A 55,514-nucleotide genomic window follows, 5' to 3' on the forward strand; every position below is an offset into this window, starting at 1 on the left:
CGTCGACCATCGTGTTGATGGTGTTCTTGAGTTCGAGGATCTCGCCGCGGGCGTCGACGGTGATCTTCTGGGACAGGTCGCCCTTGGCCACGGCGGTGGTCACCTGGGCGACGTTGCGGACCTGGTTGGTCAGGTTGCCCGCCATGAAGTTGACCGAGTCGGTGAGGTCCCGCCACACCCCTGCGACACCGGGCACCTTGGCCTGGCCGCCGAGGCGTCCTTCGGTGCCGACCTCGCGGGCGACGCGGGTGACTTCGTCGGCGAAGGCGGAGAGCTGGTCCACCATCGTGTTGACGGTTTCCTTCAGCTGCAGGATTTCGCCGCGGGCGGGCACGTCGATCTTCTGGGACAGGTCGCCCTTGGCCACGGCAGTGGCCACCTGGGCGATGTCACGGACCTGGGTGGTCAGGTTCCCGGCCATGGCGTTGACCGAGTCGGTCAGGTCGGCCCAGGTTCCGGAGACCCCCGGCACCTCCGCCTGCCCGCCGAGCGTCCCTTCGGTGCCGACCTCTCGGGCCACGCGCGTGACCTCGGAGGTGAACACGGACAGCTGGTCGACCATGCCGTTGAACACGCTCGCGATATCACCCATGACACCGTCGGCGTCCTCCGGCAGACGTGTCCCGAAGTCCCCGTCCCGCACGGCCGTCAGCCCCGCCAGGAGTTGTCTGAGCTCGCCGTTGCCCGGCGCGGCGTCGATCAGCTCGGTCTTGTCGCTGTTCATGCGCACTCTCGTCCCGCTCCCCTGGAGCCCTCGGCAGCGAGGACTCGAACACCCCGGCGGGCCGCTGTGGGCCCGTAAACGGTCTGCATTCCCTCACCTCACGGCCACAGGTGAGGAGAAAATACGCCGCAGGCTAACCCACTCGGCACCCGCCGAACAAAGCCTCCGGTCGCTGTGTACCAGGGAAGAAGTCCGCCACGAAGAGCCATGCATGACGCCGGATCCACGGGGTACTTGGATTGGTTTTCGTGTCTCGATGTCCACCAGGATCGTGCTGCGGAAGTGGCGCCCCCCCCCCGCGCAAGTGGGATGAAGATGTCCCCGACCAGGATTCCTACTCCCGGCCGGGGACAGGACTTCTCCTACGCTCCGCCGCCCGCCGTGCCGGCCGAACTCGTAGAAGGTGCCGTCGGGGCAGTTCACCTGGCCAGTGGCTCTGCGAGGAGAACGACTCGGTCGGCCGTGACGTCGAAGCCGAGCACCGGATGACCGTAGGCACCTTCCGGGTCCATCAACACCGGCTTGTCCAGCCGCCGCCCGATCTCCCGAAGGAATCCGCAGAACACATCAAGGCGCTCCTGGCCCTGCACCTCCCGCAGGTCGACGTCGAAGTCGACTTCGTCGGCGGCATGGAAACGGAAGATCGCCAACACATCGGCAGTCGGCCACACCCGCAGGTTCGGGCACTCGGCATCCGCCGGGCGGGACAGCACGGCCTCCGCCCGGGGCAGCGGAAGCACCGCCTCGCCCGCGGAGTACCGGCACTTCCAGCCCTTCTCCGCCACAAGATCGAGGACCGCCTGCCAGTCCTCCACCGAGGCGTTCGGGACCCGCACGTCCGGCAACGCCCCCATCACGTCCGGGTCGAAGAAGCACTTCACGTCATCCCACAGCAGGTCGGTCACCCAGCGATGCTGCCGGGCTCGCCCACCCATCGCACCTCGTTTCCCTTGACCGAAGACACAGGGACACTCGCCGGCAAGCGCTTCGAACTGGCCCGGCTTCGCCGTACGGGGCTTCACACTTCGGGGTGCTCGTTCCGTTCTGTTCGGCTTGCGGTAGGAGACGCAGGCCAGCCGGTGGGTGCGCCGGTGGTACGGAGCAGGAGCAGGGCGATGTCGTCGGTGTGCCGGCCTCGGGGCCAGCTGTGGTGCACCAGGTTGTCGATCAGCCGGCCGAGATCGGATACGTCGGTGTGGGCGAGGTGATCGGCGAGGCCGGCGGTGGTGTCATCGATTTCCTGTCCGGGGACTTCAACCAGCCCGTCGGTGTAGAGGGCGAGGAGGGTGTTCACGGGCAGCGGCACGGTGGTGAGGGGGTAGAGGGCGTCGGCGTGGATGCCGAGCAGTGGGCCGGGATCGACGGTGAGAGGGGCGGTACGGCCGTCGGGGCGGCGCATGAGTGGCGGGGCGTGCCCGGCGCTGGCGAGAGTGATCTGGTGGTCGGTGAGGTCGAGGTGGGCGTAGAGGCAGGAGACGAGGAGGTCGGGTTCCGCATCGGTCAGGACCCGGTTGGTGCGGGCGAGGACCTGGTCAGGAGTGGCGCCGGCGGTGGCATGCGCGTGGACGGCGGTGCGGACCTGCCCCATGAGGGCCGCCGCGGCGGCGCTGTGTCCCTGCACATCACCGATGACGGCCGCGGCGGTGTGGTGGTCCAGCCGGATGACGTCGTAGAAGTCGCCGCCGATGTCCATGCCGTGGCTGGCGGGAAGGTAGCGGGCGGCCACGTCCAAGCCGTCGATGCGGGGCAGCCTCCGGGGCAGCAGCGCCTGCTGCAGGTCGTGGGCGAGCTGGTGCTTGGCGTCGTAGAGGCGAGCACGGTCCATGGCCTGGGCGATCAGTCCGGCCAGGGAGGTCAGGACGGCGCGTTCGTCGGCGGTGAAGGTGTGGGGCCGCTCGTAGGAGAGGATGCAACAGCCCACGGGGCGCCCCGAGACGATCAGCGGCAGGAACGCCCACGCCTGCTTGTCGCTGATCCGCGGTGCCTGCGGGTAGCTGCGGGCCATCTCGGCCGGGTCGGCGAAGAAGGAGGGCACGCCGCTGGCGATGACCTGCCCGGCGGGGGTGATGCTGGTGTCCAGGGGCAGGCCGTCGAGGCGTTCGATGACCTCGGGCCGGTAGCCCCGGTAGCCGGTGATCTTCAAGCGGCCCGCGTCCGCGACGGACAGCACCAGGCCCTGGGCGTCGAAGGCGGGCAGGATCTCGGCTGCCACCAGGTCGACGACATCGCGTACGCCCACGGCCTCGGTGAGGACCGCCGACAAGTGCATCAGCTGATACAGGCGGCTCACCCCGGCCGGCCCACTGGCCGTAGGGGGCCTGACGGGCGCCAGGGTCGGTGGCCGGTCGGCGAGCGCGGTCTCGACGACGCGGACGCTGATTCCGTCGGGACCGGGGAAGAGGTAGAAGTCCAGCCAGGTACCGGGCGGGCGCAGAGCGTGGAAGAACACAGCCTCGCGGCTGAGAAGCGCGGTCCGGTACTTGTCTCCGTAGGCCGGGTCGTCCAGCCAGGGCAGGACCTGCCAGGGCAGCCGACCCAGCAGCGAGGCGGCATCGCAGTCCAGCAGGCGGGTGGCGCCTGAGGTCACGAAGATGATCCGGCCCTCGGTATCGAGGGCGAGACTGCCCCCGGGCAGGCGTTCGGCGAAGCCGAGCGCGGCCTGCGGGGCGCGGGTGTCCAGGCCGCGGACATCCACCACGCGTGGCTGCTCGGGGATGGCGGGCGGCTCACCGGCGGCCTTGAGCAGGCCGCTGATGCGGTGGGCGGCATGCGTCATGCGGGCGTGTTCGCGGTTGCTGGTGCGCGGGGAACGGCCGGCGGGCCACAACAGCGACAGGGCGCCCCGACAGGTGCCCGGTCCGGAGAGGGGCGCGACAGCCATGCAGAACCGGTAGGGCTGAGCGGCGGCCACGCGCGGATAGCAACGGGCCAGCTCTTCCAGACCGCCGACCCACACCAGGCGGTCCTCGCGCACGGCGTCGGCCACCGGATCCTGGGCGGCCAGCGCGATCCGCGTCCAGGGTTCGGCGTACTCGGGAGGCAGGCCGCCGGTCACCACCAGGCACAGCACCTTCTGCTGGGCATCCAGCAGGTAGATGCCACCGACCGCGGCCCCGGTGCGGCGCACGGCTGTGGCCAGCGCCCCGTCCAGGGCCTGCTCCGGCGGCCTTGCGGTGGGTCGTTCACCGTGGCGGGACATCGCCCGGCCCCGGTCGGCCTTCGCAGGTGTCCCGGCGGGTGAAGCGGGCGCGGGCAGCCTCGCCGCTGATGCCCAGCGCCCTGCCGATCTGCGGCCAACTGGCCCCGGCCTGCCGGTCCGCCAGCACCGCCAGACGCACCAGATGGTCGGTGAGAGGGGGAATGCGGGCGACAGCCGCGCAATGCGCGGCCCCCTCCGGCGCCCTACCGCCCCCGGCGGTCATGCCGGCCAGTTCCCGCTCGACCTGCGTCAGGAACACCGAGCCGACGGTGACCAGGGTGCGCCGGGCGGCCTCGGCCTTGCTCCAACGCCGCCGGGCCCGCCAGGCCGCCTGCCGGTGCCCGGCCTGGCAGTACCGGCGGCCGGCACCGGCGGAATCCGGAAGAGCCGCCCCGCACCAGGCACAGCGTGCGTCACCCATACCAGGACACTACGCCCGCGCAGCGGCGACGGCGCCCCCAGCACCAGCCACACCAAGATCATGTCACCGGTGGCTCCCTGTCTCCGTCGGCGGGCTGGTCAACCGCGTTTCTCACGACAGGGGTGCGGCGTTGGGGGGTGGGGATACGGCAAGATACCTCCAGTCCCGAGCTGGGTGCCGGGGCCTGTGCGACCCACCCCCCATGGCCGCGAGTCCCTCACGATCTCCGTCCGGCCCATCACCGCGCACCCTATCCCGAGCCACTGACAACACGGCCGGTCCGCAGCCTGTGCAGGTGCGCTGCCCGGCCCGGCTGCCGGAGGGGATCTACCGGCGGGTACGGGAGTTGCCGGCCCGTCCGTCCCCTGCGGGCCCGAAGAACACCGACCCGGCCGGTAGGCCTGACCCGCCGATGATGCAGCACCTGACTTCCGAACTCATCGAGATTGATCGTGGCGGAGGGAGCCCCGGCGTGATCGCGGAAGTCGCGTCGGTGTGCTTCGAGAACGAACAGCGCGAGGGCGAGCAGGGTGACGCGGGACTGAGTGAGGTAGTTGGTCAGCGTCATCCGGCCGGCCGGTGCCAGAACCGCGGTCAGGGTGCCGGCCAGCGGGCCGTCCGTGAGGCACAGGACGGTGGCCGCGTACGCGGCGGCCAGCAGTGGTGCCGTGATGACGTCGATGCCTAGGGCGAGGACGTGGTAGGCGGTGCCCGGTTGGGCGAGGCGTGGGCGTAGACGACACCGCCGCCGAGTCCCACGGTGAAGCCCCAGACAGAGCCGGAGGCGCCGAAGAAGGCGGCGATGAGGCGTGACGTCGGCCAGAGCCCGGTGCCTGCCCGCGGCGAGCCCGAGAAGGAAGGCGGCCAGCGCGGCGGGTGCCTGGAAGAACACGAGCAGGAACTCGACGTCCGGCAGTTGTTCCAGGCGCGGCGATGACGGAGGCGGCGTCGCCCCGCAGGCTGTCGGTGGCCGCCGCGGCCTGGGCCGCCGCCGACACCTCGTCCGTGCCGCCGCAGGCCGGCCACAGGGCCACGGCGAGAAGTGCGTACGCGGTGGAGGTGAGGGTGAACAGCGCCACGGAGGCCCGTACGGCGGTGCGCGTCCGGATCCGGTGCAGTGCCAGCAGGACCAGGCCGAGAAGAGCGTACGTGGTCAGGATGTATCGCCGGGGAACAGCACCACGGCGTACGCCGTGCCGAGGATGACACCCGTGCCGTGGTAAGCGGAGGCGAGGTAGGTGATGTTGACCATCAGGATGCCGAACAGGGCGAAGCCGCGTACCACGTCCACGGTGGCCAACCGCCCGGTCGCCGTGTCGGCCGGAGTCGCCGTGTCGGTCGTCGTGTCCGTGCCGATGCCTATGCCGATGTCGGTGCCGGTCATGGCGCCTCTTTGCCGGAGCCTCGCTGTCGGAGGAACCGCGCCTGATCCGTGAGGAACCGGTCGGTGTACAGCTGCCGGGGGGCGAAGACCGCGGTCAGCGTCAGACGCCAGTGCCGCCGCTCCAGATCGGCGTCCACCAGGGAGTGGGTGGCGTCGGGATAGTGCGCGACCTCGAGGGACGCCGGCGGCAGGAGCTTGCGGTAGACGGCTTCGGTCTCGGCGACGTCCACGTTGACGTCGTGGCCGGCCAGTACCAGCAGCAGCGGGGTGCCGCGCATGGCCCGCAGGTCGGCGGTGGCGTCCGACCGGTGGTTTCTGGCGATGAACGACCACCGTGCCGCTGTCATGTCTGACGTGTCACCGACCGCGGCCTGGTACTCGGCGAAGGACGCTCCCCGCTTCAGCAGTCCCAAGGTGGTCTGCCGACGGCGCAGCGCCGCAGCCCGTTCCTGGGCGCTCGCGCCGTCCCGCGCAAGCTCGGCGAGGAGGTTGTAGCGGCCCTGCCGCAGCCAGTTGACGGCCGGGGACACGGCGATGACGAACTGAAGCCGCCGGTCCTGTGCCGCGACCTTGGGCAGGACCCAGCCGGCCTGGCTCGCCCCCCACAGCCCGATACGGCCGCCGTCGATCTCCGGGCGGCCACGGGCCCACCTCACAGCGGCCAGCGTCTCGTCCGCCCGGTCGGCCATGCTCTGGTCCAGCCAGTCGCCCTGCGAGCCTCCGACTCCCGGTTTGCTGAACGACAGCGAGGCGTACCCGGCGCGGGCGAAGGACTCCCACAGCGGCCGGTAGAACGTCTCGTGCGTCGCGTCGATCGGCCCGTCGCCGTGGACGAACACCACGAGTCCGAAGGGGCCCCGGTCTCGCTCGGGAAGGGCCAGCACTCCGTCGAGCAGATTTCCGTCATGCCGCAGCGACACCTGGATCTCCCGCAGGGCGTAGGTGTTCTGCCACACCATCACCCCACCGGCTCCGGTGGCCGTCAGCAGCACCGCCACCAGCGTCCACACCGCCCACCGCCATCCACGTCGTCGCGGCGCGCCCCGTGTCCGGAACATCACACCCCCGAAATCGTTCGTTTCAAAAACGGTCGTAGCGATAATGAACGTATTACGATCGATCGCACAAGCTGATCGGGCGGACGGAGGAGTGGCGTGGAGACGACGGCAGGCGACGCTCACGCGGCAGCGAGCAGCGGTCCGGTGGTGCGCAGGGGAGTGCCCGCAGGCAGCGAGGAGCAGGTGGCGGCCCTGTACTGGGAGGCGTTCGGCCGCAAACTGGCGCCCGCGCTCGACCCACCCGACAAGGGACGCCGGTTCATCGCCGCCCACCTGCACCACGACCGGGGCGTTGTCGCGCTCGACGGCGGGCGGGTGGTCGGTGTGGCCGGCTACCGGCTCGGCGGCCGTCCGCTGTGCGGCGGGAGCGTGAAGGACGTCCTGAGCACCTACGGTCTGCTCCGCGGCCTGCCAAGACTGGCGGTCCTCGCCCTGTTCGAACGCACCCCCGTCGAGGGTGAACTGGTGATGGACGGCATCGCCGTCGAGGCGGCCCACCGCGGCAGAGGCATCGGCAGCCTCCTCCTGCGGGAGGTCGCGGCCGTCGGCGCCGACCACGGCTGCCACCGGATCCGCCTGGACGTCATCGACGCCAATCCCCGCGCCAGGTCCCTGTACGAGCGGCACGGCTTCACCGCCCACCGCACCGAGGAGACCCCGTACCTGCGTGGCCTGATGGGATTCGGCGCGGTCACGACCATGCACCGCCCGGTCACCGCGGCCGATGCGGCGACCGTCGGGGAGGCACGATGAACACCGGTGGCACCGCCCACGCCGACGACCGGGCCGAGCGGCCGGAGATCCCCACCCGGCTGCTCGTGCACGCCCTGGTCCGCGAGGACGGAACCGTCGACGCCGGCGAGCTCTACACCGTCGCCGGTCTGCTCGGCATGACCGACCAGCAGATCAGGCTGTGCGTCAAACGGCTCGTCGCCGAAGGCGCGTTCACACAGGAAGGCCGAGGCCGCAAGGCCACCCTCCGCGCCGTCGCCGACGCCACCGGAGCCCTGGCCCCGGACGCCGCCTACGTCCGCCACGCCTACCGGCAGGACGCCGGATCCGCACCGTGGGACGGCATCTGGCACCTGTTCGCCTTCGCCGTTCCGGAATCCCGCCGCAACGCCCGGGACGCCCTGCGCGAACACCTCCGCCGTCTCGGCACCGCGCCCGTCCACAACGGGCTCTACGTCGCCGCGAACCCGGTCACCCCGCTCGTCGAGGCCCAGGCCCGGCACCTCGGCGTGCTCGACGCCCTGACCTGCCTGACCAGCACCGACCTGCGGATCGGCGGCGTGACCGACCCCCGGGCGCTGGCCGCCGCACTGTGGCCGCTTCCCGAGATCGCCGAGCGGCACGAACGACTCGCCGCCTTCGCGGAAGCCTGCCGTTCCCGGCTCGCCCGGGGACCGGAGCCGTCGGACCCCGAGCTGCTCACCCTGGCCGTGGAACTCGCCGCCCAGTTCACCGCGGCCATGGACCCGGACCCCCTCCTGCCGCCGGAACTTCTGCCCCAGCCATGGCCCGGAACCCGCGCGCGAGCCCTGGCGGCCGACTGCTGGACAACCCTCCGCGAAACCCGCCCGACCGGACACACCGCCGGCTTGCGCCTGTTCGCGCTGTACGCCGAGGCGCTGCGCCCCTTGGACGGCGGCTAGAAGCGCGTCTCCGGTGCCACCGGAGGTACGGAGGACGAGTCGCGTCGTCCGCCCGAGCGGGCTACCCGTCCTCGACGGTCACGGGCGCGGCGTTCCTGGCCGGATGCGCCGGGAGCCTCCTCCCGCCGCAGCACACAGACGCACGGTACCGGCCTCGACGGCGGCAGGCGGGGCGGGCGGGCACGGTGCACCTGGCGGACGGCGTCGACGGACTCACCCGCTTCGCCGCACAGGTCGCCACGCGGCAGATGCCGGACCGGCTCTTCCTGCTGCCCGGCCCGCCTGGCCACGGCTGGCCGGTGCGTGCCGCGCTGCCACCGGACCCGCTGCGCGTCACCCGTCACGAACTGCCCCGGCACGGAGCCGTCTGCGGGGCACCGGCCCGCTCGGCGCGGGCGGCTGACCTGCGGGCCGCAGCCGGGAGACGGCCCTGACCGTGGCCGAGTGACAGGAGGAGAGCCATGACTTCTCGCGGAAGATCACTCGCCGGACCGAAGCCGCCGTGGAAGTGACACCGGCGCCCCGCAGACCTTCCTGACCCAGCCGCACTTCCGGCGGTCGGCGCCCGACCTCGACCGGCGCCGTCGTGCGCGGCCCGCTTGCCCGGCGCGCCCGACGACCTGCCCCGCGTCCGGCAGGCCTCCGGCCGCGACGAGCGGACCGCGGCCGCTTCCTGAGCGGGAGGACCCGGGACGATCCGCGCGTCACCCGTCCGCCGCACGCTCGGGCGGCGCATCCGTACCCGTTACCCGCACGGTAGAGACCCGGGAGGCACACCGGACGACACTCGACGGACGACCGGCGGCAAAGGCGGGCTCATGCACGACGAACACCCCAGCACGACGACCGGACCGCGGCCCACACCCCCTGGCGAGCCACTGACCTGCCTGGTGACCGGTGCCAGCGGTTACATCGGCGGGCGGCTGGTGCCGGAACTGCTGGACGCCGGCCATCGGGTGCGCTGTCTGGTCCGCACGCCGCGCAAGCTGCGCGACCACCCGTGGGCTGACCGGGTGGACATCGTCCAGGGAGATGTCACCGACGCGGGGTCCGTGGCTCGGGCGATGCGGGACGTCGACGTCGCCTACTATCTCGTGCACGCGCTCGGCAGCGGTCGCGACTTCGAGCGGACCGACCGGGCCGCCGCTCGCGTCTTCGGCGGACAGGCCCGTGCCGCCGGCGTCCGCCGCCTCGTCTACCTCGGCGGACTCACCCCCGCGGGCGTCGCGGAGGCGAGTCTCTCCCCGCACCTGCGTTCCCGCGCCGAGGTCGGCCGCATCCTGCTCGACTCCGGTGTGCCGACCGCCGTGCTGCGCGCCGCCGTCATCATCGGCTCCGGCTCGGCCAGTTTCGAGATGCTGCGCTACCTCACCGAGCGTCTGCCGGTGATGGTCACCCCGCGCTGGGTGCGCACCCGGATCCAGCCGATCGCGGTGCGGGACGTGCTGCGCATCCTGGTGGGCTGCGTCGGTCTGCCTCCCGACGTCAGCCGCGCCTTCGACATCGGCGGCCCGGACGTCCTCACCTACCTGGACATGATGCGCGGGTACGCCGCCGTCGCCGGGCTGCCCCGGCGGCTCATCCTGCCGGTGCCCGTGCTGACGCCCGGCCTGTCCAGCCAGTGGGTCGGACTGGTGACTCCGGTGCCGGCCTCGATCGCCCGGCCGCTCACGGAGTCGTTGCGCTACGAGGTGGTGTGCCTGGAGAGGGACATCGAACGGTACGTGCCGAGTCCGCCGGGCCATCCCCTGGGATTCCAGCGGTCGGTGGCCCTGGCGCTACGACGCGTGCGCGACGCGCAGGTCAGCACCCGCTGGTCCTCCGCCTCCGTACCGGGCGCCCCCAGCGACCCGCTGCCCACCGACCCGGACTGGGCCGGCGGCAGCTTGTACACGGACCTGCGGGAACGGGACGCGGACGTGGACCCGGAGGCGCTGTGGGAGGTCATCGAGGGCATCGGCGGCGAGAACGGCTGGTACTCCTTCCCGCTGGCCTGGGCCGTACGCGGCTGGCTCGACCGTCTCGTCGGCGGTGTGGGCCTGCGCCGCGGCCGGCGGGACGCCCGGCGGCTGCGGGTGGGCGACTCGCTGGACTTCTGGCGGGTGGAGGAGATCGAACGCGGTCGGCTGCTGCGGCTGCGCGCCGAGATGCGGCTGCCCGGCCTGGCCTGGCTGGAGATGCACGCCGACGACGACGGCGCCGGACACGTCCGGTACCGGCAGCGGGCGCTGTTCCATCCCCGCGGGCTGCTCGGCCACCTGTACTGGTGGAGCGTCTCCCCGTTCCACGCGGTCGTCTTCGGCGGTATGGCCCGCAACATCGTCCGGGCCGCGGCACGCGCCCAGGAGAACCGTGCGGCGCGCTCCCGCACCACCACCGGGACCCGTTCGTCCGCATCCGGTCATGCCGTCCTGCCGGAAGACACTGCCGTCCTGCCGGAAGAGATCCCCCCGGAGAGAAGCTGACCCATGCACGTCTCGCTCGTCCTGTTCACCTCCGACCTGCGCCTGCACGACCACCCGCCGCTGTGCGCCGCTCTGCAGGCCGCCGACGGGGTCGTCCCGCTGTTCGTGCGCGACCGCGCCGTGGCGGCGGCCGGATTCGCCTCGCCCAACCGCAGCGCCTTCCTCGCCGACTGCCTGGCCGACCTCGACGCCTCGCTGCGCGCACGCGGCGGGCGGCTCGTGGTCCGCTCGGGCGACCTGGTCGAGGAGGTGTGCCGCGCGGTGACCGAGGCGGACGCCGACGAGGTGCACATGGCGGCGGCGCACAGCGGCTTCGCCACCCGCCGTGAGGACCGGCTGCGCCGCGCCGTGGAGGCAGACGGCCGCCGCCTGTTCGTGCACGACGCGGTCACGGTCGCCGTACCGCCGGGCGAGGTGACCCCCTCCTCGTCGGACCACTTCGCCGTCTTCACCCCGTTTTACCGGCAGTGGGCGCAGGTCCGTCTGCGCGCCGTCGCCGCCGTTCCTCGCCACGTGCGCGTCCCCGACCATGTGAGGAGCGAGCCACTGCCCGCGCGTGGCGACGTCACCGGCGTATCGCCCGCCCTGCTCGCCGGCGGCGAGAGCGCGGGCCGCAAGCGGGTGAGCGCCTACTGGCGGCGCGGGCTGGACGCCTACGCCGACACACACGACGATCTCGCCGCCGACGCCACCTCCCGCCTCTCCGCCCATCTGCACTTCGGCACCCTGTCCGCGGTGGAACTCGTCCACCGGGCCCGCCGCCGCGGCGGCCCGGGCGCCGACGCGTTCGTACGGCAGCTGGCCTGGCGCGACTTCCACCGCCAGGTGCTGGCAGCCCGCCCGGCCGCCGCCCACGCCGACTACCGCCCCAAGGGCGACCGGTGGCGTTCGCGGCACACCGCCGGGCCCGACATCGAGGCGTGGCAGGAGGGCCGCACCGGCTACCCGGTGATCGACGCCGCGATGCGCCAACTGCGCCAGGAGGGCTGGATGCACAACCGCGCCCGGCTGCTGACCGCGAGCTTTCTCGCCAAGACCCTCTACGTCGACTGGCGGGTCGGAGCCGCCCACTTCCTGCACTGGCTCGTCGACGGCGACGTGGCCAACAACCAGCTCAACTGGCAGTGGATGGCCGGCACCGGCACCGACACCCGGCCCAATCGGGTCCTGAACCCCGTGACCCAGGCCAAGCGGTACGACCCCGACGGCACCTACGTCCGGCGCTGGCTGCCGGAACTCGGCGGACTCGACGCCCCGCTGGTCCACGAGCCGTGGAAGCTGCCCGGCCCGCAGCGTGCCGCGCTGGACTACCCCGAGCCGGTGGTGTCCCTGTCCGAGGGGTTGGACCGGTTCCGGCGGGCCCGCGCCGGGCAGCGGTGAGGCACCCCAGGGGCGCACCTCAGGGCCGGCGTACCCCGTCGTCGCCGTAGGGACGGCTCAGCGTCTCCACGGCGTCCCGCAGTACGGAACAGCGGGCGAAACCGGCCAGGGCCCGTCGGTCCCAGCCGGGTCCGACGGGCAGTACGGTGGGCCTCCGGCGCGCACCGGGCGCTCCCCATTCGAGGCCGGCGACGTGGCGGGCCAGCGGCATGGACGCCGTGGAGCGGGTCTGTGCCCACAGCACGACCGCGGCCGGGCCGGTGCGCCGGACACAGGCCAGCAGGGCCTCCGCGGGTACCGCGGCGCCCAGCGTGCGGGTCGGCACCCCGCGCTCGCCCAGCGCGGCGGTCAGGGCCTCCAGGGCCAGCGAGTGCTGCTCGGCGGGGGTGCAGGCCAGCACCACGGGCGGCTCCCCGTGGGCCGGCTCGGGGTGGGGCAGCAGGAACGGCGCACTGCGCAGGGTGCTGGAGATGTGCCAGGACAGCAGGTGCTCGACCTCCACGTAGCGGTCGCCGGACGACTCCCACTTGCGGCCCACGGCACGCAGCGTGGGCACCATCACCTCCTCCCACGCCACCGTCAGCCCGTGCCGCCCGACGCTGTCCACGAGCCGGCGTTCCAGCTCCGGCGCGTCCATCCGCACCGCGGCACGCGCCAGGCCCCGGCACTCCTGCCGTACGTCGCCCAGCGGGAGCCCGCTCCCGGGGCCGCCGGGGCGCACCGGGGCGGGGCCGGGCGGTGCGGCGGTGGCCGGGGTGGACGCCGGTGTCGGGGCCGCTTCGCCGTCGGTGGTGAAGCGCAGCCGGGCCACCCGTGCCGCCTCGGCCGGCGGGACGCCTGCCGCCGTCAGCCGGCACATCTCCTCCACCATAGCGATGTCCCTGGGTGTCCAGCGGCGGTGGCGCCCGTGGGGGCGCACGGCCGGCCCCAGGCCGTAACGGCGGTCCCAGGAACGCAGGGTGGTGGGAGACACGCCGAGCCGGCGGGCCAGCGCCCCGGTGGCCACCCCCGCCGCGGACGTCTCGTCCGGGAGCGCGGCGCCGGGTACGTCGTCGACGGGCAAGGCGGCCTCCCACCTCGGGTTGGAGCCACAGCCATTCCGGTGCGGAAACGATGCGAGTTGTTCCCATGCTCCTCTTGTGCGCAGGGTGAAGCAAGGACCCGGGTTCCTCCCGTCCCGGCAGGAGTGACCGGGACGGCGGCTCCGCAGAGGAGGCTCGACATGAACAGGCTCCCACCGGCCCCGATCGCGTTGCCCGACTCCGCTGAGCGCGGTGCCGGCGACGACTGGACCCTGCTGCACCGCCGGTGGTCCGGGTTGGTGCACGCGCTGGCCCGGCAGGCCCTCGGGGACCCGCGTGAGGCGGAGGACGTGACCCAGCAGGTGTTCGCCGCGGCCTGGCGGGGCCGGGGCGGCTACGCACCGGAGCGGGGGACGTTTCCCGCGTGGCTGGTCGGCATCACCCGGCGCAAGGTGGCGGACGCCCTGGCCGCCCGCACCCGGCGGGCCGAGCTGGCCACGGCGGCGGCCGGCCTGCTGCCGTCGCCGGGGGAGCGCGGGGGCGGCGACCCCGAGGCCGCGCTGGACCGACTGGTCGTCGGTCGGGCTCTGGAACGGCTCAGCGAGCCGCAGCGCCGGGTGCTCAGGCTCGCCTTCTACCAGGACCTCACCCAGACACAGATCGCCCGCGTCACGGGATGGCCCCTGGGCACGGTCAAGAGCCACACCCGCCGGGGCCTGGACCGCCTGCGCCGCTGCCTGCAGGAGGAGGGGGTGTCGGCAGCATGACATGAAGAAGGGAAGGCCGATGCGGTTTCGACGCGCACAGACCGAGATCGAACGATCTCGGAAACCGGGTGTCCCGGTCCCGTTCACGGCGTGGCACCCTCGCCTCCGCAGGACGTACCGTTGACGATCAGAGAGCCGACGAGACGCTGCAGGTGCGCAGGCCGCCCCGATCAGCCGAGGGAGCCCTGATATGGCAGCGCCCATGCATCCTCAGGGGCCGGGCATCCCGTCCGCGCCCGCGCCGCCGGCGCCGCTCACCGTAGGTCTGGAAGCCATCGGAACCGGCGCCTACGTCGTGGACGCGCAGGGCCGCATCGTCGCCGTCAATACGCGTGCCGGGCAGCTGCTGGGCCGGCCGGCCCAGCAACTCGTAGGGCAGGACGCGCACGACCTGCTCCACCGCGACCTGCACGGGCAGCCGATCTCCCGGACGCGGTGCGCCATGCGCCAGGCCTTTCTCGCCGGGCGTCCCGCACAGGCACCGGAGGACTACTTCGCTTGCGGTGACGGCGACCTGCTGCCGATCTCCTGGCACATCACGCCGTACGACATGGGCGAGGGCCGCACCGGCACCCTGGTGCTGTTCCACGCGTCCGGCGATACGGTGCGGGGCGGCGCGCGGGCGGAGCGGGCCGCGGAACCGCTGTCGGAGCTGGAACGGCTGGCCCTGCTGGCCGAGACCACCACGCGGCTGACCTCCACACTCGACGCCGACGAGGCGATCCGCCGGCTGGTCGGACTCGTCGTCCCCCGGCTCGCGGACTGGGCCGTAGTCGATCTGATCACCGAACGGGACGAGGTCTGGCGCACCGCGGTGGTGCACGCCGACGGTGACGTCCTCACCCATCTGGAGGAACTGCAGGGGCCCATGCCGCCGATCCCGGAAGCGTCCCCGATGCCGCTGTCCCGGGCCCTGCGCGGCGTGGCGTCCACCGTCGCCGGACCGCAGACGTACCAGGGGGAACCGGACTCCGGCATCGCGGCCGAGCAGCACCGCCTGTTCGAGGCCACCGGTATGCACTCGGCCGCCATCGCACCCATCCGCAGCACCCGCGAGGTCCTGGGCGCCCTGACGCTCGGGCGGGCGGACGATCCGCGGCCCTTCACCACGGCCGACCTGCCCCTGCTGGAGGACATCGCCCGCCGCGCCGGGCTGGCCCTGGACAACGCGCGGCTCTACCAACGCCAGCGCGCCATCGCCGAGACGATGCAGAACCACCTGCTGCCGCAGATGCCGCGCGTGCCGCACCTGCAGCTGACCGTCCGCTACCTGCCCGCCCCACACGCCTCGCAGGTGGGCGGCGACTGGTACGACGCCTTCCCGCTGTCGGACGGGGCCACCGCCCTGGCCATCGGGGACGTCGTCGGACACGACCTGGAGGCCGCGGCCGGCATGGCCCAGGTGCGCAACATGCTCCGCGCCTACGCCTGGGCCCAGCAGGAGCCGCCCAGCCGGGTCGTCGAACGGCTGGACAGGGCCACCCAGCACATCACCGAAGTCCCCATGGCCACCCTGCTCTTCGCCCGGCTGGAACGGACGGATCCCGGTCACTGGGAGCTGACCTGGACCAACGCGGGCCATCCGCCGCCGCTGCTGCTGAGCCGCGACGGACTGGCCGAGTACCTCACGGACGGACACGGCGTTCTGCTGGGGACCGGTACCGCCGCCCCGCGCGTCGACGCCACCGTCGCCCTGCCGGCCGGCAGCACCCTGCTCATGTACACCGACGGCCTGGTGGAGGAGCGGGGGCGTTCCCTTGACGAGGGGCTGGCGCGACTGCGCCGGCACGCCGCCGCCCTCGCCCACCGCCCCCTGGAATCCCTCATCGACCACCTGCTGCGGCGCGTACGCCCCGTGGGCAACGACGACGACGTCGCGCTCCTCGCGCTGCGCACACCCGGACACCGCTCGTCCGGGCCGGCAGCGCACCGGTGACCCGCGGACCGCCGACGGCTCCCTGACCGCCATCACGGCTCACCCGGGGAAGCGCCCCGTGGAGCGCAGCTCCCAGCGGCGTTCGGCGTAGGCGAGGTCGTCGCGCCAGAGGCGGCCCGCCGCGGTGCGTACGAGCGGGCGCAGCAGCGGGGCGGCGCGCCGGACGACGGCGAAACCGGAGCGGTCGGAGGAGGCCAGCACCGCCTCGGTCACCGCCGTACGCGGCCTGCCGTGCTCGTCCGCGCCGAGCGGGGTGGCGTGCGTCTCGACCACCGACCCCGCCCCCTCGCCCGCGACGATGCGCATGACGACCGTGCGCGGTTCCGGAGCGGTGAACACGGCCCGCACCGGCACCACCAGCCGTCCCGCCACCTTGAACGAGACATCGACGGTGAAGGCGTCGTCGTCGCCCTCCGCGTCGCCCTCGGGGGAGCCGACGACGGTGAGGTCGGCGAACGAGTACGGATGGAACCAGGCGCCGTGCCACGGGTCCAGCCGGTTGGCCACGACGTCCTCGGGCTCGCAGACGCCGCGACCGGCGTAGACGGCCGTCAGACAGCGCTCGGGGTCGGGCCGCCCCCGTACGACCGGCGCGTCCAGGGGCGCCTCCCCGCCGACCGCGTCGAGCCGTACCCACACCAGGGCACCGTCGTCGTGCACCGGCAGCGGCGCCCACCCCGCGCGGGGGCCGCCGTCGAGGGCGAGCCCGTGCCAGTGGCACACCAGGGTGCCGCAGCGCACCGGGCTGTCCCGCAGCGGTGCCCCCAGATGGGGGCACATGCCGGGGCCGCCCACGAGACCGCCGTCGGGGCCCCGCCAGACGACCACCTCACGGCCCGCGACGGTGCATGCCAAGGGGCGGTCGGCCCGCAGGTCACGGGCGGCACCGACGACGTACCAGTTCCCCGACGGGCGCGCCTGGGCCCGTTTCAGCGCCTGCGCGATCACCGCGGGCCGCGCCTCGCGCCAGGTGGGCCGCTGGCGGTGCCACGGCACGGCCCGGCGGCGCACGGAGAGCGGGCTGCGGCGGGGGCTCACGCGACCTCCTCGGGGACGGGACGGCTCGGTGTCACGGGTGCGGCGGCCGGTGACGGCGGGACCGCGGGCAGCGCGCGTCGGGCCCGCAGCCGCGCGGCGGCCACCCGGGCGAGTCCGTCGGCGGCGACCACGGCACGGCGCCGGCGCGGGACCACCGCGCGGCGGTGCAGCACCGACCAACCGTCCCGGGCGACGGCGTCCAGGATGCCGCCGTACAGGACGAACGCGGTGCGGATGCAGGGGCGTGACACCGGGTCGAGCATGCCGATGCCCGGCGCCGCCTGCCGGTACACGCCGCGGGTCAGCGCCTCGAACTCCCTGAGCGCGGCCGTGATCCGGCGGTCGGGCCGGCCCGAGTCCCGGCTCCAGCGCAGCAGCTCCCGGTCGACGCCGTGGCCGGCGAGCAGGTCCGCGGGCAGATAGACACGGCCGCGGTCCAGGTCCTCGCCCACGTCCCGCAGGAAGTTGCTCAGCTGGAACGCGACGCCCAGCGCCGCGGCGTACGGCGCCGCCTCCTCGCGCGGCACCACCGTGCCCAGCACGGGCAGCATCTGCAGCCCGATCACGGCGGCCGAGCCGTACGTGTACCCGCGCAGGTCGGCGTAGGTGGCGTAGTCGGTGACCGTGAGGTCGGCGCGCATGGCGGTCATGAAGTCGTGGAAGTACCCGTGCTCGATGCCGTAGCGGCGCGCGGTGTCGGCCAGGGCGAGCACCACCGGCTCGCGGCTGTTCCCGTCGCGCAGCCCCGTCCGCAGGGCGCCGCGCAGCTCCGTCAGCGCGGCCACGCGCCGGCCGGTGTCCCCCGCGGGGTCGCGGGTGTCCACGATGTCGTCGGCCCAGCGGGCGAAGCCGTACAGCGCGTGCACGGCGGGCCTGCGTCCGACGGGCAGCAGCCGGGTGGCGAGGAAGTACGTCTTGCCGTGCCGCGCGTTGAGGGCGCGGCAGTGGCGGTACGCCGCGCGCAGCCCGGGGTCGCCGATCCCGGCCGCGTCCAGTTCCCGGTCGGTCATGCCGTGCTCTCCTTCGAAGGGGCGCAGGGCCGTGTACGGCGGCCGTCGGACGGACCGGTGACGCGTGCGGCGGCGAGCTTCCCCGACAGCAGCACGGTCGGCACGCCCACGCCCGGGGTGGTGCCGCAGCCGGCGAGAACGGCGTTCTCGGTGCCGCGCACCAGGTTGCGGGGCCGGAACGGGCCGGTCTGGGCGAAGGTGTGGGCCGCGGAGAAGGGCGTGCCGGCGGCGTGGCCCTGAGCGTGCCAGGTGGCGGGCGTGACCAGGCACTCCTCCTCGATCGCGGCCTCGAAGCCGTCGAAGCCACGCCGTTCCAGCTCCCGCAGCAGCGCCGCCCGGTAGCGCGGGGCCAGAGCGGTCCACTCGGCGGGGCCCGGGCCGAGGTCGGTGTTCGGGCAGGGCGCGAGGACGTAGTGCAGATGGCGTCCCGGGGGAGCGAGGCCGGGGTCGGTGGCGGTGGGGCGGGTGATGAGCAGGGAGGGATCGCTCATCAGCCGGCCCGTGCGGGTGAGTTCGGCGAAGGTGCCGCGCCACGCGGCCCCGAACGACAGGGTGTGGTGGGCCAGGTGCGGCCAGGTGCGGTCCGTGCCCGCGTGCAGCACCACCGCCGACGGCGCGTGCCGCAGCCGCAGCGGGCGCCGGGGACGGCGGCCCAGGAGACGGTAGGTGACGGGCAGGTCCGGGGTGAGGACGACCGCGTCGCAGGGAAAGCGGTCGCGATCGGTGACGACGGCGCTGACGCGGTCTCCCGACCGCTCCAGTCGCGTCACCTCCTGGCCGAACCGCAGCTCGGCGCCCGCCTCGGCGGCGGCGTCCGCCATCGCCCGCGGCAGGGCGTGCACACCGCCCCGGGGGAAGTACACGCCGGAGACGGTGTCCATGTAGGCGATGACGGCGTAGGCGGCCAGTGCGCGGGCGGGTGGCACGCCCGCGTAGAGCGCCTGGAAGGTGAAGACGCGGCGCAGCCGCTCGTCACGGAGGAAGCGGCCGATACGGGCGTCGAGCCGGCCGAAGCCACCGAGGGCCGCCAGCCGGGCGAGGTCGCCGTTGAGGAGGCCGAGCGGCGAGTCGAAGTTGGCGTCGATGAACCGGCGCATCTGCGCTCGGTACAGCCGCGTCAGCCAGTCACGCAACCGCAGGTACCCGGCCGCCTCACCGGGTCCGGCGAAGCGTTCCACCTCGGCGGCCATGGCGTCCGCGTCGGTGTGCACGTCCAGGGTGCCGCCGTCGGCGAAGCGGGCGCGGTAGGCCGGGTGCAGGGGAATCAGGTCCACCCGCTTGCCCAGGCTGTCGCCGACGGCCGCGAAGGCCTCGTCGGCCAGGTCCGGCATGGTCAGCACGGTGGGCCCGGTGTCGATGCGGTAGCCGCCGAGTTCGAGGCGGCCGGCCCGCCCGCCGGGCAGCGCCTCCCGTTCCACGACGGTCACCCGGCGTCCGGCGCCCAGCAGGTGCAGCGCTGCCGACAGCCCGGCGAGCCCCGCCCCCACGACCACGACGTGGTCGGTGCGGCCGGGCAGCGTACGGGTCACCGCCGCGGCTCCCGCCCGCGCGGCGATGCGGCGTGCGCGCCGTCGGCCGCGGAGCCGAGCAGCCCCCGCAGCCGGCTCCCGCCCTGCGGGTCGAGCAGCGCCCCGTCGAAGTGCCGCAGCCCCTGCGCCACCAGGCGGGCGATCTTCTTCTCGACCAGGTCCCGGGCACCGGTGGCCTCCACCACGTCCCGCACCTCGTCCAGGGCCGCCGGCGTCAGGCCGGCGTCCTGGAGCGCCCTGTCCACCACGTCCAGGGCGCGATGGTCGCCGGCCGCGGCGGCCCGGGCCCGCGTCAGGGCGATCACATAGGTCGGCTTGCCCTCGCGGACGTCCGCGCCGTGGCTCTTGCCGGTCCGCCGGGGATCGCCGAAGAGGTCGTCCAGGTCGTCGCGCAGCTGGAAGGCCATGCCGACGCGGCGGCCGGCCGCGTCCAGCGCCCGCCGGGTCGCGTCGTCGGCGCCCGCCAGGGCGGCCCCCAGCGCGAGCGGGCGCGCCACGGAGTACAGGGCGCTCTTGAGACAGGCAGTGCGCAGGGCGCGCGGCGCGGAGTGGTCGGCGGTGACCTGGCCCTGCACGTCCAGGTACTGGCCGGCCACCATCTCCGTGCGCATGTCGCTCCACAGCCGCCGCACCGGCTGCGCCGCCGACGGCTCCAGGGGAGTCTCGGCCACCAGGTCGTCCGCCCAGGCCAGCGCCAGATCGCCGGCCAGGATGCCGGCCGCGTCCCCGAACCGTCCCACGCCGGCGGCGGACGCGGGCGTGGCGTACCGGGCGCGCAGACCGGCGTGGAGCGCGGGCCGCCCGCGCCGCACCGGGGAGGCGTCCATGACGTCGTCGTGGACCAGGGCGCACGTCTGCAGCAGTTCGAGCGCCGCACCGATCCGCAGGGCTGTCTCCACTCGCCCCCGGTCGGCACCGTCGCAGGCGCGCAGCGACCACCACAGCAACTGGGACCGGGTGCGCTTGCCCCCGTCCCGGGTGAAGCGCGCGACACGCTCCGCCAGGTCGGTGGCGAACAGTTCGTCCACGGTGTGCGCGCGGGTGACGCGCTCATCGAGGACACGGTCGAGGACCCGGCCGACGGCGGCGGGCACGTCGGCGTCGACGACGGTCACGTCCTGCGGCGTACCCGCGGCTTCCTCCGCACCGGACCGGACCCCGCCGATCCCCCCGTCCGGGTGCGTCCGGACGGGCGAACCCGGCACGGGAAGCAGGCGCGGGACGGGCGGCGGCGCCGCGCCGTGGTGTTCCTTCGCCTGAGTGGGGCTCATCCCGGTTCCTCTCGTCGTGCACACGTTTCTCTCCGTCACCCCGGGCTTCGGCGGGTACGCCGGGCACGGATGCGGCAGGGGCCGGCGACGCGCGGGAGCGCGGCCGCGTGATGTGTTCCCCCGTCGGCCGCCGCGGACGAGTGACCCGCATCCGTTCGGGCACACGGGCCGGAATACCGGCGGCGATACCGGCGGCGAGCGAAGACGGGCGAGGCCGCCGGGGCGCGGCCAGGAGGGAACCGTGGTGCTGGAAGCGGACGTGGCGGTGCTCGGGGCGGGAGCCGCGGGACTCTCCCTGGCCCACCGGCTGACCGGGCGGGTACCGGGGCTGCTCACACCGTCCGTCGTGCTGGTGAGCGCGCCGCCCGGCCCCTTGCGCCCACCGCGGCGGACATGGTGCTTCTGGGAACCGGAAGGCGGCCGCTTCGACGCCGCGGTGTCGGGCCGCTGGCGGCGGCTGCGGGTGCGCCCGCCGGCCGGCGACCCTATCGAGGGCGACCTGGCGCCCCTGCGGTACAAGATGATCCGCTCCGACGACTTCGAGGAGCTGGTCGGCCGGGAGCTGGCGGACAGCCCGAACGTGCGGCGCGTGGAGGCCACCGTGGAGACGGTGGAGGACGTCACCGGCGGCGCCCGCGTCCACCTGCGGGACGCTCACGGCACCCGCCGCGTCCTCACGGCGCGCTGGGTCCTGGACTCCCGCCCCCTGGGCAGCCTGCCGGCCGCGCGCACCACGCTCCTCCAGCACTTCCACGGCTGGTTCGTGCGCACACGACGCCCGGCCTTCGACCCCGCTGTCGCGGAGCTGATGGACTTCCGCACCCCGCAGCCCGCCGACGGCCTGTCCTTCGGGTACGTGCTGCCCACCGGACCGCACGAGGCGCTCGTGGAGTACACCGAGTTCTCCCCGCGCACCCTGACGGCGAGCGGCTACGAGGCAGCGGTACGGCACTACGCCGACGACGTCCTGCGCCTCGGCGACCGGCGGATCCTCGCCACCGAGACCGGGGTCATCCCGATGACGGACGCCGCCTTCGCCCGGCAGAGCGGCGCCTCGGTCTTCCGTATCGGGGCCGCCGGCGGCGCCACCCGCCCCGCGACCGGTTACACCTTCGCCGGCCTCCAGCGTCAGACGCGGGCCATCGCCGCCTCCTTGCGCCGGGGACGCCGCCCGGTGCCGCCGCCCGCGCACTCCGCCCGGGCCCGCGCCATGGACGCCGTGCTGCTGCGCGCCCTGGCCGGCGGCCGGGTCGACGGGCCCGCCCTGTTCAGCCGGCTCTTCGCGCACGTCCCCATGAACCGGCTGCTGCGGTTCCTGGACGGCGACACCCGCCTGCACGAGGACCTGGCCATCGGCCTGTACACCCCGATCGGGCCGATGCTCCGCGCGGCGCTGGAACTGCCCGGCCTGCCCCGCCGCCCCTCCCCGTGAAACCCCGACCCCGTCGACCACCCGACCCGCCGCACCCTGGAGACCGCATGACCCTGCTGCGCGACGAGGACCTCGCCGCCGCCTTCGACCACGCCTCCCGCAGCTACGACGCGCTGGTGGCCGCCAACCCCGGCTACCACGCCCACCTGCGGCGCTCGGTACGCCGGCTCGGCCTGCCCGGGTACGGCGAGGGCCTGCGCCTGCTCGACCTCGGCTGCGGCACGGGCGCCTCGACCGCCGCGCTGCGCTCCGCGCTGCCGGCCGCGCACATCACGGCCGTGGACGCCTCCGCCGGCATGCTGGAGCGGGCCGCCGCCAAGCCGTGGGCTCGCGACGTGACCTTCGTGCACGCACCGGCGGAGGGCCTGGCCGAGGCGGGCGTGACCGGACCGTTCGACGCGGTCTTCGCCGCCTACCTGCTGCGCAACGTCGACGACCCCGACGCCGTCCTCACCGCCGTGCGCGAGCTGCTGTCGCCCGGCGGACGGCTCGGCGTGCACGAGTACACCCTCAGCGGGCGCCGCGCCGACCGAGCGGTGTGGACCCTGGTGTGCCGCGGCATCGTCCAGCCCGCGGCGACCGTCCTCGGCGACGGGGCACTCTACCGCCACCTGTGGCGCAGCGTGGTCGAGTTCGACACCGCCGACCGCTTCGCGCACCGGCTGCGGGCGGCCGGCTTCGACCGGGTGCGGGCCCTGCCCCTGCCGGGCTGGCAGACGGGCATCGCCCACACCTTCGTCGCCCGGCGCCCGGAGACCGGGCGATGACCGGCCCGGCACGCCGGGCGGCCGCCCGACGCGGGCGGGACCGGCGGGCCCGCGTGCTGCCCGCGCCCCCGGGCAGGCGGCGCGTCGAGGGCGCGCGTCCCACGGTGGCCGTCGTCGGAGGCGGCATCGCCGGGCTCGCCGCCGCCACCGCGCTGGCCGAGCGCGGCGTGGCCGTCACGCTGTACGAGCGCCAGGCCTACCTCGGCGGGCGCGTCGGCGGGTGGCCCACCCGACTGCGGGACGGCACCGCGGTGACGATGAGCCGGGGCTTCCACGCGTTCTTCCGCCAGTACTACAACCTGCGCGGACTGCTGCGCCGTACCGACCCCGCCCTGGAGCGGCTCACCGGCCTGCCGGACTACCCCCTGCTCCACGCCGACGGAACACGGGACGGCTTCCGGCACGTGCCGCGCACCCCGCCGTTCAGCGCACTCGGCTTCGCCCTGCTCAGTCCCTCGTTCGGGCTGCGGGACCTGCGCGCCCTGGACCCGGTCGCGGCCCTTCCGCTGTTCGACGTCCGCGTGCCCGGCGTCCACGCCCGCCTGGACGACATGAGCGCGCACGACTTCCTGGACTCCGTCCGCTTCCCGGACCGGGCCCGGCATCTGGCCTTCGAGGTGTTCTCCCGCAGCTTCTTCGCCGACCCGCGACAGCTGTCGGCGGCGGAACTCGCCCTGATGTTCCACATCTACTTCCTCGGCTCCTCCGAGGGCCTGCTCTTCGACGTGCCCCGAGCCCCCTTCCCGACAGCCCTGTGGGAACCGCTCGCCGCATACCTGAAGGGGCATGGCGCCGTAGTGCGCACCTGCACACCCGTCGAACACGTCGAGCCCGCGCGCGACGGTGGCCACCGGATCGGTACCGGCCGGGACGACACACGCCACGACGGTGTCGTCCTCGCGCTGGACACCGCGGGACTGCGCTCCCTCGTCGCCCGCTCGGAGCGGCTGGGCGATGCTCCCTGGCGGGCCCGGATCGCCCGGCTGCGCGAGGCCCCGCCCTTCCTGGTCACCCGCCTGTGGCTGGACCGGCCTGTCGCGCCCGACCGGCCGGGCTTCCTGGGCACCAGCGGGTTCGGCTCCCTGGACAACATCAGCGTCCTGGAACGCTGGGAGGACGAGGCCGCCCGGTGGGCGGCACGCACCGGAGGGTCGGTGGTGGAGCTCCACGCCTACGCGCTGCCGGCCCGGTCGCCCCGGGACGTCGAGGTCAAGCGCCTCGTCGACCAGTTGCACCGGGTCTACCCGGAGACGAGCGAGGCCACCGTCGTCGACGCCCGCCACGAGTGGCGTCAGGACTGCCCCCTGTTCCCGGTCGGCGGCCACCTCGACCGGCCGACGGTGCGCACCCCCGACCCGAGCGTGATGGTGGCCGGTGACCTGGTGCGCAGCGAGCTTCCCGTGGCGCTGATGGAACGCGCCGCGACGACCGGCTTCCTGGCCGCCAACGCGCTGCTGGAACAGTGGGGCGTGGCCGGGCAGACCCTCTGGACGGTTCCGGACCGCGGCCGCAGCGCCGTCCTGCGGGGCTTGGCGGGATGGGTGAGCGGGTGAGGTCGGCGGTCCGGGGCGCGGCCGGACTTCGGTAGTGTCCGTCGGCATGGGAACGGACATCGACGGAGTGATCGAGTGCCGCCCCCTCGGACACGGCTGGCGCGTCGAGGCCGATGTGCTCGACCTCCGGCTCGGACGGGACGACGACGCGTGGGGGTGTCTCTTCGACGTCGGGGGGTCCGAGACCATCGACCGTCCGCTCTTCGCGAACCGCGGCATTCCGGACGACGTCTCGGCCGCGGTACGGGAGGCCGCCCTCGGCGACTTCCAGCACGGCCACACGCATGCCACCTGGGCCGACGTCATGGCCGCCGACTGGGACGCTCCGGTCACCGACGGACCCGCCTGGTACTGGGCCGGCGAATGGCGGCCGGGCGAGCACGGACTGGTCCTGCACGACGTCGTCCGGGCCACGCCCGACCTGGGGGAGGCAGCGGCCGAGATCTTCGGCGACCGCTTCCTGCTCGCCCCGTCCGAGTGGCCGCCGGGCGGCGAGGTACGGCTGAACGGCGCGGTGTACCGCCCCGTCGTCCTCACGGCCCGCATGCTCGCGCCCCCCGACGAGCCGCCCTGGGCCCGGCTGTGGGAGGCGATGCGCGACCTCGCCGACGTCCACGGGGACGACAACGTACGGCTGGTGGTCTGGTTCGGATGACAGACCGGGCCGCCGGCTGCTCAGCTGTTCCCGGCCCGCCGACCGGACGGCCGGCTGTGGATGTCGCCGCCCCGGGGCCTGAGCGACACGCCCGCCTCGGTGAGCACGCGGTGCACGAACCCGTACGACCGGCCATGGGCCTCGGCTATGGCGCGGATCGACCGTCCCTGCTCGTACTCCCGTTTCAGGTCGTCAGCCAGTTCCTCGCGTGCGGTACCAGTGATCCACTTTCCCTTGGGCACGAAGATCTCCTCTCGCGACATCGAGACGTGATCACCGATTGCCCACCTCGCCGCGATCCATGTCGACGTACCGGTCGCGGAGCCAGGTGACTCTTCCCTGTGCCAGGCCGACCAGGCCGCCTCCGGGCGCACGGCAGTGGTCGGCCTGACCTACCGCTGGGCCGGGGCACTGTACGGACGGTCACCTGCCACGGCGTCATCGCCACCGACCCGGCCGCGCCGCTCGACCTGCCCGCCTGGTGCCACATGACCGGCCACACCCTCTGCCGGAGACGTTGGCATCACCTACAGGCATCCTGGCGCCGCCTGATGCACGGCAGCCCCCGTGAGGGCCGCCGTGACCATCCAGCGCACGCTCGGCGCCGGCCCCCGAGGCTCCCGCCCAGGGGCATCCGCGCCTCCCCGCCACGGTCCGCGCGGCGCGCGGTCAGCTGCGGGTGCCGGCGAACCGCACGGACGAGCCCCCGCGACCTGCGGGAGCACCTGGGGACGCGCCCTACCAGGACCGCGCTTCACCCGGCGGAGCCGTAAACGATCGCTGGATAGGCTGGGGCGGTGCGCACGGTGGAACTCCTGTTGGACGAGGCGGGAGAGCTGGCGGTCCGGGTGGCCTGGCGGCGGCTTGCGGACGCGGGGCTGCCCAGTCAGGCGCGCCACCGCTCACCGTCCAACAGTCCGCACCTCACCCTGGCTGCCTGCCCGGAGCTGACTGCCCCGATCCGCTGGGAGCTAGCCGAGGTGGCCGCTGCACTGCCGCTGTCGGCGGCGTTCACCGGCGTGGTCCGCTTCGAGCGGCCCACCTCGGTGCTGGCCTGGGCCCTGGACCTGGACTCGGCACTGGCCGGCTTGCACCGCCGGGTGTGGGAGGCGGTGGCATCGGACAGCCCGCCCAAGACCCTCAGCCCCTTCCATGAACCCGGGCGCTGGAGTCCGCACATCACCCTCGGCCGGACCCGGCGGGCCGGTGCCTTCACCGGCCGGCGGGTTCTGGAGTTGCTGCCGGCGCCGCCGCTGTCGGTCCGGCTCACGACCCTGCGCAGCTACGACACCGAGACCGGCGCCCTGGAGGTGCTGGAGCCCCGCCCCTGAGGCAGGGGGCTTCGAGCCTTCTGACGGCACGCGCGGCCTTGAGACCCCGCCTGGCACGGACCGCGGGTGGTGGCGCCGTGAGTTGTACACCTGCTCCGGGAAGGCGGAAGCGGTCCGCCCTGGCACTTACCACGGCGAGCCTCGCCACTCACCCTACAACTACCTCAACAGCAGGCCGCAGCCTGCCCGCAGCCGCGATGTCCGCAACCCCGGGCCCAGTTGCGCCCGCAGGAGCGCGCGCACAACCGACAGATGCGTCACAAGTGCACGCTTTACGCGTTCGGGTCCCAGTCTGCGAGCTGCTCCATCGGCTCGGTGTCGCCGGTGGTCTCCAGGACGTCCAGCGGGAGGCGCTCGTAGAAGTAGAGGACCAGTTCGCTCGCTGCGCCCCGCATCACCATGTCGCCCGGCTCCGCGTCGGCGGCGAGGTCGTCGCAGCGGACGCCGTCGGCGTTGAGGGTCAGGCGCCAGGAGCGGCCCTCGGTCGTGTGCAGGTCGATGGTCGCCGGCTTGAACGGCCAGGGGACGGTCGTCGCCGAGACGGTCGTCAGGAACTCGTCGACACCCTCGACCGCGACGTCCGTCGGCAGCGGCTGTGCGGCCCTCTGGGTGAGCTGGGCGTCATAGGTGTGGACGGCGATCTCCTGGATCTGGTGCCGGGCCACGGCTCCGCTGGTCTCCGGGGCCTGCGAGCGGCCCCACCAGGTCCAGCAGCCGCGGTCCGGGCCGGCCTCGCGCATCGCGTCGAGCATGAGCTCGGTCGACTCGGCGAGCCAGGCGTCCAGGGCTTCGCGGTCGCGCGGCGCGGTCGGGGCGCCCTTCGGGTCCGTCCTCGCCGGGGGCTCAGCGCCCGGGCCCGCCGCGACGATGGCGGCCTGGCGACGGCGGCCGTCGCCGAGGTGCTGCGCCAGTTCCCGCAGCGTCCAGTCCGGGCAGGTCGGGACCTGGACGTCAAGGTCGGGGGCGGAAGCGATCGCGGCGCGGAACGCGGCCGAGCGGTCTTCGATCAGCCGCAGGACCTCGGGGAACTCCAAGTTGTTTTGCACGTCGGTTGTGTATCACGGCGCTCCGGCCGCCGGGTAGCGAATTTGTCGGACGAACACGTCGATGGCCGGGCGGAGCGCCGGCGCCGAAGCCGTCCTGAAACTCGGCGAACTGCTCGCCAACGGCGACTTCGACCGCTGTTGGACCTACCATCTGGGCCAAGAGCACCAGCGCAACCACCGGGCCCGCTACCAACTCGCTGCTTGACCTGCGAAGTCACTCCCAGCAATCCGCACCCCTGGCCGATGTCAGCGGCCCGAGTAGTGTGCGGCCCGGCGGCGTCAGCGCCAGAGGAGTGAAACGAGAGCTAGTGCTCTGACCGGGAAATCGGCCGCGTTCGGCAGTACGCGTGGGTACCCCGAATACGCAGATCCCGGAGGTCGGCCGGAGCGGACCGACGCGAGGCGCCCGGGGCGAGCCGTCTGGGCGCGGCACGAAGCGGTGCACGAAGCGCTCATGCACAGCGTCCAGTTCACCCACCGACAGCCACACCGCGACCGACCTGGCCTCCACTGACGGCAAGCACCGTTGCAGTACTAGGCCACCACAGCTTGGGCGGCTTCGTAGACGGCCTGTTCCTCGGCACCCAGGTGGGTGGCACTCATGTTGGGGCCTTGCACCCAGCCGAGCAGGCCGATGATCTGGGCTGGGTCGTCGTAGCGGGAGAAGACTCCGACCTGGACGCCCGCGCCGGTGGCAGGGTCGAAGTTCTGCAGCAGGGCGCCGCCGCTGCAACCGGGCGACTGGGCGCCGACCATCACGTCGTTGTAGTAGACCGGGTCGTTCCGGGTTGTGCCCTGAGTGGCCATCAGGGACCGGCCGTCGAAGGTCCGTTGGAGCGCGGTGGGCACGTTGCCGGGGCGGTAGTAGTTGCGCTCGTTGATGGTCGGGTAGCCGAAGACGTGGGCGGTCCGGTTCTGCGGCTGGTTGAAGGCGACCTGCTGGCCTCCGGTGACCTCGCCGATGGGGCGCGGATCGTCGGGGTTGTCGACCAGGACCGCGGCCATGTCGCGCCCCAGCAGCCAGTCGGCGCTCTGGCTCCAGGTGTGGGTGATCCACTGGCGGGTCACTCCCCAGACCCCGTAGGGGGCGATGTCCCTGCCGGGAAGACCCGTGGCGGAGGGGTCGCGCGGCAGGTTCTTCCCGTCGAAGGCCGGTACGAAGACCATGTTGGTGGCGACGACGTTTCCGAAGCCCACGTCGAGCGGGGTGTGGATGCGCAGGCAGTGGGCGGCGGTCAGCACGACGCTGCGGTTGGCGCTGGTGACCACGTTGCCGGAGCAGGAGGACGTCGAGGCGGCGCCGGTGTCCACGTCCGTGTATTCCATGAATATCTTGCCGGCGGTGCGCGAGACCAGCCCCTGTCCCCGCGGCCACGGCTTGCTGAGATCGTCCCAGCCACCGGGTGGCGGGGTCGCGTTGGCGTCCTCGTTGTTGAGGCCGGCGTCGGCCATCTTCCCCAGGGTCCAGTAGTCCACCTCCGCCCTGAGCCTGTCCTGGTAGTCGGCACCGGCCGGTACCAGCGGGCGGAGCTCGAACGGGGCGACGTCGGCGCGTGCCGGGGACGCCGTCGCGAGCAGCGCGGCCACCAGCGCGAGCAGGCCTATGACCGTGGTGAGCGTACGTCGTGAGGGCATGCCGATGAGCAATGTCTTCCCTTCCTCGGGATGGCCGTTCAGACGGACGGAAGGATGTGCGGGCCGGCGGCCCGACTCATGGGTTGGTGGTCACCTGGAAACCCGCGCCGTAGACGCCTGCGGGGGCGGCGGCGTCCCGGGCGCGCAGGTCGGCGAGGATGTTGGCCGAGCTGGTGTACTCGAACGGTGGGAAGGACAGGGTGATCGCCTTGGTGATCCCGGCCCAGGGGCCCGATGCCTGGAATCCGTTGTCCTGGGAGGGGAGTTCGCTTCCCGGTACGTGCCAGACGGCCGGCCCGCCAGAGTCGCCCGTCAGGTTCGCAGCCGCCGAGCGGTAGATGCCTCCGGTGTTGTCCATGACGGTGCCGAACCAGACGCCGGTCTGACCCGATACGACGAGTTCGTTGTCACCGGTGGCGAGCAGCCGCTCGGTGTCGAGCGCGGGTCCCGGGGCGTTCGGGCTGGCGGTTCCGCCGGGGACCTCCAGCACACCGGTCTGCTTCAGGTAGGGGCCCTGCGAGGAGAGCGTCACCTGCGGGACCAGTTCGATGATCATGTAGTCCTTGGTCATGTGACCCGTCTGCGAGCCCTCGGGGTCCTTGAAGTAGCGCACGTACCCGATCGGACCGAAGCCGGTGTCCGCGCGGTCGTAGACGGGCGCCACGTCGTCGTGGATCTCGCGGTCCGCGTAGGCGGCGTCCCTGAGGCAGTGGCCGGCGGAAATGGCGATCCGATGCCCGTACTTGTCGTTGCCCACCGCGCCGATCGTGCAGAAGGGGTAGGACATCGACGGGCTGAAGACGATTTGCATCGCGTTGTGGACGCGCTTGCCCTCATCCGCTTGGGCGGCACCGGCACCGGCACCGGCTCCGACGGTCCAGAGGACCACGAGGCTCAGCAGGAGAGTGCACAGTCGTCTGTTCATGTACGGTTGCCTGTCTGTCGGGGGACGGAGGGGTTGGCGGGTCCGGGGGTCAGGCGGACGCGAATGCCGCCTCAAGACGTGGGACGAAGTCGACGAGGTCCTGGGCCCAGCAGCCGCTGGTGTGACCGCCGGCGCAGTTGTCGCCCCAGCCGGATCCGTCTCCGTAGTCCACGTAGTGCACGGGGTATCCGAGCGCGTCGAGCCGTTCCTTGGCGTGCTGGGACGCCGACTGGACCCAGAACTCCGGTTCGGCGGGGTTGCCGTCACCGTTCCCGGTGTAGATAGTGACGCCTGTTCCGGCCCGGGCCAGGACGTCCATGTGCGAGACCGGGTCAGCCTCGTCCCAGCGCCAGTCCGCCCCGAAGACCGGGTAGGGCGTGCCGAAGATCGCGTCGCTGGACACCGTGGGACCGAAGTCGAGACTGCACGTAGGGTTCGAACTTCCGCACAGCGGGGCGCCGACGTTCGTGAGCGTGGCGACGACGGCCGCGCGCATGACGGCGTGGCGAACCGAGAGTTCGTTGGCGCCGGACAGCGTGGCGACCTGACCGAACAGGTCGGGATGTCTCTGGGCGTAGTGCAGGGAGCCGAAACCGCCCATCGAGAGGCCGGCGACGGCCCGCGCCTTCCTGGTGGCGTCGGTGCGGAGATTGGCGTCGACGAACGGGATCACCTGGTTGATGTGGAAGTTCTCCCAGTTCTGCGCGCCGGCGGCGGTGCTCTGGTCGAGCCAGTTGGTGTACCAGCCCCTTCTGCCCCCGTCCGGTATGACCGTGATCATCGACCGCGCCGCGGTGAGGGCGGGGTACGCCACGTTCGGGTTGCCGGGGTCGTCGGACGCGCCGTGCAGGAAGTACAGCACCGGGTAGCGCTTGTCGGGATGTTCGGCGTAGTCGTCGGGCAGCAGGATGCGGATGCGGTGCTCGCCTTCGACCTCGGGCGTGGTCACCGTGATGACGAAGTTGCTGGCGGAGCCGACGGGGTCTCCGGTCTGCGTGAGGCCGAAGCCGTCGTTCATCTCCGGAGGACGCGGGGCCGAGGCCACGGCGGGCGCGGACGACGCGCCCAGGAGGAGGACGGTCGCCACCGCGGCCACGCCCGCCGCCTTCACTCGCTTCAACCGAGCGGGCAGAGCTGATCTCATCAGTTGTCCTAGGGGGAATGGTCGCCATGGACGCCATGGGACGGAGGTCGGCCGGTCACGCGGAATCACATCGCACCACCCGTGCGTGACGCCATAGGTACGGTCTGGCGCAGTTGCGCCACTGGCGCGACTGCGCCGACCACCCAGTAGGCTCCGAGGACTGAAAGGTGGACGGCTGCGCGGACCTGGTCCGTTGCTCCGTGAGGCGAGGGGGTAGTCGTGCACGACGTGCTGGACCCGGACTCCGACCGCGGCCGGGTCTACCAGTCCCTGGTCCGCCATCCGCAGCAGTCCGCCGGTGAGTTGGCGGCCCGTACCGGACTGGCTGAGGCCGCCGTCCGGGCGGTGCTGGACGAACTCGCCGCCGAGGACGGCGTCGTGACGACGGCCCCCGGTAGTGCCGGGGCCGTCTGGGAAGCGGTGCCGCCCACGCAGGTCGTCGAGGCGCTGCTGCGGCGCGATGACGCGTTACGGACGGCGCTGTGTCGAACCGGTGCGGAACTGGAGCGGCTCTACCGTTCCGCCAGGCGGGACAGCGCTCACTACGGCGCGCTGGAGGTCGTCGAGGACCTCGCGCGTGTCCTGGCGATCAGCCGGCAGCTCCAGCAGACGGCGCGCCACCAGCTCCGGACCATCGACGTGCCACCGTACTCCGGCACGCCCGACTTCTACCTCGCGCAGGAAGCCCTGCAGCGCGAACGCATGGCCGCCGGTGTCACCTATCGCGCCATCTACCACGGCTCCGCGTTCGACGATCCCATCGCGTGGCCCAACATGGCCCGGATGATCGAGGCCGGGGAACAGGCCCGGACCCTGGACGATCCGCCCCTGAAGCTGAGCCTGCGCGACGACGACCTGGCGGTCGTCACCCTCGCCGCCGACGAACGCCCCGGCGTCCTCTCCCTCGTGATCCGCCCGTCCAGCCTGCTCCAGGCGCTGTCCAACGTCTTCGAGTCGCTGTGGCGACTGGCCGTCCCCGTGTCGGCGGCGGGCATAGGTACGCAGATCGACGCCCGGGACCGCCAGATCCTCTCCCTCATGGCCAGCGGCGCCACCGACGACGCGATCGCCAGGCACCTGGGGGTGGGGCGCCGCACCGTCGTCCGCCGCGTCTCCGCCCTGCTGGCCGGACTGGGCGCCACGACCCGTTTCCAGGCGGGGGTCCAGGCGGCACGACGGGGCTGGCTCTGAGGACGCCGGCACCCAGTCTCCGGTCCTCAAGGTGGGCTCGCCGCGAGCCCGCACACGCCGGTGCGCACCGCTCCGAGGAACCGGCGTGGGCTGGGTGTGCCGCGCCGGTCTGGGGCACAATGCGGCCATGGATCACGGGACCGCGCGGCAGTTCGTCGACTCCTGGGTGACGGCATGGAACGCACACCAACTGGAGTCCGTGCTGTCGCATTACGCCGAGGACGTTTCGTTCCGGTCCCCAGTGGCCGCGCAACTGCTCGGTGGTGACGGCGTCATCCGGGGCAAGGACGCACTGCGCGCCTACTGGGCGGAGGGCCTCCGGCGGATCCCCGACCTGCGGTTCGAGGTACTGGGCACCTACGTCGGCATGGACTGCCTGGTCATCAACTACCGCAACCAAAAAGGCGGTTTGGTCAACGAAGTGCTGATCTTCGACGGCCCGCTGGTCGTCGAGGGATACGGCACCTACCTCGGCGAGGACACCAACCCGGCCGGAGCCCGCGTTCGGCCAAGTCGAGAGGTTAGGTAGTCCTCCAGGAGTTACCCGCCGTGCGGCCCGCTCCGTTCCCAACGGCCGAAGCGGCAATATCTGGTGCCGGGAGCCCGAGCCGACGGCCCCCGGCGACTCCAGTGATCGCGGCCGGCCCTGTTTCATGCCGCCTGCTCGGCTTCGTCTTCCTCCTCGGGCGGTTCCAGATGCCTGAAGGCCGCCCGCCGGTCGAGACGCACGCTTTCGATCGCTTCTCGGTGCTTCTCGTAACCGCCGAAGTAGGCGATGGTCGGATGGATCACGAGCTGTTGGTAATCCCCACCACGCCATGCAAGGTGTGCTGCGTCCAGCTCACGCAGGGCGCGGTTGACCGTCGTTGCTGAGACGCCCATACGCTGAACCAGGTGCCGGGTGCGCGTGTGGTTCCATCCGGAGAAGGCCGGTTCCGTGGCGATGAACCAGTTGAACAGGGCTTTTGCCCGCGACGAAAGATCTTCTACGAGTTGGTTGGCCTGAGGGTGGAGTCTGCCGATCGCTTGATGCTGGGGACAGCGTGTGTAGGGGACGTCAACCAAGACGGTGCATCGCTCTCGACTGCCGCTGTAGCGTTGTGCTCCGCACACGTGGCTTTGCCAGATTCGCAATTGTTCGATGGCAGCCTCTGGGACCGGCAAGTGCCGTTGTCGTGCCTCGAACATCTTGCAGATTGCGTCCCAGGCGGCGGGCACAACGGTGATGACGATCCTCCCGTCCTCGCGCAAGCCGTCAAAGTAGAGCCCCTCCTGCAACGCCAGGACGAGCGGATCTTGCGGTGAATCATTCTGAGCAGTGGACATGACTCGCTGATACAGCCCGGCCGAGTCAACGTCCTGGAGACACGCTGGTCGCCAATGGGTTAGCACCCGTTCACCATCAATGCATAGACGCCGCAGGCCTTCACAGTGGCCGCGGCGGGGATTGCCCGCACGGCGGCCGTTCAGCGCAGTTGTGAGGCACTAGGCCGGATCACCCACAGTGGCCGCGTACGAGCGCATACCGCCCTTGATGGCATACGCGCTCAAGTGACCTGCGGACAATGCAGTCCTAGGGATGGCCGCGCTTTTGCGCGCAAGCGCCGCTTCGGTGACCTTGTCCGCCGGAGTACGGACGGGATGTCGTAGCCGTCGTGCAAGATGGGGTATTGCCTGCGTGCCATGGTGCGCAGGCAGCCGGGGTCTGCTGCATCAAGGGGGGCGTTCGTGTTCCAGGGTCATCTTCACCGTCACGACGACGTCGGTCTGATGATGTCCGCGCTGGGTGACGATCCTCAGTGCCTGCCGGTCTTGATCACACTGGGTGCGGCCCTGCGCCGTGACGTGGCTTCCTCTCTGCGGGAGGTCATCGCGACCGGTGTGTGGCAGGACGACGCCTTTACACGCAGGGTGTCTGCCCGCTGGCGCGAGGAACCCCGCTTCTCCTCCTTCCTCGACCACGGACTCGAGAAGCGCCGCAACCTCGGCCCCAAGTACGAACACCTGCGGGCGGCCCTGCTGACGTTCCCCGAGACCCGAGCCGCCCTCTACCGGGTGCATGCGGCGCAGTGCCCGCAGCACTGCCGCACGCAGACCGGCGCCTTCTCCGTACACCGGCACGTCGATGACTACCGGGAAGCCCTGTTCGGCTGGTACGCCGTCATCCAGCACGCACACGCCTGCGTGGTGCGCGCAGCACGATGGTTCAGCAACACGGATCTTCCCGGCCCCCCACGCCCGCAGACGTTCACCGACTGGCTGGCCCGCACCGGATCACGGCGCGACCGACGGGCCGGAGACGAGACGTCGCCTGCCGTCCTGGAGGAGGCAGTGCGGGAGATCCTCTTGATGATGCATGCCTGGAGCCCCCACACCTTCGAAGCCATCGGCGTGGAGTTCCAGAAGGCGGAGGGAGCACGAGCCTCCCATGCTTGGGGCGGCAGCTTCGAGCCCGCCGGCCGGCCCGAAGCCCAGGCCGCCGCCGAAGCCCTCGCAAGCGTTCTTACCCCACAGGAGCGCCGGCACGTCCAGGACGTCATCGCCGGCATCGCATCCGGCGACGCGTGGGGCCGGGACAGGGACCTGGCGAAGGACAGCACCCTGGCCTGTACCAGCGACCGACACGGTGCCTACGGCGTCGGCCCCGAAGAGCGCGAGGACTGCGCCACGGCCCGGGGCCGCGTCTACGAAGAAGCCTCCCGACCCTGGAGCGAGGGCGTTGACCGCGAGGCCGACGCTGCCCGGCTCGCCAGGTTCCTGCTCGGCGCCCGTACCGACCGGATCCAGGCCGCCCTCGCCACGGCCCGCGCAGCCGTCGCCCGGGACACCACCCAGAGCGCGCCGCAGGTCTGGCACGACAACGCCGTAACCCTCCGGGAGGCCCGCGAAGCCGCAGGACTCGACCTCCACGACGCCGCCGGCCACCTCGGCATCAAACCCGCCACACTCCAACGCTTCGAACAGGCAACCGGCAAGCTCCCCGGACGGCCGGTCGCCCTCGCTTACCTCCAACTCCTCACCCTGACCTGCGCCCAGGCGGGTCACACCGCCCCCGCCTGCATCCCGCAGGCCCTCTCCCAGCCGGTGATCTCACTGCCGATCACCCTGTAGCCCGCCCGTCGCGCCCACACACCTGCCGCACTCCACCGCCGGTGAGGGATCCCCATGTCCGAAGAGGTACGTCACCGGCCCTACGGGCGCGCGGCACAGCGGAGAAACCCTACGGAAGAAGTCGGCCGGAACGAGCCGCGCTGGGCCACCAGTCCTCTGCACGCCATACCTGCAAGTGCGCAAACCTTGCCGCACGGTGGAGCAGGGCGAGCGCAACGATACGCGCCCGGAGTGTGCGCGCCGGCTGGCCGTCACCGCTGTTGACACACCTCAGGACGCACGGGACGGAAGCGGGCCCGCACCGGCCGGTGCGCGCCGCACGTCACCCCGCACAAGACATGGCACCTGCTCGCGTTCCTCCTTCAACGCCCGGCATTCCCAGCCGACATGGTCTACGGCGAGGAACCCATTGCCGGCGATGACCGGGGGTTACGGACCACCGAGAAACCTGACCTGGGACTGGCCGGCCTCACTGGAGCGGGCCCGCGATGTGTTCACCGCCCTGGCAGAGCTCTTCCGACCGGAAAGGGGCCACCAGCCGTGCTCGGGCCGCAGCGCGCACCTCGGGCGTCTCCATCGGGTCGTCGCGCAATACTGCAATCCGTCCCAGGACCTCCGGTTCGGCAGGAGCCGAGGCGATCGCCAGCAGCCGCGCCCTCTCCTCGCAGTCCCAGAGCGACTCGGTGTACACGTAGTCCAGACCGTCCCGGTCGATTGCGGCGAGCGCCTCCAGGTACGCGGTCCGTTCGTACGAGTGCGGGGTGCGCAGCCAGAAGCGCCGCAGGTAGGGCACCGCGTCGGCAGCGTCGGGCCCGAACCGGGCCAGGCGGCGTGCTGTCCGGTCGGGACCGCACCAGATCCGCGCCGCCCATTGCCGCGCGAGTTCTTCCACGAGTCCCGGCAATGCCTCGGGACCGGGATGGTCGGCCAGGACTTCCGCCCCCAGCTGAGCCAGCCAGGGGCGTTCGTCCTGCGCCCAGCCCTGCGCCGCCGGTACGGCGGCGGCTCCGAGGCGCTCGACGGCCCGCCTGAGCGAGGGCAAGGGCCGACGGCCATCCGCAGTACCCAAGGAGGGGACAAGCGGGATCAGTTCCTCAGTAGGCTCTCGGTTGCTCAGCACACGCAATGCGTGGAATTTCATGGCGTCGTCTGTGCAGACGTCGACGAGGAGGGCGACCAGCTCCTCCGTTCGGAGCCCGGCCAGTGACGGGCTCGGAACGGGCGGGCGGCTCTGGACTTCGATCCCGAACCGCGCCCACGGCTCGGAGCACCACGGAAGCTCCGCTTCTGCGCCGATCCGAGCGCGTGCGACGTCGCCGAGGTCTTCCCACCACTCGGGCGGCCAGCCAGCGGATACCGACTCCAGTACAGGAACCCAGTGCTTCCCTTCCCGGATATACGCGCGAAGCCCCTCCCGGGCTTCCTCCGATCCGGCGAGGGCCAGCAGCTCAAGGACGTCACAGGCCCGCATGCAGGACTCCTCGTCCCCCGCCAGCTGGTGCACGACCGGCGTTGGAGACAATTCCAAGTCCTGGACCAGCCGCGCCAGGTACAGAGCCCGATCGTCGGTCCCGTCCCATCGCCAGTCACGGTGGATCCCGTCGTACACGAACACAGCAGCTTGCTGGGGAGCTTGGAGCGCTCGTACCGCGCCCAGACCACGCCCCCGTTGCAGCAGACCCTCTACGCAGTCGGGGTGCGCGTATGTCATCTCGTACTCATCGCTCATCACCCGCAACCCTGCCCGACTCCGACCCCGAACCGCCAGGCGATATCGGTCGGCTCCCACGGAACGGCCGTTGTGGTCGAACACGCCCAGCTCACTGATCGAGTTGGCGGAAGCCGTGCCACGTGCTGCTGTCCAGCGGCTCCGTGAAACCCGTGTCTACGCCTCGGCACGTTTCGAGGAGAGGCGGGTCGGCGAGTACGACCTCAACATCCATGCGGAGAGTCTTGGGGTCACGGACGCAGGCGGCGTCGACAGCCGACGGCCTGCCATGTCTCTCTGAAGGGGCCAGGCATCGGTGATGAGGCGATCTTCGATGTTGAGCACTTCGAACCAGGCGTTCTGTTGCTCCTGGGGCCGCAATCGTGTAAAGGTCCTACGCAGCAGGGGCCTGCTGCCCGGCTGCCGGGACGTCTTGCTCCCGCAGCCGCTGTCCTGTGACAGCGAAGTCGGATCGGTTGATACTGCAGCCGCAGTTGCGCTGGGTGGTCGTGTCAGTGCGGCCGCACCCTGGCAGCCGAGACGCGTCAGTCGAGCCCCAGCTCCGCTTTGGCAGACGAATAGAGCCTGTCGAGCTTGCCGACCAGCCCGTTCCGCGTATTCCTCGGCAGGAAGCCAGGCCGCCGCCCGCGCTGTTCAGCGGTGAACCGGTCGATCTTCTGCATCGCCAGCTGGTAGGTATGGGTCAGCTCGACCAGCGCCGCTGCGCGGGCCGTGGCATCCAACGGCAAGCCGTCACGGTGCTGCTCCACAATGCTCTGGAACTGACTCTTGGCGTCTGTGAGGTTCATCGCGTAGGACCTCCAGGGAAGTTGACGGCGTCAGAAGGAAGCGCCAGGTCGGAGCCCCGTCGGCGGGCGTATTCAGCGCTGCTCTGTGCAGCGGCTGAGGTGCAGTTCTCCCATTCCTGTCCATGGAAACAGCTGGTGCAGGAGTAGTTCAGCGTAGGCCACTTCGAGCAGTTCCGACCGCGGGTACGTCGTGGCGGAGGCAGGGAGCACCCGTCCCGTCCCCCGTTCTGCAAACTGGTACCGGGCAGGGAGCCATGTAGGCTGCGCCGGCAGACGCGACCACACGAGGGACCTCATGGAGCTATCGCCAACCACGTTGAACCGTCTGGCCAACAGCTGCCTCGGGGTTGTTCCGGCGGTTGGCGGTATCGCGTACGCGACGCAAGCCGATACAGCCGTTGCGCGGCTTGCGGTTGGTCTGGCCGTGATCGGGTTCGCTGTCCTGGCGGTGCGGGGATATCGACTCGGCGTGACATGTGAACAGACGCGGTTGGTGGTCCGTGGCTACCTGCGCACGCGCGCAATCGACCGGCAGCGCGTCCTGGAGATCACGGACTTCCCCGCGGTGAGGTGGACGGCTCGCAACGGACGTAAGCGATGGACCCCCCTCACGGCCTTCATGACGGGCCCAGGCGAAATCTCGGCAACCCGTCTCCGCAAGGAGCGCGCCATAAGGAAGCTGCGGCAGTGGGCGCGACGTTAGCCGCCCCAGGCACCCCGCGGGAGCGCGGCAGCGGTCCATTCCTGGTCGTCTGCGGCCGTCCGAGTGCGCTCAACAGTGGCCGAGGACGACCACCGACGACGTTTCGCACTGGATCGTCGCTGTTCTAGCGGGTCAGGGGCCCGCAGGTGTCAGTGTGTGGGGAGGTACTCGTGCTCCGGCGCCACTAGGGCACCGCGGCACGAGGGGGCATCGGCATGGCTGAGGTGCTGGATTTCCAGCACGGGCACGGGCTGACCGCCGCCGTCCGGGCGTTTGCCGGGCATCGGCGACGGGCCGGACACATCGTCCATGTTCCGGACCTGTTCGAGGGGCGGGTATTCGACAAGCTCGAGGAGGGCATCGACTACGCCAAGGACGCCGGGTGTGGCACGGTGATCGCGCGCGGCGCCGCCGCCGAGGAGCTGCCTGCCGGAGCTCGTCCACCTCGGGTTCTCGTTCGGCGTCCTGCCGGCGCAGAAGCTGGCCCAGACCCGCCCCGGCGCCTCGGAATTTGGCGGTTCCTGCCCACAGGGCGTCCCCGTTCGATGTGGACGATGCCCGCGCGCTCGTCGAGGCGGCAACAGATGCCGAACTGTTCCTCTGCCCCGGCGGCAGACACCTGTTCACCGACAGCAGCCTCGCGTCCTATGACGAACAGGCCGCGAAGCAGGTCAGCCATCGGGTGCTCGGCTTCCGCGACCGCATCGCACAGCCCGACACCCTCGCAGCTCAGGAGCTATCTCGCCGGAGCCGATGCCTCACCGCTGTGCCACGGAGCCGAGCCGACGATTCGCTCTGATCTTCGCCTCTCCCTGAGCCTAGAGCCCCTCTGCCTTCGCTTGTGTTTCTATCGCGAACGGAGCTTCCGCCGAAGCCGCTTGGCGCGCTGCTGGTGACAGCCGCACCGCTGCCGGAGCAAAGACGAGGACCTCCCGGGCTGGAAGCAAGCGCACAACAAAAGCCACAAGCAAGTCCGCGCCCGCGTCGAGCACGCCTTCGCCCGTATGAAGACCTGGAAGATCCTTCACGACTGCCGGCTGCGCGGCGACCGGGTTCACCACGCCATGTGCGGCATCGCCCGCCTACGGGACAGCCCTCAGTTGAGGACGTCCGTCGGAGCGTCAACGACAGAATCTGCGGATTGAGCAGCGGCCGTCGCTCTGTGGAGTTGCTCATCCGGCCGTGCGCACCCGGAAGGCTGCATCGGCCGGCTACCGAGGCTGCCAAATGCGGGCCTGGACCGGTCCGCCGCTTGCGCGACCCGGTGGAACGGTCTGGCGCATCGCCACGGCATACTGACACGCCCCACTAGTGCAACAAAATGTTTAAGGAGGACGAGTGGCAGCTTGCTTCAGAACGGTCACCGTGGTGGAAGAGGCACATCATGCCCAGGCGGAGGCCCTCAGGCGCGCCTTCCAGGAGGCCATCGCACCCGCCACCGTCAATTACGACTTCGCGCACATTCGCGATGCCGCCGCCATGCTGCCTGACAGCGACATCGTCAAGGTGATCCGCGGCTGGAAGCTCCAGGAGGAGGCGCCGATCCTGGTCATGGTGCTCTCCCTGAAGGAGGCCGTGCGCCAGGCGCTCCCGTCAGAGGCGGCTCAGGCGTCGTTCTGGGACACCATCGAGCGCGACCTCGTGGATGCCTTCACCGGTCTGGCCGCGCAGGAGGGCGAACCGGGGCTGGCCTACTACGAGGAGCAGCCAGACCGCACGAGCTACTACCGCGATCTGTTCTTCGCTCTCCAGGACGAGGAAGCCGGCGCGTACCTGTACGCCGTTGCCTTCTGCACCGACGTCACCGTGGGCTTTGGCAAGGATCGCGTGGGGACCCTGGGCCTCACCGACACCGCGCCGTTCACCGTGCAGCTCAACGCGATCGTCGTGCGCCAAAAGCTCACGAACGCGGCCTGATTCTCGAGACAACGCCCGTCGGTTCCTTCATAGCCGCGCCCTGTGCGTTCTGGGTCCGGCCCCAGGAGCAGTCACGGCCCGCCGTCCCGGGCCGTGAAATCGCTAGACCTGCGCGGCGAAGGCAGACTCCGGGCAGCCTGGGCGGCCGGGGCGGCGGGGCGCTGGGGTTCAGCGCTCCTCGACGCTCAGCCCCTTACCCAGGTGGGTGCCGAAGGTGCGGTTGCGTGACAGCGGGGAGGGAGCAGGTGGCGGACGAGGTCGCCCAGGCCGGCCAGCACGTGGTCCCTTGCCCTGGGGCCGGTAGGCGGCCAGCACGTCGATGTCGAAGTCGTAGTGCCCGGCGAAGGAGACCGCCTCCGGATGCGGCGGAACCGCTTCACCCGGGGCGACGTGCCGACACACGACCGTCTTCGGCCGGTCGTCGACGATGTTCATCGGCACCCCGCCGAAATGCGCGAACGCCTGCCGGAGTCAGTCAGAGAACATCGCCAGGTCCTGGTTGGCGGTGAAGCAGCAGAACCGGGTCGCGCGAGTACGACAGCGTCATGTGGAACGAGGAGATCTCCGGAATGCCGACATGGGTGAGGATCTTGCCCTCCTCGTCCCAGTCCAGCCTGGGCCTGAGCACCCGGAACGACCTCGAACCGCCGGTGCAGACCCGCCAACTCACCCCGGGCCGGTCCCCAGTTCCTCCCCGGATGCGGGGCCGGGCTCCGGGCAGAGAGAGCTTCGCCGCTGGTAGCTGATGCTGACGCCGTTGTCCTTCACCAGGTACTCGTGGGTCACCCTTGCCTGAGCAGCACCTCGGACCTGAGCACGCGACGGTGGTCGGCGAACGGCCGACCCTCTTTCATCGTCCTGGGCACGCGCACGTACGCAGCGGTTCGTCGGCGGATTGCAGGGCGCTGAACGGTGTGCGCACCAGCCGTGTGCTTTATCGGGCATCTAGGTGAGCTTGTCGGCCTCCGAATGACGTTTTCGGTCAATTCCAGTCATGCGTGCTCGCTGTGTCCGGATCCTGAGCTTCGGACGGCCGCGTTGATCGTCATGTCAACCGAAGTCGCCCCTCCTTCAATTCGAAGATCCACCTGCTACGGTCGAGGGGAGAAGCGACCAGCCTGCGGGGGCAGGCAAGGCCAAGGGGGGCGTCATGGCTGACATTCGCGAGTTCTTCGACGGGTTAGCCGGATCGCCGAAACGCAATGAGAACCGCAGGAAAGTACTGCTGGCCATCGCGATCAAGGCTGACACCCAGGTCGGTATCGCCCGGCGCACCCTGCTTTCCCAGGCAACGGTGTCCACCGCAGTCCGAGAACTCGAAAAGGAAGGCATGGTGACCAGCGCCCGGACGGACGGCGGGCGAGCCGGCAGGGTCTGCCTCGTACCCACCGAGTTGGTCGGCGTGGGGGTGCACCTCGGCTTCAACCACGCCACGGTGGTCGCACGCCGGCTCGACAAGGAATTCGACACGGTGTCGGTCCGCGTCAACTCGGAAGGGGTGAGTCGGGGCTGGAACCGCGCACGCCCCGCGGTTCAGGACCTGATCGGGGAGGCGGTCAGGGACACCGGCTGCACCCTGTCCGATGTCTTCTCGCTCGGCATCGCTGTGCCTCGGATGATCGATCCGCGCACGAACGAGTTCACGCGGCCCGTCCTCCATCCCTGGCGGATCGGTGACAGCCCGGCGCGGGACCTGGGGGAGTGGCTGGGCGTGCGCGCGTTCATCGACAACGACGCGAACCTCGGTGCGCTGGCCGAGCAGACGTACAGCCAGCGGGAGCACGCAGAGACCGTGATCTACGTCAAGGTGTCCACCGGTGTCGGAGCCGGAATCATCATCCACAACAGCCTGCTTCGCGGACGCGGCGGAATGGCCGGGGAGATCGGCCACCTCACCCTGGAGCCGGACGGTGTGATGTGCCAGTGCGGGGGCCGCGGTTGCCTGGAGACCGTGATCGGCGCGGAAGCACTGGTGCAGCGGGTGCGGCAGGCCCGCACCAGGGCTGGCGCCGCGGACTTCGAGCACCTGGAGGACGTCATCCGGGCTGCCAGGGAGCATGACCCCGTCTGTATGCGCGTGATCAAGGACGCGGGACGGACCCTGGGTTCCTTCCTCGCCCAACTGTGCAATCTCATCAACCCCGACGTCGTGGTCGTGGGCGGCCAGCTCACGGAGTGCGACCTGCTCCTGGAAGGCTGCAAGGAGTCGCTGCACCGCTTCGCCCTCCCCGGCGCAGTGGCCGAGAGCTCCGGCTTCGTCCTGGAACTGAGTGAGTTGCGGACGAGGGCCGAGGCTCAGGGGGCTCTCGTCCTCGGACTGCGCGGTCAGGAAAGCCCGGAGAACACCGTGTGACCCGGGCGCGGGCGGTGCGGCGCGGCGTTCGAATCCGGTCAGGTACCTCTCCGGTGCTTGGTTCTTCGAAATCATGGACACGCGGCAAACCGGTCGCGATATCGACTTCAATTGCTTGAGTCGGAGTTATCGAACTGTACGGGGGACGCGCCGCACACCGGGAACCAGCTGGCGCCGGCGCCGTTCGTCGGTCCGAGCGGTCAAGAAAAAAGCGCTGGTCAGACAATGCGGCCACGGCTTGCCGGATCCCTGCTGCGCCAAAAGATCACATGGCATACTGCGCTCATGTAGACCTGTGGCCAAAAAGGCCACTTCCTGTGCCTTGTTCTTCCTGGCGAGGCAGCCGTGCCCTTGACCCGAGGCGGCCCGATGTTCTATGAGAAATTGTTCAAGCACCTGTCCGACCGCGCTGCTGATGGCGGAAACGGAACGCTTCCGGACGGACCACCCCCGGGCCAGGACACTACCTATGTATCCCCCTCCCTCGTCGATCTCGGACACGTCCGCGAGCTGACCTTGGGCAGTTCCCCGAACGGCAACGCCGACGCCAACGCCCAGTACTACTGGTAGGAGTCGTCGTGGCCGTCTTCCCTGGCACGAGCGGCACGGCCGGTACGATCGGCACGACCGGCCCCAGCGGCACGACCGGCCCCAGCGGCACGGCAACGGATACCGGTGAGCTCGGCATCCGCCTGCCGACCGGACCTGCCATCGCCGGGATTCTGCCGCCGGGCCCCCGCTTACCGGCGCCGGCGGCACAGGTATGGGCCGTCGACCCCCGGCTGTGGTCATGGGGTGCCTGGCACGCCGGTGAGGTGCGCACCGCGGCGACTGAGCGGGCGAGAGTCGTCGCCGTGGGCCAGTGCCTGGCGGGCTTCGCGCGGATGCAGGACGACCTGAGGCGGGCCGCGCACGACGGGGACTGGGAGGGACTGACCCGATGGCCAGGGTCCTACCTGCTGTTCGTGCTGGAACACAACGGCCGCTTCACCGCCTTCACCGACCCAGCCGGTCAGTTCCCGCTCTACTACGCATGCCGCAACGGTCGTACCGTCGTTTCCACACGCGCCACCGCCGTGGCCGCCCTGACGGGACAGGAGCAGACCCCGGACACCCTGGCGCTCGCGGCGCACATCGTCTGTCCCGCAGTGCCGGAACTTGTCGGAACACGGACGGCTTTCACCGGCGTGCACCGGCTGGGTCCCGGCGAAACCCTCCAGGTCGACTGCGCCACGAACGCCGTCACCCGGTCGGCCTACGCCTCACCCGTACCCGACGCTGACGCCTGTATGGAAGACACCGCAGCCCGGCTGCGGGACTCCCTGCGGCAGGCCGTCACCCTGCGCGTCCGCGAAGCCCCCCGAGTCACCTGCGACTTCAGCGGGGGCCTGGACTCCACTTCGCTGGCCTTCCTCGCAGCGCAGGCGGCGGAGGAACCCCTGGACGCCTTCGTCTATCACCATCCCGGGGCGCCGGCGGGCGACCTGGAACACGCTGTGCGTCACGCCCGAGCATCGGCCGCCGTCCGTCTGCGCCTGACCGTGGGCGGCGACACCTCACTGCCGTACGCCGCTCTGACCGCGCGGGGACGGCCGGACCAGCCCGATCCGTCCACCGCGGTCGTCGCCCGGCTCCGCTGCCGCCTGGCGCACATCGCGAGCCGCGGTGGCGGCGTCCATCTGACGGGTGAGGGCGGAGACGCGCTGCTGACCGCACCGCCCTCACACCTCGGCGAGGTGGCCGCAGGCCGCGCGGTGCGCCGTCTCGCCCATGACGCCCTCGCCTTGGGCAGGCTGCGCCGCGTGGCCCCCGCCGGCATCGCCCGCCAGGCCGTGCGTCTGGCCCGTACCCCGATCGACCGGGCGCTGCACGACCTGGCCGCACGTCTGGAGCAGCCGCTGGCGCATCCTCCGCAGTGGCTGGACGCCATCGCGTGGTGGCCGCCCCCCGGCCCCGAGGCGTCGTGGCTGACCACACGAGCCCGCCGTGACCTGGCCGAACTGGCCGTCGAGCGGGCCGGGCAGGTACGGCGCGAGGGTCCGGGGCCGGGTCCCGGCACGCGCGCAGCACTCGCCGAACTGCAGAGCTCGGCCGGCCTGCACAGCCAACTCGTCGATGTGGCCCGTCCTTTCGGGGTGTGGCCGCAAGCTCCTTTCCTGGACGGCGCCGTCGTCCGAGCGGCGATGAGCCTGCCGACGCCGGCGAAGGCGGACCCCTTCACCGTCAAACCGCTTCTGAAAGCCGCGCTGGCCGGCGCGGTGCCTGATGCCGTGCTGGACCGGCGCACCAAGGGCGCCTACGCAGCCGAGGACTACCGGGGTGTCCGCCGCGCCGCAGCAGACCTGCGTGTGCGCCTGGCCCGCTCGCCGCTCGCCGACCTGGGCATCGTCGAACCCGCACGCGTCGTCGCCGACCTCGACACCGCCGTGCACGGCCTTGCCGCCCCCTTCTCCGCGCTCAACCGCTTGTTGGGGGTCGACGTCTGGCTGGACGGACTCGGTACGGCAGGGGAGGCACCGTGAACCAGCTGTACGTACCCGACTTCGTGCAGGAGAGCCCGGGCGACCACGGCGACGCTGTGCTGCTGGACACCCGCTCGGGGCATTGTTTCGCCATGAACCCCGTGGCGGGACAGTTGTGGCAGGAGTGGCGTCGCAGCCGGGACTTCGAGACGGGCGTTCGGGTGACGGCGCGGCACTTCCCGCACATCAGCAGGGATCTGATCCGGCACGACGCGCGGCAGCTCGCCGACGCCCTCCTGGAGCGTGGCCTTCTCACCGCCTGCCCCGCGGGCGGGCAGCCGGCCCCGCCCGCCGATGAGACACGTGTAGCGGCCACCGGGCACGGGCCGACCAGCGGCCCAGGCACGACCGGAACGGTTGACGGCCCGGCACACCGCGCGTACGCCCTCGCCGACGGCAGGCGTGCGACCGGCGCAGTAGAGGTGACCATGGCGGCCGATCCCGTGGCACCTTCGCCCCGTCCGGGCCGCCTGCCCGGCCGAGGCACCCCGCCGCTGGGGCTGCTCGCCCTGCTGATCGCCCTGGTACTGATCCGGCTGCCCTTCCGCATCCTCTTGAGGGCGGTGCGCTGGACCTCACGCCACTGGTGCCGGCACGAGGCCACCAGGGCCCAGGCCGCGGCAGCTCTGGCAGTGGTACGACAGGCCGCTGCCCACTATCCCGGCCGCGCCGCCTGCCTCGAAACCTCGCTGGCCTCGCTCATGTTGCTGGCCCTGCGCAGACGCCGGGCGACGTGGTGCATCGGCACGGCCGCCGACCCGTTCCGGTTCCACGCCTGGATCGAAACCGAGGCCGGCCCGGTCGTGGCCGCGGACGAGCACGGCATCGATGCCTTCCGTCGCATTCTGGCTGCGTGATTTCTTCGAATCCCGTCCCCTCGGGCCACAGGCGAAGACATTACCGGGCAGTTTCAAGCACTGCGGTCGAGTCGGCACGGGAAAGGACTTCACCCGTCACCCTTTCCGCGCTAACCTGACAAGGCGAAAGGGCGGCTGCCCATCGGCAACCGCCCTTCGCGAGGAACGGACAGGTTCCTCAGATGCGCCCCAACAGCGCGTCAACCAGTGTCGTCGCTCCGTGCACCTGCGCCAGCACAACCCAGAGCACGAGGACGACGACGATGATGACCATCCGCAACTGCTCCTGCTGCAGGGAGACCGAGCAACGGGTGGTCATCGTCATCTTGACACCCATGATTCTGTCACCTCCTTTCCGAGGATCACCGCCCCCTTGCGCAATCCAGTGTTCTCCGCAACCTGGTTGAAATCAATCGCCCTTCCTGCGACTCTGACGTGCTTACAGGTGCCTTACACCCGCACCTTATCGAGACCGAAATTTCAAATCGGAGAAATCCCCCGGCGTAGCTGCCCCAGAAGCGCGGAAAACGAAAGACAAGACGGCCCGCAGCCCATCGCCCGCCTCGACGGGCCCGCGGACAGCCGACGGAGCACCGGTACAGCACACTCACCCCGCAGCGACACCACGCTCGGTCGAACCCGGCATATCGCGGGCGCCGAATCGAAGACCGAACGGTCCTCGACGCGCCTCCCGGGGCCCAAACAGACAACCAGCCAGTCCGGTCGGCGCGCGCCAAGCACGCTTGACCTACCTCCACCCCATACCATGTGACGTTAGTCACATTTTTAGGGCCAGCCCTGTGCCCTCGGCCACAGAGTGACTTGAGTTGTCGGTGGCTGATCAGGCAGCAGGCGGGTCCGAGGAACGCTTCGTGGATGTCTGCTCGTCGTTCCCAGCGCACACGTAACCGGCGGAAGCCGTGGAGCCAGGCAAAAGGGTGCGGATGGGGGAGCCGGGACACTCAGTGCGGCAGCGCCGTCAGGCCGGGGAGGTCGGTGGAGGAGAGGGCGGAGCGCGTGCTGCGCACGACCTGCCATTCTCCGGTGCCTCGTCCGGCTCGTGCCGGCTGCGCACGATCGTCAGGCTCGTCCAGCCCAGGCCGGTGAGGGCGACGCGGCGGCTGGGCAGGAGACGGCAGTTCGGGCGCGCTACTCGCGTCGGGGCTCCAGCGCCTGTGGCACGGCGCGACGAGGATGTCGGCCATCCGACAGCGACGGCGATCACCGAACGTGCCCTGGGGAAAGCCCCACACACGGCCGAGGGTTGGCCGGATGGTCGGCCGTATCGGCGGATAAGTACGGTCACGGCATGAAGCGAATGAGCAAGGTACTGACGGTCTCGGCGGTGCCGGTCGCGGTGGCGCTGATGGCGAGCGGCACGACGGCCGCGGTCGCACACGCAGCTGAGGAACCCCGGGCCGCCGCTGTCGCGCCCGTTGCGACGGAAGACTTATCGCGGGGCACGCTCGTGTCGGCCGAGCACCTGCGCACGCTCACTGCCCGCGAGGTCGTGGACGAACTGGCGGGGGACAAGGCGGGTGCCTGGGATACCGCCGTCGTACGGTACGGCCTGGACACCTTCCGCATCGTGTACCGCACGGTGGATCCGCACGGCCGGCCCACGACCGCCAGCGGGCTGCTGGCTCTGCCCCGGAACGGTGAACCGCGGCTGCCGACCGTGTCCTTCACGCACGGCACCGAACTGTTCAAGGGCGACGTCGCCTCGGTCTCGACCAGTACCTGGGACCAGGCCCCCGCCCTGACCTACGCCTCCGCCGGATTCGCCACTGTGCTCCCCGACTACCTCGGGCTGGGCTCAGGCCCCGGTCCGCACCCTTGGATGGACGTGCCCTCGGAGACGACGGCCGCTCTGGACATGCTGCGGGCATCCCGCGCCGTCGTGACGGCGAAGGGCCGGGAGATGCGGCGCGAGGTGCTGGTCACCGGCTTCTCACAGGGCGCCTCGGCGGCACTGGGACTGGCCCGCTCGCTGCAAGGAGGCACCGACGCATGGTTCAGGCTGCGCGCGGTGGCCCCCATCAGCGGCGCGTACGCGTTTCGGGACGCGGAGCTGCCCGCGCTGCTGGCCGGGCGGACGGAGCCGAAGGCAGGCGTGATCTACGCGGCGCTGACCCTGGTCGCCTTCAACCGCCTGCACCACCTGTACGACACGCCGGCCCAAGTGTTCCGCGCGCCGTACGACCAGACGATCGAAGGTCTGCTGGACGGCACGCACACCGGTCCCGAGGTCGTGGCCGGCACGCCGGACTCCCTCGACGCACTCCTCACACCCCGGGGACGGACGATGCTGGCCCACCCCAGCGGCAGGCTGGCGGCGGCCTTGCGGATCGCCGACGGCGTGTGCGTCGACTGGACGCCACGGGCTCCGATCCGGCTCTACTACGCCGATGGGGACGAGCAGGCCGTCACCGCGAACAGCACCCGCTGCCACGCAGCCCTGCGCGCCCGCGGTGTCCATGCCCCGCTGGTCGACCTCGGGACACCCGACTATGGCGGCTCGCGCCATCTGGGCTCCCAGCAGGCGGGAACCGCCGCCGTGGTGCGGTGGTTCCACTCCCTGCGGTAGGCGGACCGGCACGTGCCCTCGCCGCTGCGTGTGCGGACGCGACAACGCGGGGAGGCGATACGTCAGTTGCGCCGATCGCCGTCGCCGCATCCCCTTGCCACGTCGTGGGAAGCGTCGAGCAGTGTGCGCAGTACATGTGTCCAGGGAGGCCCCGCCCCCGGACCAGACGGGCACAGACGTGCGCCATGACGCACGCACGAGTGATGGTCGCGCGCGTCCCCTGTTAGGTTCTGGGGGCAAGGCAACGCCGGTGACGACATCGGCTGGACCGTGTCGGTGGACACAACCGTCTGCCGGGCTTACCAGCGCGCCGTAGAAGCCGGGAAAAGGGGGCCGGAGGCCGAGCCGAATCCGACGATCACGGGCGCGGACGCTCCCGCGGCGGCCTGAGCGCGAAGGTCCACCCTGTCAACGACAGCCACGTTCCGTCCTGGCACTTTCAGGCAACGAGCGGTGCACTCGCGGACAACAGGGGGCGCAATCTTCGCCCTAGTGTGCCGACATCCCGTGCCGCGCATGCCACGAATGCCCGGACGTCGGCAGCCGATGAGCCGATGCCGTCCGTGCAGCGCCCTCCCTCGTCGGGACGGCGTGTGGTCCTGCGTGCGCCAGTCACTCCGGACGAAGGAATGAGACCTTGCCGTACATCACCGTAGGCCAGGAGAACTCCACCACCATCGACCTCTATTACGAGGACCACGGCACCGGGCAGCCGGTCGTCCTCATCCACGGCTTCCCGCTCGACGGCCACTCCTGGGAGCGGCAGAGCGCGGTGCTGCTGGACGCGGGCTACCGCGTGATCACCTATGACCGCCGAGGCTTCGGGCAGTCGAGCCAGCCGACGACCGGCTACGACTACGACACCTTCGCGGCGGACCTGAACACGGTCATGGAGGCCCTCGACCTGCGGGACGCCGTCTTGGTCGGCTTCTCGATGGGCACCGGCGAGGTCGCCCGCTATGTGTCCGCCTATGGCACTGCCCGTGTCTCCAAGGTCGCTTTCCTGGCTTCCCTGGAGCCCTGCCTGCTCAAGACGGACGACAACCCCGACGGGGTCGCCCCCAAGGAGTTCTTCGACGGCGTCGTCGCGGCCGTCAAGGCGGACCGCTACGCGTACTACACGGACTTCTACAAGGACTTCTACAACCTCGACGAGAATCTCGGTACCAGGATCAGCGAGGAGGCCGTACGCAACAGCTGGAACGTCGCGGCGGGCGGGGGCTTCTTCGCCGCGGCCGCCGCACCGTCGACGTGGTACACCGACTTCCGGACCGACATCCCGGCCATCGACGTACCGGCCCTGATCCTGCACGGCACGGGCGACCGGATCCTCCCCGTCGAGGGGACCGCGCGGCCTTTCCACAAGGCGCTGCCGTCCGCCGACTACGTGGAGATCGAGGGTGCCCCGCACGGGCTGCTGGGGACTCACGCGGAAGAGGTCAACGCCGCGCTTCTCGGCTTCCTGGGGAAGTGACCGCGCCGCGATGCACTGGGAGGCCACCTGGAACCCGGGGGGCCGGACGGCGACGTCCCCTTCTAGTTCACGGGCGCCGGCCACGAGTACAAGACTGTTGGCCGATCCGCTCCCTGCACAGCGCCGAGCACCTCGGCGCCGGCCAGCCGACCCGACGTCCGGTTCGCGTGGTGGAACCGCTGGGAAACGGTCGGGCGATGATGTGCGGGTGTTCTACGAAGATCTCAGCGAGTACGACTACCAGGACGAGGATGCGTTCAGCGACAGGGAGTCGGGCTTCTACGGGCTCTCGTACCGCCCGGCGTACACCCGTCTGACCATCGGGTGGCTGGAGGCCGGCAAGCCGTACTCGACGGGAACGGCCCCGGCGGCGTTCGTGGAGAAGCTGAAGGCCGTTCAGGAGGTCCAGTGGATGAACGTCTGCCTGGGCACGCATGAGTGCGACCTGTGTCCGGAGGAAGAGGCGGCGGAGGGGAACGGGGAGGTACGCATCCCGGGCGAGCCCGGCATCGCCTATGCCGCTCCGTTCCTCATCACGCACTACGTCACCGCCCACGGCTACCGGCCGCCGCAGGTCTTCATCGATGCCGTTCTCGCCGTCGATCTCGACGCGTGGGCCTCCGTACGATGGCCCGACGTCCCGTTCCCCTGGGTGCCGGATGACGCGGAACGCATGCTGGAGTAGGCGGCGAGGGGCCTCACGTGCGCGGCGGAACGGGATCCGTGGACCATCTTGTCGTAGCTGGTCGTGAACGCGGCTCGGCACACAGCGTGATCGGTGTCAGTGAGGTGTGCTGCGCAGTGCCATCGCCGGGATCACCGCGAGGGCGAGGGCCCCTGCCGCCGTCGCCAGGGTCGGATAGCCGCTGCCTGCCACGACCAGGCCCGATGCCATGCCGCCTGTCGCGCCCGCCACGGACATGCCCACGTCCGCCAGGCCCTGCACACGGGCACGGGTTTCGGCGGGGGCGGCGTCCGTGAGCAGGGCCGTGCCGCTGACCAGGGCCAGGTTCCAGCCGAGACCGAGGAGGACGAGCGCGCAGGCCGGCAGCAGGCGGGATGTCGGCGGGGCAAGGCCCGCGAGCAGGCCGGCGCCCAGGAGGACGGCACCGGACACCGCCGCCACGGGCCGGCCGCCGACCCGGTCGGTGAGCAGCCCACTCAGTGGGGAGGGCAGGAACATCGCGCCCACGTGCAGGGCGATGACCAGGCCCGCGGCCTGCGGACTGTGGCCGTGGCCGGTCATGTGGACGGGGGTCATGGTCATCACGGCGATCATCACCAGCTGTGCGGTGATCATCACGGTGGCGCCGGTGACGACGCCGACACTGCCCCGCACCGGCCCGCGCGCTGCACCACCCGACTGCGGGGGCGGTGCCGGGGGCAGCGGGTCGGGGCGCAGCCATACCAGCAGTACCAGGGCCGCGGCGGTGTAGGCAGCTGTCGCCAACAGGAACGGGCCCGCCAGGCGTGGGACGCCCCAGGCGTGGGCGAGCGAGCCGGTGGGGCCGACGAGGTTCGGCCCGGCGACCGCACCCAGCGTCATGGCGAACAGCACCGTGCCGGTGGCGCGGCCGCGTCGCTCGGGCGGGGCCAGGTCGGCGCCGGCATAGCGGGCGAGCAGCCCCGTGGCCGTACCCGCGCCATAGACGAAGAGTGCGGCCAGCAGTAGGACGGGCCACCGCGCCGTGGCCCCCGCGACCACGCCCGCGCTGCCGAGCGCTGCGACCGCGTGGCCGAGCGCCAAGCCCGGGCGGCGCCCGTAGCGCTGGCAGACCCGCCCGAGGAGAGCGGCTCCCAGGGCCGCGCCGAGCGTGAACAGCGCGGTCGGCAGCCCGGCCAGGCTCGTCGAGCCGAGCAGGTCCTTCGCGAGCAGCGCGCCGACCGTGATGCCGGCCGCCATGCCGGCGCCGCCCAGCGTCTGCGAGACGACGACCACCCTCAGAGCGCGGCGCAGGGCCTGGGAGGGTTCCGTCACCGCGGTCGGCGGGGCCGCCGTGCTCACGCCTCTTCCCGCGCCGGAGCGGCGGTCGTGCCGTCGCGGTCCGGCCTGCCGGTGGGCCGGTCGGGTGACCGCGCGTCGTCGGCGGTCAGGTCCGCTATCTCCGCCAGGGACAGGCCGAGTTCATGGTGCAGGAACCGTACGATCGTCCAGTGCGGCAGGGCGTCCTCGTCGAAGGGGCCGAACGCGGCCGTGTAGAGGGGGATCCAGCGCAGGGCCTCCTCGGCAGCCGTCTCGCGCCCGGGGGCCTGCTGGTAGGCGTCGTAGGAAATGCTGCGGTGGTGGATGAAGTGGCCGCCGGGCAGCCGCTGTTCGCACAGTTCCCGGTATTCGCGGGTCTGCAGGATGAGGTAGTGCCATATCTCGTCGATGTCCTGCTCGACGGGGAGGAAGAGGCCGCCGAGCCGGTCGGGGTGGCCGGAGAGAAGGTAGAGGTAGCGCAGGCACTCGCGAACCTGGTGCCGCACGGTCGCCTCGGACGGGGCGTCGGGCCCGGTCGTGAAGTGCCCCACCACTTCGTCGTAGAGGGTGGGGCCGAGGAGTTCCTCGGCGGTGGGGGCTGGCTGGGCGGTGGCGGACTGGCGGTCGTGCGCTGCGGGCGTGGGCGCGGGCGTGGGCATGGGTATCTGCGTGGACATGGGGGTCCTGTCGGGTCGTGGCCGGGCGGGCCGGTTCATGCGCGTCCCGTGGGACGCGGTCACTGCGTCCGTGGCGCGTCAGGGGGACTCGTGCGTGGTCAGCCAGGCGTACTTGCCGGACGGCCCGATCGGTATCTCTGCACGGTGCTCCACCTGGCAGGAGCGGCCCGTCAACGCACTGACGGCTTCGACCAGTTCGCTGCTCTGGCCGGGGGTGAGCGGGGTGTCGTCGAAGGTCGTGTACGACAGCCGACATGCGCCGTCACCGGTGAGGTGGAGCTGGTGCAGGAAGACGCGGGGGCTGACGCCGGCGACGCGCGCGTCGAGGTCGGCCTGCGCGACGGGGCCGTCGGGCGTGGGCAGCAGTTCCTTCTCGCGCCCGCAGAAGGAGACGATCTGCTCGACGTCGGCGCTGTCGTCGCGGGTGCGGACGCAGTCGCCGGAGCGGTAGCGGACCAGCGGCATGTAGGGGTTACGCACGCTGGTGACGATGAGGCTGTGGATACCGCTGCCCGGTGCCACCGGGATCAGTTCCACGCTCATGTCCTGCAGGTAGGGCTGGTAGCGGCCTTCGGCGTCGCTGTAGAAGAGGTAGCCGAGTTCGGTGCTGCCGAACAGGTCGATCACGGGGGAGTCGAAGTGGGCGCGCAGGTAGGCGCGGACGTTCAACGGCGTGTACTCATAGGCGTGGACGATGCCGGCCGGGCGGGGAAAGTCGTCCCACAGGTTCCATGCGGCCACTTTGCGGATCAGGTGCGCCAGGTGATAGCCGGAGCAGTCCAGCAGGTACGCGCCGGTCGGGTGGGCGGTGGCCGCCTCGCGGATCTCGGTGAGCATGCGCTCGACCTCGTCGCGTTCCCAATCGGCCGGATCCAGTCGGCGGTTGAGGTAGAGCGTACGGTCGTCCAGCCAGCGTTCACCTCGACGACTCGCGCCGGGCTTGCGGCCGTTGACGCGGGCGACGTGCTCGGTGGCCAGAACGGTGGTCAGCGAGACGCGCCGTGCCCCGCTGTGCCACAAGGCTCTGAGATCCGGGTGTTCGCTCCATAGGCGGTAGTAGGAGCGCAGCAGGAAGTAGGGCGGCCGGATGAGCTGCATGCGGGCGTGGTTGGTGCCGGTGGACAGCACGAACTCCGCTTCTCCCGCCTTGAGCGCGCGCTCCAGCTCGGGGGTCATCCAGTTGTCGGGGAAGCCGCGGGCGATCTCCGGCTTCTCCAGGATCGGGAAGTGGCCCCGCTCGATGGAGGCACGGTAGATCGGGATGTCGCGCACCTGGTCCAGGACGTCGGCACTCGGCAGGCGGTTCACAGGAGGTCTCCGGGCGAGAGGGGACGGCGGCGTAAGGGGCGGTGCCGGGCTGCCGGCGTGGACTGTTGCCACGCCGGCAGCCCGCGGTGTCAGCGGGTTTTCAGGAGATGCAGCCGCTCTTGGGAGTAGCGCTGATGCAGCCGCTCTTGGGGGTGGCGCTGATGCAGCCGTCCTTCGCGCCCTGGGCGGAGTTGACCGCGACCCACCTGCGCCACACGGACTCCTCGGTCATGCGCTTGATGAGCTGCTCCATGGTGAAACCTCCGGGAATGACGGGGATCTGGCATTAGTCAGGCTTCGATGGGTATGCGACGGCCACCCATCGGCATCGAACGTAAAGAGATGGTCAATCACGCGTCAAGAGGTGGTTGATCAGATGACCTGAACCCCACCCCTCGCCTGCGGCGGCCGAGCCGGAGACGGGCCTTCGCCATCACCGGGCCCGTCGGCTGCATCTCGAAGTCCTTGACCGCCCTTCCCGCCAGTCGCCGCATCTGCCCCGGCGCCGGCGGTCCGACGCCATGGTTGGGGGATCGAGCCACGACCGCAGCCGTGAGCCGGTCCAGCGACAGCTCTGCCGGGCTCAGCTGGGTCACCAGCCACGCGGCCGGCCGGTCCTGGTCCTCCTCGGTGTTCGCCTGGAACCCGTACGCCGCCCGGATCTCCTTGCGGTGCCGCTCGATTCGGTCACCCTGCCAGTCGTGGGCACGTACGGGTTACAGCCTGTGCCGGACCCTGGCAGATGTCCGGGCACCGTGAGATCGTCCGCAGGTGACCAACACTGCTGGCGTGCACACTACTTCGGGACGGCCGGACGACCGCGCCGCGTCTGTCCTGCGCTTCGCGACGGAACTCGTCGCGTGGGTGGCCACCCCGTGGGCTCTGGCTGACCGTTCATGGCTGCTTGCCGCCCTGTCCGTGGTGACCCTGATCGGCCTTCCGACCCTCTTGTCCACTCCGGGGGACAAGGCCCATGTGATCATCGCG

The 55,514-nt window shown here is 71.5% G+C and carries 53 protein-coding genes and 4 pseudogenes (1 of these 57 only partly in view); 28 read left to right on the forward strand and 29 right to left on the reverse strand.

What is annotated here, in order from left to right:
• The 5 genes from ACZ4U1_RS14985 to ACZ4U1_RS15005 form a co-directional block, all read right to left on the reverse strand.
• Positions 1-724: HAMP domain-containing protein (locus ACZ4U1_RS14985; RefSeq protein ID WP_467903343.1), on the reverse strand; the 724-nt coding region annotated here is incomplete at its 3' end.
• Positions 725-1,143: 419 nt separating this feature from the next.
• On the reverse strand, positions 1,144-1,629 hold the full coding sequence (locus ACZ4U1_RS14990) for a hypothetical protein (protein ID WP_467903344.1): 486 nt from the start codon (positions 1,627-1,629) through the stop codon (positions 1,144-1,146).
• A 113-nt stretch (positions 1,630-1,742) separates the two neighbouring features.
• On the reverse strand, positions 1,743-3,923 hold the full coding sequence (locus ACZ4U1_RS14995; protein WP_467903345.1) for a SpoIIE family protein phosphatase: 2,181 nt from the start codon (positions 3,921-3,923) through the stop codon (positions 1,743-1,745).
• Positions 3,907-4,344 carry a hypothetical protein gene (locus ACZ4U1_RS15000; protein ID WP_467903347.1) on the reverse strand — a complete coding sequence of 146 codons (438 nt, stop codon included), beginning with the start codon at positions 4,342-4,344 and terminating at the stop codon, positions 3,907-3,909. Before ACZ4U1_RS15000 ends, ACZ4U1_RS14995 begins: the two co-directional genes overlap by 17 nt.
• Positions 4,345-4,594: 250 nt before the next feature.
• Positions 4,595-5,167 carry a DUF418 domain-containing protein gene (locus tag ACZ4U1_RS15005; RefSeq protein ID WP_467903538.1) on the reverse strand — a complete coding sequence of 191 codons (573 nt, stop codon included), beginning with the start codon at positions 5,165-5,167 and terminating at the stop codon, positions 4,595-4,597.
• Here ACZ4U1_RS15005 and ACZ4U1_RS15010 point away from each other — a divergent pair.
• A complete protein-coding gene (locus ACZ4U1_RS15010) occupies positions 5,147-5,281 on the forward strand; it encodes a hypothetical protein (RefSeq protein WP_467903548.1) in 135 nt (44 codons plus the stop codon). The genes ACZ4U1_RS15005 and ACZ4U1_RS15010 overlap by 21 nt on opposite strands.
• A 216-nt stretch (positions 5,282-5,497) precedes the next feature.
• On the opposite strand, the gene ACZ4U1_RS15015 is transcribed toward ACZ4U1_RS15010, so the two are convergent.
• Positions 5,498-5,728: a hypothetical protein gene (locus ACZ4U1_RS15015; protein WP_467903348.1), complete on the reverse strand. Its 231-nt coding sequence runs from the start codon at positions 5,726-5,728 to the stop codon at positions 5,498-5,500.
• Positions 5,725-6,738, reverse strand: a complete 1,014-nt coding sequence (locus ACZ4U1_RS15020) for an alpha/beta hydrolase family protein (RefSeq protein WP_467903349.1) — start codon at positions 6,736-6,738, stop codon at positions 5,725-5,727. Before ACZ4U1_RS15020 ends, ACZ4U1_RS15015 begins: the two co-directional genes overlap by 4 nt.
• A gap of 144 nt (positions 6,739-6,882) precedes the next feature.
• Here ACZ4U1_RS15020 and ACZ4U1_RS15025 point away from each other — a divergent pair, with 144 nt between their 5' ends.
• The 5 genes from ACZ4U1_RS15025 (at position 6,883) to ACZ4U1_RS15045 (ending at position 12,286) form a co-directional block, all read left to right on the forward strand.
• Positions 6,883-7,539: a GNAT family N-acetyltransferase gene (locus ACZ4U1_RS15025; RefSeq protein WP_467903351.1), complete on the forward strand. Its 657-nt coding sequence runs from the start codon at positions 6,883-6,885 to the stop codon at positions 7,537-7,539.
• The gene (locus ACZ4U1_RS15030; RefSeq protein WP_467903352.1) at positions 7,536-8,441 is read left to right on the forward strand and encodes a PaaX family transcriptional regulator C-terminal domain-containing protein; all 906 of its coding nucleotides are present in this window, start codon (positions 7,536-7,538) and stop codon (positions 8,439-8,441) included. Before ACZ4U1_RS15025 ends, ACZ4U1_RS15030 begins: the two co-directional genes overlap by 4 nt.
• A gap of 185 nt (positions 8,442-8,626) precedes the next feature.
• Entirely contained in the window at positions 8,627-8,875 is a 249-nt protein-coding gene (locus ACZ4U1_RS15035; RefSeq protein ID WP_467903353.1) for a hypothetical protein, read from the forward strand.
• A gap of 384 nt (positions 8,876-9,259) precedes the next feature.
• On the forward strand, positions 9,260-10,906 hold the full coding sequence (locus ACZ4U1_RS15040; protein ID WP_467903355.1) for an SDR family oxidoreductase: 1,647 nt from the start codon (positions 9,260-9,262) through the stop codon (positions 10,904-10,906).
• A 3-nt stretch (positions 10,907-10,909) separates the two neighbouring features.
• Positions 10,910-12,286 carry a cryptochrome/photolyase family protein gene (locus tag ACZ4U1_RS15045; RefSeq protein WP_467903356.1) on the forward strand — a complete coding sequence of 459 codons (1,377 nt, stop codon included), beginning with the start codon at positions 10,910-10,912 and terminating at the stop codon, positions 12,284-12,286.
• A gap of 19 nt (positions 12,287-12,305) precedes the next feature.
• On the opposite strand, the gene ACZ4U1_RS15050 is transcribed toward ACZ4U1_RS15045, so the two are convergent.
• Entirely contained in the window at positions 12,306-13,349 is a 1,044-nt protein-coding gene (locus ACZ4U1_RS15050) for a MerR family transcriptional regulator (RefSeq protein WP_467903357.1), read from the reverse strand.
• Between the two features lie 159 nt (positions 13,350-13,508).
• On the opposite strand from ACZ4U1_RS15050, the gene ACZ4U1_RS15055 reads away from it, so the two are divergent.
• Both ACZ4U1_RS15055 and ACZ4U1_RS15060 read left to right on the forward strand, forming a co-directional pair.
• Positions 13,509-14,075 (forward strand): sigma-70 family RNA polymerase sigma factor, encoded by a 567-nt coding sequence (locus ACZ4U1_RS15055; RefSeq protein WP_467903359.1) that lies wholly within the window; start codon positions 13,509-13,511, stop codon positions 14,073-14,075.
• A 190-nt stretch (positions 14,076-14,265) separates the two neighbouring features.
• Complete coding sequence (locus ACZ4U1_RS15060) at positions 14,266-16,011, forward strand: PP2C family protein-serine/threonine phosphatase (RefSeq protein ID WP_467903360.1); 1,746 nt, start codon at positions 14,266-14,268, stop codon at positions 16,009-16,011.
• A 39-nt stretch (positions 16,012-16,050) separates the two neighbouring features.
• On the opposite strand, the gene ACZ4U1_RS15065 is transcribed toward ACZ4U1_RS15060, so the two are convergent.
• The 4 genes from ACZ4U1_RS15065 to ACZ4U1_RS15080 are packed head-to-tail and all read right to left on the reverse strand — an operon-like array spanning position 16,051 to position 20,859.
• Positions 16,051-17,049, reverse strand: coding sequence for a DUF5914 domain-containing protein (locus ACZ4U1_RS15065; protein ID WP_467903361.1), 999 nt, complete (start codon positions 17,047-17,049; stop codon positions 16,051-16,053).
• Entirely contained in the window at positions 17,046-18,059 is a 1,014-nt protein-coding gene (locus ACZ4U1_RS15070; RefSeq protein ID WP_467903362.1) for a phytoene/squalene synthase family protein, read from the reverse strand. The genes ACZ4U1_RS15065 and ACZ4U1_RS15070 overlap by 4 nt, the downstream gene beginning before the upstream one ends.
• Positions 18,056-19,588, reverse strand: coding sequence for a phytoene desaturase family protein (gene crtI / locus ACZ4U1_RS15075; protein ID WP_467903363.1), 1,533 nt, complete (start codon positions 19,586-19,588; stop codon positions 18,056-18,058). Before crtI ends, ACZ4U1_RS15070 begins: the two co-directional genes overlap by 4 nt.
• Positions 19,585-20,859 carry a polyprenyl synthetase family protein gene (locus ACZ4U1_RS15080; RefSeq protein WP_467903365.1) on the reverse strand — a complete coding sequence of 425 codons (1,275 nt, stop codon included), beginning with the start codon at positions 20,857-20,859 and terminating at the stop codon, positions 19,585-19,587. The genes crtI and ACZ4U1_RS15080 overlap by 4 nt, the downstream gene beginning before the upstream one ends.
• 244 nt (positions 20,860-21,103) lie before the next feature.
• Here ACZ4U1_RS15080 and ACZ4U1_RS15085 point away from each other — a divergent pair, with 244 nt between their 5' ends.
• Genes ACZ4U1_RS15085 through ACZ4U1_RS15100 form a run of 4 tightly spaced genes read left to right on the forward strand, consistent with a single transcriptional unit; the run spans position 21,104 to position 25,266 of the window.
• Complete coding sequence (locus ACZ4U1_RS15085) at positions 21,104-22,291, forward strand: lycopene cyclase family protein (RefSeq protein WP_467903540.1); 1,188 nt, start codon at positions 21,104-21,106, stop codon at positions 22,289-22,291.
• A 47-nt stretch (positions 22,292-22,338) separates the two neighbouring features.
• A complete protein-coding gene (locus tag ACZ4U1_RS15090) occupies positions 22,339-23,058 on the forward strand; it encodes a class I SAM-dependent methyltransferase (protein WP_467903367.1) in 720 nt (239 codons plus the stop codon).
• On the forward strand, positions 23,055-24,611 hold the full coding sequence (locus ACZ4U1_RS15095; protein WP_467903368.1) for an FAD-dependent oxidoreductase: 1,557 nt from the start codon (positions 23,055-23,057) through the stop codon (positions 24,609-24,611). Before ACZ4U1_RS15090 ends, ACZ4U1_RS15095 begins: the two co-directional genes overlap by 4 nt.
• 46 nt (positions 24,612-24,657) lie before the next feature.
• Positions 24,658-25,266, forward strand: coding sequence for a hypothetical protein (locus ACZ4U1_RS15100; protein WP_467903369.1), 609 nt, complete (start codon positions 24,658-24,660; stop codon positions 25,264-25,266).
• 20 nt (positions 25,267-25,286) lie between these two features.
• On the opposite strand, the gene ACZ4U1_RS15105 is transcribed toward ACZ4U1_RS15100, so the two are convergent.
• Positions 25,287-25,508, reverse strand: coding sequence for a helix-turn-helix domain-containing protein (locus ACZ4U1_RS15105; protein WP_467903370.1), 222 nt, complete (start codon positions 25,506-25,508; stop codon positions 25,287-25,289).
• A 555-nt stretch (positions 25,509-26,063) separates the two neighbouring features.
• On the opposite strand from ACZ4U1_RS15105, the gene ACZ4U1_RS15110 reads away from it, so the two are divergent.
• Positions 26,064-26,597 (forward strand): 2'-5' RNA ligase family protein, encoded by a 534-nt coding sequence (locus ACZ4U1_RS15110; RefSeq protein ID WP_467903371.1) that lies wholly within the window; start codon positions 26,064-26,066, stop codon positions 26,595-26,597.
• 272 nt (positions 26,598-26,869) lie between these two features.
• On the opposite strand, the gene ACZ4U1_RS15115 is transcribed toward ACZ4U1_RS15110, so the two are convergent.
• A complete protein-coding gene (locus ACZ4U1_RS15115; RefSeq protein WP_467903373.1) occupies positions 26,870-27,643 on the reverse strand; it encodes a maleylpyruvate isomerase N-terminal domain-containing protein in 774 nt (257 codons plus the stop codon).
• Positions 27,644-27,704: 61 nt separating this feature from the next.
• On the opposite strand from ACZ4U1_RS15115, the gene ACZ4U1_RS15120 reads away from it, so the two are divergent.
• Positions 27,705-27,848, forward strand: a complete 144-nt coding sequence (locus tag ACZ4U1_RS15120; RefSeq protein ID WP_467903375.1) for a hypothetical protein — start codon at positions 27,705-27,707, stop codon at positions 27,846-27,848.
• Between the two features lie 329 nt (positions 27,849-28,177).
• Here ACZ4U1_RS15120 and ACZ4U1_RS15125 read toward each other — a convergent pair whose 3' ends face one another.
• From ACZ4U1_RS15125 to ACZ4U1_RS15135, 3 genes are all read right to left on the reverse strand, one after another.
• On the reverse strand, positions 28,178-29,278 hold the full coding sequence (locus ACZ4U1_RS15125; protein ID WP_467903376.1) for a trypsin-like serine peptidase: 1,101 nt from the start codon (positions 29,276-29,278) through the stop codon (positions 28,178-28,180).
• A gap of 76 nt (positions 29,279-29,354) precedes the next feature.
• The gene (locus ACZ4U1_RS15130; protein WP_467903377.1) at positions 29,355-30,203 is read right to left on the reverse strand and encodes a hypothetical protein; all 849 of its coding nucleotides are present in this window, start codon (positions 30,201-30,203) and stop codon (positions 29,355-29,357) included.
• Between the two features lie 49 nt (positions 30,204-30,252).
• The gene (locus ACZ4U1_RS15135; RefSeq protein WP_467903379.1) at positions 30,253-31,347 is read right to left on the reverse strand and encodes an alpha/beta hydrolase; all 1,095 of its coding nucleotides are present in this window, start codon (positions 31,345-31,347) and stop codon (positions 30,253-30,255) included.
• Positions 31,348-31,566: 219 nt separating this feature from the next.
• Here ACZ4U1_RS15135 and ACZ4U1_RS15140 point away from each other — a divergent pair, with 219 nt between their 5' ends.
• Together ACZ4U1_RS15140 and ACZ4U1_RS15145 are read left to right on the forward strand one after the other, a co-directional pair.
• Positions 31,567-32,538 carry a hypothetical protein gene (locus ACZ4U1_RS15140; protein ID WP_467903381.1) on the forward strand — a complete coding sequence of 324 codons (972 nt, stop codon included), beginning with the start codon at positions 31,567-31,569 and terminating at the stop codon, positions 32,536-32,538.
• A 127-nt stretch (positions 32,539-32,665) separates the two neighbouring features.
• Positions 32,666-33,067, forward strand: a complete 402-nt coding sequence (locus ACZ4U1_RS15145) for a nuclear transport factor 2 family protein (protein ID WP_467903382.1) — start codon at positions 32,666-32,668, stop codon at positions 33,065-33,067.
• Between the two features lie 122 nt (positions 33,068-33,189).
• Here ACZ4U1_RS15145 and ACZ4U1_RS15150 read toward each other — a convergent pair whose 3' ends face one another.
• Positions 33,190-33,864: a hypothetical protein gene (locus ACZ4U1_RS15150; protein WP_467903383.1), complete on the reverse strand. Its 675-nt coding sequence runs from the start codon at positions 33,862-33,864 to the stop codon at positions 33,190-33,192.
• A gap of 486 nt (positions 33,865-34,350) precedes the next feature.
• On the opposite strand from ACZ4U1_RS15150, the gene ACZ4U1_RS15155 reads away from it, so the two are divergent.
• Positions 34,351-35,649, forward strand: a complete 1,299-nt coding sequence (locus tag ACZ4U1_RS15155; protein WP_467903384.1) for a helix-turn-helix domain-containing protein — start codon at positions 34,351-34,353, stop codon at positions 35,647-35,649.
• Positions 35,650-36,118: 469 nt separating this feature from the next.
• Here ACZ4U1_RS15155 and ACZ4U1_RS15160 read toward each other — a convergent pair whose 3' ends face one another.
• Both ACZ4U1_RS15160 and ACZ4U1_RS15165 read right to left on the reverse strand, forming a co-directional pair.
• Complete coding sequence (locus ACZ4U1_RS15160) at positions 36,119-37,378, reverse strand: hypothetical protein (RefSeq protein WP_467903385.1); 1,260 nt, start codon at positions 37,376-37,378, stop codon at positions 36,119-36,121.
• Between the two features lie 524 nt (positions 37,379-37,902).
• A complete protein-coding gene (locus ACZ4U1_RS15165; RefSeq protein WP_467903386.1) occupies positions 37,903-38,166 on the reverse strand; it encodes a hypothetical protein in 264 nt (87 codons plus the stop codon).
• A gap of 1,250 nt (positions 38,167-39,416) precedes the next feature.
• Between ACZ4U1_RS15165 and ACZ4U1_RS15170 the strand changes: the two genes are divergently transcribed.
• The 3 genes and pseudogenes from ACZ4U1_RS15170 (at position 39,417) to ACZ4U1_RS15180 (ending at position 40,786) form a co-directional block, all read left to right on the forward strand.
• Positions 39,417-39,668: a hypothetical protein gene (locus ACZ4U1_RS15170; protein WP_467903387.1), complete on the forward strand. Its 252-nt coding sequence runs from the start codon at positions 39,417-39,419 to the stop codon at positions 39,666-39,668.
• Between the two features lie 130 nt (positions 39,669-39,798).
• A pseudogene (locus tag ACZ4U1_RS15175) lies at positions 39,799-40,014 on the forward strand (hypothetical protein); the annotation flags it as partial.
• 193 nt (positions 40,015-40,207) lie between these two features.
• Positions 40,208-40,786: a Type-2Aa cytolytic delta-endotoxin gene (locus ACZ4U1_RS15180; protein ID WP_467903388.1), complete on the forward strand. Its 579-nt coding sequence runs from the start codon at positions 40,208-40,210 to the stop codon at positions 40,784-40,786.
• 174 nt (positions 40,787-40,960) lie between these two features.
• Here the strand turns inward: ACZ4U1_RS15180 and ACZ4U1_RS15185 are convergent.
• Both ACZ4U1_RS15185 and ACZ4U1_RS15190 read right to left on the reverse strand, forming a co-directional pair.
• Positions 40,961-41,061 (reverse strand): annotated as a pseudogene (locus ACZ4U1_RS15185) (NAD(P)H-dependent glycerol-3-phosphate dehydrogenase); the annotation flags it as partial.
• Positions 41,062-41,261: 200 nt separating this feature from the next.
• Positions 41,262-41,414 carry a hypothetical protein gene (locus ACZ4U1_RS15190; protein ID WP_467903389.1) on the reverse strand — a complete coding sequence of 51 codons (153 nt, stop codon included), beginning with the start codon at positions 41,412-41,414 and terminating at the stop codon, positions 41,262-41,264.
• A 522-nt stretch (positions 41,415-41,936) separates the two neighbouring features.
• Between ACZ4U1_RS15190 and ACZ4U1_RS15195 the strand changes: the two genes are divergently transcribed.
• The 4 genes from ACZ4U1_RS15195 (at position 41,937) to ACZ4U1_RS15210 (ending at position 46,518) form a co-directional block, all read left to right on the forward strand.
• Positions 41,937-43,139 carry an ROK family transcriptional regulator gene (locus ACZ4U1_RS15195; RefSeq protein ID WP_467903390.1) on the forward strand — a complete coding sequence of 401 codons (1,203 nt, stop codon included), beginning with the start codon at positions 41,937-41,939 and terminating at the stop codon, positions 43,137-43,139.
• 369 nt (positions 43,140-43,508) lie between these two features.
• Positions 43,509-43,709 carry a lasso RiPP family leader peptide-containing protein gene (locus ACZ4U1_RS15200; RefSeq protein WP_467903392.1) on the forward strand — a complete coding sequence of 67 codons (201 nt, stop codon included), beginning with the start codon at positions 43,509-43,511 and terminating at the stop codon, positions 43,707-43,709.
• Positions 43,710-43,717: 8 nt separating this feature from the next.
• Positions 43,718-45,661 carry an albusnodin/ikarugamycin family macrolactam cyclase gene (locus tag ACZ4U1_RS15205; protein WP_467903393.1) on the forward strand — a complete coding sequence of 648 codons (1,944 nt, stop codon included), beginning with the start codon at positions 43,718-43,720 and terminating at the stop codon, positions 45,659-45,661.
• Positions 45,658-46,518 carry a lasso peptide biosynthesis B2 protein gene (locus ACZ4U1_RS15210; protein WP_467903394.1) on the forward strand — a complete coding sequence of 287 codons (861 nt, stop codon included), beginning with the start codon at positions 45,658-45,660 and terminating at the stop codon, positions 46,516-46,518. Before ACZ4U1_RS15205 ends, ACZ4U1_RS15210 begins: the two co-directional genes overlap by 4 nt.
• A gap of 178 nt (positions 46,519-46,696) precedes the next feature.
• Here ACZ4U1_RS15210 and ACZ4U1_RS15215 read toward each other — a convergent pair whose 3' ends face one another.
• From ACZ4U1_RS15215 to ACZ4U1_RS15225, 3 genes and pseudogenes are all read right to left on the reverse strand, one after another.
• On the reverse strand, positions 46,697-46,855 hold the full coding sequence (locus ACZ4U1_RS15215; protein WP_467903395.1) for a hypothetical protein: 159 nt from the start codon (positions 46,853-46,855) through the stop codon (positions 46,697-46,699).
• Positions 46,856-47,345: 490 nt separating this feature from the next.
• Positions 47,346-47,450, reverse strand: a pseudogene (locus ACZ4U1_RS15220) (IS5/IS1182 family transposase); the annotation flags it as partial.
• 84 nt (positions 47,451-47,534) lie between these two features.
• Positions 47,535-47,626, reverse strand: a pseudogene (locus ACZ4U1_RS15225) (DUF317 domain-containing protein); the annotation flags it as partial.
• A gap of 201 nt (positions 47,627-47,827) precedes the next feature.
• On the opposite strand from ACZ4U1_RS15225, the gene ACZ4U1_RS15230 reads away from it, so the two are divergent.
• The 3 genes from ACZ4U1_RS15230 (at position 47,828) to ACZ4U1_RS15240 (ending at position 51,264) form a co-directional block, all read left to right on the forward strand.
• On the forward strand, positions 47,828-49,105 hold the full coding sequence (locus ACZ4U1_RS15230; protein WP_467903396.1) for an alpha/beta hydrolase family protein: 1,278 nt from the start codon (positions 47,828-47,830) through the stop codon (positions 49,103-49,105).
• A 637-nt stretch (positions 49,106-49,742) separates the two neighbouring features.
• Positions 49,743-50,579, forward strand: coding sequence for an alpha/beta fold hydrolase (locus tag ACZ4U1_RS15235; protein ID WP_467903397.1), 837 nt, complete (start codon positions 49,743-49,745; stop codon positions 50,577-50,579).
• A gap of 208 nt (positions 50,580-50,787) precedes the next feature.
• Positions 50,788-51,264, forward strand: a complete 477-nt coding sequence (locus ACZ4U1_RS15240) for a DUF7919 family protein (protein WP_467903399.1) — start codon at positions 50,788-50,790, stop codon at positions 51,262-51,264.
• Positions 51,265-51,360: 96 nt separating this feature from the next.
• On the opposite strand, the gene ACZ4U1_RS15245 is transcribed toward ACZ4U1_RS15240, so the two are convergent.
• The 4 genes from ACZ4U1_RS15245 to ACZ4U1_RS15260 form a co-directional block, all read right to left on the reverse strand.
• A complete protein-coding gene (locus tag ACZ4U1_RS15245) occupies positions 51,361-52,584 on the reverse strand; it encodes an MFS transporter (RefSeq protein ID WP_467903401.1) in 1,224 nt (407 codons plus the stop codon).
• Positions 52,581-53,201, reverse strand: coding sequence for a glycine-rich domain-containing protein (locus ACZ4U1_RS15250; RefSeq protein ID WP_467903542.1), 621 nt, complete (start codon positions 53,199-53,201; stop codon positions 52,581-52,583). The genes ACZ4U1_RS15245 and ACZ4U1_RS15250 overlap by 4 nt, the downstream gene beginning before the upstream one ends.
• A 96-nt stretch (positions 53,202-53,297) precedes the next feature.
• A complete protein-coding gene (locus tag ACZ4U1_RS15255; protein ID WP_467903402.1) occupies positions 53,298-54,527 on the reverse strand; it encodes a hypothetical protein in 1,230 nt (409 codons plus the stop codon).
• A gap of 100 nt (positions 54,528-54,627) precedes the next feature.
• A complete protein-coding gene (locus ACZ4U1_RS15260) occupies positions 54,628-54,780 on the reverse strand; it encodes a hypothetical protein (RefSeq protein WP_467903403.1) in 153 nt (50 codons plus the stop codon).
• A 536-nt stretch (positions 54,781-55,316) separates the two neighbouring features.
• Here ACZ4U1_RS15260 and ACZ4U1_RS15265 point away from each other — a divergent pair.
• On the forward strand, positions 55,317-55,514 hold the start of the coding sequence (locus ACZ4U1_RS15265) for a hypothetical protein (RefSeq protein ID WP_467903404.1). The gene runs 204 nt beyond the window's last position; the window shows 198 of its 402 coding nt (coding positions 1-198); the start codon lies at positions 55,317-55,319; its stop codon lies beyond the right edge, outside the window.

The organism is Streptomyces sp. NPDC028928 (assembly GCF_055564915.1).

Excerpts from the sequence above, each read along its gene's own strand:
- ACZ4U1_RS15120 (WP_467903375.1), top strand. The coding sequence starts at position 27,705 with ATGGCCGGGCGGAGCGCCGGCGCCGAAGCCGTCCTGAAACTCGGCGAA.
- ACZ4U1_RS15100 (WP_467903369.1), top strand. The coding sequence starts at position 24,658 with ATGGGAACGGACATCGACGGAGTGATCGAGTGCCGCCCCCTCGGACAC.
- ACZ4U1_RS15045 (WP_467903356.1), top strand. The coding sequence starts at position 10,910 with ATGCACGTCTCGCTCGTCCTGTTCACCTCCGACCTGCGCCTGCACGAC.
- ACZ4U1_RS15230 (WP_467903396.1), top strand. The coding sequence starts at position 47,828 with ATGAAGCGAATGAGCAAGGTACTGACGGTCTCGGCGGTGCCGGTCGCG.
- ACZ4U1_RS15040 (WP_467903355.1), top strand. The coding sequence starts at position 9,260 with ATGCACGACGAACACCCCAGCACGACGACCGGACCGCGGCCCACACCC.
- ACZ4U1_RS15070 (WP_467903362.1), bottom strand. The coding sequence starts at position 18,059 with ATGACCGACCGGGAACTGGACGCGGCCGGGATCGGCGACCCCGGGCTG.
- ACZ4U1_RS15030 (WP_467903352.1), top strand. The coding sequence starts at position 7,536 with ATGAACACCGGTGGCACCGCCCACGCCGACGACCGGGCCGAGCGGCCG.
- ACZ4U1_RS15165 (WP_467903386.1), bottom strand. The coding sequence starts at position 38,166 with ATGAACCTCACAGACGCCAAGAGTCAGTTCCAGAGCATTGTGGAGCAG.
- ACZ4U1_RS15060 (WP_467903360.1), top strand. The coding sequence starts at position 14,266 with ATGGCAGCGCCCATGCATCCTCAGGGGCCGGGCATCCCGTCCGCGCCC.
- ACZ4U1_RS15145 (WP_467903382.1), top strand. The coding sequence starts at position 32,666 with ATGGATCACGGGACCGCGCGGCAGTTCGTCGACTCCTGGGTGACGGCA.
- ACZ4U1_RS15135 (WP_467903379.1), bottom strand. The coding sequence starts at position 31,347 with ATGAGATCAGCTCTGCCCGCTCGGTTGAAGCGAGTGAAGGCGGCGGGC.
- ACZ4U1_RS15195 (WP_467903390.1), top strand. The coding sequence starts at position 41,937 with ATGGCTGACATTCGCGAGTTCTTCGACGGGTTAGCCGGATCGCCGAAA.
- ACZ4U1_RS15015 (WP_467903348.1), bottom strand. The coding sequence starts at position 5,728 with ATGACCGGCACCGACATCGGCATAGGCATCGGCACGGACACGACGACC.
- ACZ4U1_RS15200 (WP_467903392.1), top strand. The coding sequence starts at position 43,509 with ATGTTCTATGAGAAATTGTTCAAGCACCTGTCCGACCGCGCTGCTGAT.
- ACZ4U1_RS15010 (WP_467903548.1), top strand. The coding sequence starts at position 5,147 with ATGAGGCGTGACGTCGGCCAGAGCCCGGTGCCTGCCCGCGGCGAGCCC.
- ACZ4U1_RS15160 (WP_467903385.1), bottom strand. The coding sequence starts at position 37,378 with ATGAGCGATGAGTACGAGATGACATACGCGCACCCCGACTGCGTAGAG.
- ACZ4U1_RS15150 (WP_467903383.1), bottom strand. The coding sequence starts at position 33,864 with ATGTCCACTGCTCAGAATGATTCACCGCAAGATCCGCTCGTCCTGGCG.
- ACZ4U1_RS15260 (WP_467903403.1), bottom strand. The coding sequence starts at position 54,780 with ATGGAGCAGCTCATCAAGCGCATGACCGAGGAGTCCGTGTGGCGCAGG.
- ACZ4U1_RS15250 (WP_467903542.1), bottom strand. The coding sequence starts at position 53,201 with ATGCCCACGCCCGCGCCCACGCCCGCAGCGCACGACCGCCAGTCCGCC.
- ACZ4U1_RS15095 (WP_467903368.1), top strand. The coding sequence starts at position 23,055 with ATGACCGGCCCGGCACGCCGGGCGGCCGCCCGACGCGGGCGGGACCGG.
- ACZ4U1_RS15130 (WP_467903377.1), bottom strand. The coding sequence starts at position 30,203 with ATGAACAGACGACTGTGCACTCTCCTGCTGAGCCTCGTGGTCCTCTGG.
- ACZ4U1_RS15080 (WP_467903365.1), bottom strand. The coding sequence starts at position 20,859 with ATGAGCCCCACTCAGGCGAAGGAACACCACGGCGCGGCGCCGCCGCCC.
- ACZ4U1_RS15125 (WP_467903376.1), bottom strand. The coding sequence starts at position 29,278 with ATGCCCTCACGACGTACGCTCACCACGGTCATAGGCCTGCTCGCGCTG.
- ACZ4U1_RS15215 (WP_467903395.1), bottom strand. The coding sequence starts at position 46,855 with ATGGGTGTCAAGATGACGATGACCACCCGTTGCTCGGTCTCCCTGCAG.
- ACZ4U1_RS14995 (WP_467903345.1), bottom strand. The coding sequence starts at position 3,923 with ATGTCCCGCCACGGTGAACGACCCACCGCAAGGCCGCCGGAGCAGGCC.
- ACZ4U1_RS15090 (WP_467903367.1), top strand. The coding sequence starts at position 22,339 with ATGACCCTGCTGCGCGACGAGGACCTCGCCGCCGCCTTCGACCACGCC.
- ACZ4U1_RS15055 (WP_467903359.1), top strand. The coding sequence starts at position 13,509 with ATGAACAGGCTCCCACCGGCCCCGATCGCGTTGCCCGACTCCGCTGAG.
- ACZ4U1_RS15000 (WP_467903347.1), bottom strand. The coding sequence starts at position 4,344 with ATGGGTGACGCACGCTGTGCCTGGTGCGGGGCGGCTCTTCCGGATTCC.